The organism is Galbibacter sp. (assembly GCF_048266365.1).
Classification (GTDB): Bacteria; Bacteroidota; Bacteroidia; order Flavobacteriales; family Flavobacteriaceae; genus Galbibacter.
The window spans coordinates 1-57,671 of sequence record NZ_JBLWZP010000015.1 but is presented as its reverse complement, the minus strand read 5'-3'; the positions used below and the strand labels follow the sequence as shown (position 1 = coordinate 57,671).

Sequence of the window (57,671 nt, the reverse complement as noted above, 5' to 3'; positions counted from 1 at the left end):
TATAACAATGAAGCTCTTTAATGTAGATGCCAACATTGTTGCCTTATCAGGAATTGCCATTGCTATCGGTACGATGGTGGACGTGGGCGTTATACTTGCCGAAAATATGATTAGGCATCTGGAAGATGAAAAATTACGCTTTCGCGAAAGCGGAATAGAATACACTACAAACGAAATTATTTACAATGCAACTTCGGAAGTTTCCGGTGCAATCTTGACTGCTGTGCTCACAACGATTATCAGTTTCCTACCTGTGTTTACGATGATAGGTGCCGAAGGGAAACTCTTCAGACCATTAGCTTTTACAAAAACAATGGCACTTTCTGCATCGCTTGTAATCGCGCTGTTTTTAATACCGCCATTTGCCGCGTTCTTTTTCAGAAAAACAAACATTCGCCAGCAATCTAAATTGCTTTTGAATGGTCTTTTAATCGCACTCGGTATCACTGCACTTGTATTTGGTTACTGGCTTGGGTTGATTTTGATAGCTTTTGGATGTAGCGGTTTATTCTTTTTGCTTAAAACGAAAAAGGAATACAACCATACCATTGCTGGCTACGGGCTCAACATCAATCAAAATGTAGTAAATATCATCATTTCCTGTGTTGCTATCGTCGTGCTGTTAGCCGAATACTGGCGACCACTTGGTTTTGACCGCAGTATTCTAATGAATTTGATTTTTGTAGCGATTATCTGCTTTGGACTGCTTGGTGTGTTTACAGTTTTCCGAAGATATTATGATAGCATTTTGCGCTGGGCACTTCAAAACCGATACCTGTTTCTACTAATACCAACCACGGTGCTGATTTTAGGTGTGGTCATAATGCGAAACACTGGGAAGGAATTTATGCCCGCACTTAATGAAGGCTCATTCCTCTTAATGCCGACATCCTTACCGCACGCAGGTGTCGAAGAAAACAAGCGTGTACTGCAACAGCTGGATATGGCCGTGGCAAGCATCCCTGAAATTGAAACTGTAGTGGGAAAAGCAGGAAGGACAGAATCTGCCCTCGACCCTGCGCCGCTCTCGATGTATGAAAATGTCATTCAGTATAAGTCTGAATATATGCGAAATGAGAATGGCGAGAGACAACGCTACCGTGTGAACGATGATGGTCTATTTGTGCTGAAAAATGACAAGTTCATTATTAACCCCAATAATGAAATCGATGATTATGCAAACTATGAAGAATCACAACTCAAAACAAGTGCAACACGCAACAATTTGATTGAAGATAATGACGGCGAATATTATCGAAACTGGCGACCAGAAATCAGTAGTCCTGATGACATTTGGAATGAAATCGTAAAAGTGACCAAGTTTCCAGGCGTGACTTCTGCGCCCAAGTTGCAGCCCATCGAGACGCGACTCGTAATGCTGCAAACAGGTATGCGAGCACCTATGGGTATCAAGGTAAAAGGACCAGATTTAAAAACTATAGAAAACTTTGGACTGCAATTGGAAGATATTTTAAAGCAAGCCGAAGGTGTAAAAGAACAAGCCGTTTTTGCAGACCGAATTGTGGGTAAACCTTATTTGCTGATTGATATTAAACGAGACCAGCTGGCACGCTACGGAATCTCTATTATGGGTGTTCAGGAAGTACTTCAAGTAGCTGTGGGCGGTATGCCACTTACCCAAACAGTAGAAGGCCGTGAGCGCTATGGTGTGCGTGTACGCTATCCACGTGAGCTGCGTGCAAATCCAGAAGACTTAAAAAGCATCTATGTACCGGTGTCAACTGGAAGTCCAGTTCCTTTGGGCGAACTGGTGGATATTCGTTACGAGCAAGGTCCACAGGTCATTAAAAGTGAAGACACCTTCTTGATTGGCTACGTGCTGTTTGATAAGCTCGATGGCTTTGCCGAAGTCGATGTGGTGGAAAATGCCCAAGCGCTCATTCAACAGAAAATCGATAATGGCGATTTGGTCGTGCCACAAGGAATCAGTTACCGATTTACGGGAACGTACGAAAATCAACTTAGGGCAGAAAAAACGTTATCGGTAGTTGTGCCACTTTGTTTGCTGGTCATTTTCTTGATTTTGTATTTCCAATTCAGGTCGGTTTCTACGTCCCTTATGGTTTTTACTGCCATCGCTATAGCCTTTGCAGGTGGCTTTATAATGATTTGGCTTTATGGGCAGGATTGGTTTTTCAATTTTAGCTTTTTTGGCGAAAACCTACGGGATTTGTTCAATATGAAAACCATCAACTTAAGTGTGGCCGTTTGGGTCGGTTTTATTGCCTTGTTTGGAATTGCGACAGATGATGGTGTTGTAATGGCAACTTATTTAGACCAATCTTTCAAAAGCAACGAGCCAGACAGTAAAAAAGGCATACGTCTCGCCACATTAGAAGCCGCAGGAAAAAGAATACGTCCTTGCTTGATGACCACCGTGACCACAGTTTTGGCATTGTTGCCAGTACTCACATCTACAGGAAAAGGAAGCGACATTATGATACCGATGGCCATCCCCATTTTTGGCGGAATGATTATCGACGTCACATCCTATTTCCTTTTACCAGTTTTATATAGCTGGAAAAAAGAATACCAACTTAAAAGAGCAAACAAATGAAAAATATAAAAATCATAATCTGTCTTTTGTTTGTTTCGGCTTTCGCGAAAGCGCAACAACTACAAAGCTACATTGAAGAAGCTGAAGCTAATAACCCAGAAATTCAGGCTTTTGAATTGCGTTACAATATTGCCGAAGAAAAAGTCAATGAAGCAAACTGGTTACCCAATACGGAAGTAAGCACAGGCTATTTTGTAAGTGAGCCAGAAACAAGAGTGGGCGCACAACGAGCACGGATAGGCGTAAAACAGATGTTGCCTTGGTTTGGAACCGTTACCGCACGTGAAAATTATGCGACTTCAATGGCCGAAGCTGAATATGTGGAAATCACCATAGCCAAACGAAAATTAGCGCTTTCAGTAGCGCAATCCTATTATAGATTGTATGAAACAAGAGCAAAGCAAGAGGTACTTGACGAGAACATCCAACTATTAAAAACCTATGAGCGACTTGCCCTTACCTCAGTAGAAGTAGGCAAGGCATCTGCGGTAGATGTATTGCGGTTGCAGATTCGTCAAAATGAATTGCAGCAGCAAAAAGAAGTATTGGAAGAGGAATTTGGCGCAGAACAAACAACCTTCAATAATCTTCTAAATCGGGATGCAAATAGGACGGTTGATTTAGTAACAGCAATGGAAATCCCAGATAGTGACGCTATATACGGCACGGATGAACTATCGCTTAATCCTGAACTGCTCAAATACGATAAGCTCTACGAATCCATAGCACAATCAGAACTACTCAATCAGCGTGAGAGCCTACCTATGATTGGTTTTGGTGTAGACTACCTGCCAGTTACAGAACGTAGCGATGTCAACTTTAGCGACAACGGTAAAGATGTGTTGATGCCTATGGTTTCGGTTTCCATTCCCATTTTCAATAATAGGTACAAGTCCATTTCAAGGCAAAATGAGCTACGCCTACAGGAAATTGAAACCCAAAAAGAGCAACGATTAAATGTGTTGGAATCCGCTTTCGCGAAAGCGATATGCCAACGCAACCAAGCCCGAATCAAATTTAATACCCAAGCTAAGAATTTGAAACAAGCGAAAGATGCCGAGCAAATTCTTATCAAGAATTATGAAACGGGAACCATAGATTTTAACGATGTGCTTGATATACAAGAACTGCAATTAAAATTTCAGATGAATCAGATAGAATCGGTTCAGATGTATTACGTGCAACAATCTATAATCAATTATTTAATTCAATAGCAATGGTAAAAGATTTTTACATAAAAAATATGGTGTGCGACCGTTGCATCAAAGTCTTGAAAGATGAACTGTTTAAGGCTCACATTAGTCTGTTGGATATTGAGTTGGGAAGACTTCGATTGGATATCGATGAAAAAGAACAATTGAACACACTAATCGAAATTTTAGACAGAAATGGATTTGCCCTCATCACTTCTACCGAGGATAAATTAACCGAGAAAGTAAAAATTGAATTGATAAAGTTATTGAATGTAATGCCGCTTGAAATTGATGGGAAGTTATCAGATTTTCTTGCGGATAAATTACAAAAGGACTATTCAAAAATCAGCAAGGTGTTTTCCCTTACCGAGGGCATCACTATTGAAAAATATTTTATCAAACTGAAGATAGAAAAGGTCAAGGAACTCATTCAAACACCCGATTATAATTTCACAGAAATAAGCCAATTGCTCGATTACAGCAATGTCAATCATCTAAGTAAACAATTTAAAAGTGAAACCGGGATGAGCCTTAGCGATTATAAGGATGGGCATAAAAATTTTAGAAATCCTTTAGACAAGATTATATAGATATGAACCAGAATTATAAAACAACAAACTGAATATCAATAATATTTTTGTTAAACAAAAACATTAAGAAAACTATGAAAATGCTAAGAATTATTACACTACTGCTATTTTCTTCAACAGTATTTGCCCAAGTGGGAACTAACGGACAAGACAGAAAAGAAGGAGGAAGACCTGTTAAAGAGTACAACCTTACCATTGAAGAAAATGAAATGACACTCGCAGGTGTAACCGCTAAAGGAATGACTATCAATGGTAGTATTCCTGGACCGGTTTTGGAATTTAACGAAGGCGACCTTGCCATCATTAATGTAACCAATAAAATGGATGAAGAAACCTCAGTACACTGGCACGGGTTGATACTTCCCAACTTTTATGATGGCGTACCGTATTTAACAACACCGCCAATAAAGCCCGGTACCACATTTCAATACAGAATTCCAATCAACCAATCGGGGACCTATTGGTACCATTCCCATACAATGTTACAGGAGCAAAGCGGTGTTTATGGGTCTATTATCATTCACCCAAAAGAAAAAACTTTAGAATATGACAAGGATTTGGTCGTGATGCTGTCAGATTGGACCAACGAAGACCCTATGAATATCTTGCGAAACCTTAAAAGAGGTAACGAGTGGTATCAGGTAAAAAAAGGTACGGCAGTACCATTGAGTAGAGTTATTTCAGAAGGTGCTTTTGGTGCCCAGCTTAAATTTTGGAGAGACCGTATGGGAGGAGCTGACATTGCAGATATCTATTATCCCGCATTTCTGACCAATGGAAAATCATTGGCAGAATATCCAGAATTCAAACCAGGTGAAAAAGTACGACTTCGCTTTATTAATGCATCCGCTTCCACTTATTATTGGATGGACTTTGGTGGTGGAAACCCTATGATTGTTGCAGGAGATGGTATCGATGTGGAACCCGTATCTAAAAGCCGATTTCTATTTGGTATAGCCGAAACCTATGATGTTATCGTAACCATTCCCGATGGCACTTTAGAAGTTACCGCCACAACACAGGATGGCTCTGGAAGTACTTCCTTACGATTGGGTCAGGGAACGCTATATCCAGCCAAAAGAATGGAGAGACCAGACAAAGTCGCAATGATGAAGCAAATGGCCAAAATGGATATGAAAATGGGTGCACCTGCAATGGCTGGAAACAAAAAGAAGAACACACCCGAATATTTGATGCAGAAGTACGGAATGAAGATGAATATGAAGGATGGGCAGATGCAAATGGGAATACACGATAAGATGTTAATGAATAACGGTCAAATGGATGATAAAATGAAAATGGAAGACCAAAAACCTATGGATATGAATAAAAACCATATGCATATGGAGACGGACAAAAAGATGGACGCTATGGCAGGAATGAAAAAAGATACAATGTCAATGAAATCCACCCAACCGTCGCATAAGATGGATGGCCATATGGGTCACCATATGCCTATGATACAGAAGGATACCGCATCCTTTGATTACAGCACACGTAAAACCTATTTTAACTATGATTTCTTAAAAGCGAAAGAAAACACCACCTACAAGGCTGATTTACCCGTAAACGATATTCTGTTGAACCTTACCGGAAATATGCAGCGTTATGTCTGGAGTATGAATGGCGTACCACTTTCAGAGACCGATAATATTAAAATCAAGGGTGGCGAGGTGACCCGTATTACGCTTAACAACCTAACAATGATGCATCACCCAATGCACCTTCACGGGCATTATTTTAGGGTAATCAATGAAAATGGTGAACGTTCACCATTGAAGCATACCGTTAATGTGCCACCTATGCAAAAAGTAGTCATAGAGTTCTACAACGAAGAATATGGAGACTGGATTTTTCACTGTCACGTCCTATATCATATGATGGGTGGTATGGCAAGAGTATTTAGTTATGATACCCCAAGAGATGTAAGGATGAAGGATTTTCCCGCTCAAAAACTCGTTGATGAAACAGACCATTACTATTCTTGGGGATTGTTTCGTGCAGGCTCAAATTTTAACGAACTCTTTTTGATGTCAAGCAATATCAGAAATGGATTTGGTTTAAGGGCAGAGTTTGATTATGACAAAAATCTTGAAGCAGAAGTAAACTATAACAGATACCTGAATGATTGGGTGCGCCTATATGTAGGGGTAAATACAGAAACTTCCACACCCGATTCTTATGATACCTTCAATACCGTAGGATTGGTCGGTGTAAAGTATTTTACGCCATATAGATTTAATGTAGATGTGAGTTTGGACCATCAACTGCGCCCAAGAATTCGTCTGGACAGGGAAATCTTGATTTTTCCAAGAATTTTTCTGGAAGGCGAATATGAATATAGGGCAGACTTTGGATGGGTGAACGATATAGGAGACACATCTTATCAGGGGGAAACCCAATGGCTGGTGGGAGCTTCATATATCCTATCCCGAAATTTTTCGTTACAGGCAAATTACAATAACCGATATGGCTGGGGTGGCGGCTTATTAGCCCGATTCTAAAAATAATAATTTAAAACAAAGAAAATGAAAACAGTAAAAAGAACAATGAGCACAATTGCACTTGCTGCCACAATGATTTTAACAGTTTCCTGCAAAGACGGAAACAAAAACGACCCCGCAGAGCCTATGAGCAATGAGATGCACCAAGAATCTATGGATGACAAGGACGATATGGCGATGAGTGACAACCAAGATTCAAAAGCAGAAGCAATCCTGAATGATTATTTCAACTTAAAAGATGCGCTTGTAAACGATGATAATGGCAAAGCGAAGGAGCTTGGTAACACATTAGCGAAATCACTAAAAGCTTTTGATGTATCCAACTATTCCGATAATGAACAAAATGAATTAAAAGACATCATCGAAGATGCCACAGAACACGCAGAGCATATTGGCGAAAGCGACATCAAGCATCAACGCGAGCATTTCAAAATATTGAGTAAAGATGTGACTGATATGGTAGCCATTACCGGAACAGAAATGAAGCTTTACGAGCAATTTTGTCCTATGTATGATGGAGGTACCGCTTGGTTGAGCACTAAAGAAGAGGTAAGAAATCCATACTATGGGAGCTCAATGTTGAAGTGTGGCAAAGTACAACGAGAAATAAACTAAATGAAGGTTGTTAAAATCATAGCGTGGATAGCTTTAGGTGCTCTTGTGGTCATTCAGTTTTTTCCAACGGATAAAAATGAAAGCTATACGACACCTGAAACTGATTTTATGTTGGTAAATAAAGTGCCAACTAAAATTCAGAATCAATTAATGCAGTCCTGCTATGATTGCCATAGCAATAACACAGCCTATCCTTGGTACAGCAAAATTCAGCCAGCAGCTTGGTTTCTGGAAGACCACATAAAAGAAGGAAAGGCAGAATTTAATTTCAATGAATGGCACAACTATTCAGACAGAAGAAAGAACAGTAAACTGCGCTCTATAATTAAGCAGATAGAAAACGGCGAAATGCCCTTGGATAGTTATACGCTTATTCACAAGGATGCTATACTATCAGAAAACGATAAAAAGGTCGTCATAGATTTCATCATAAAATTGAAGGATAGTTTAAACTAAAGCCCTGATTAGGAAAAGATGTTTTTTTAACATTGATTATGAAATTTTTCCTTTTCAGGCACAAATTAAAGTCCTGATAAGAGAAAGGGACGCTTTTTTCATTGGTTGGTTTAGTAAACCCTTTCTCTTTTTAGGCAAAAGAAACATTATGAAACAATACTGTAAAACAGGAAATAATAATTCATCAAACGCTCTTAGTAGATGGTTGAACTACATTTTATATGGAGTCCTTCTCATCATCTTATTAGGTGCGCTTTTATTGCAATTAAAATAATATACTATGAAACACATCTATCACATACAAGGAATGACCTGCAACGGTTGTCGTAATCACGTAGAGCAAACACTTTCTAAAGTGGAAGGTGTTACTAATGTTTCGGTAAATTTAGAAAAGGCAGAAGCATCTATCGAAATGGAATCTCATATTCCCATCGAGACATTTCAAGATGCCCTAAAAAAAGATAGTGGTACGTATTCAATTCATAAATTTGGAGAAGATCAACATCAAAATAATAACGCTTCCGCGAAAGCAAATAAAGATAAACCTAAGGGCAAAGGAACAGGCTCTTTCTATTGCCCAATGCACTGCGAAGGCGATAAAACCTACGACAAGCCAGGCGATTGTCCAGTCTGCGGAATGGATCTGGTAGAAGAACAAAATTTGTCAGCAACGACTTCAGAGCAATGGACGTGCCCAATGCACCCAGAAATTGTAAAAGAAGAACCTGGAGCTTGTCCCATTTGCGGTATGGATTTAGTGCCGATGGAACCTGATTTATCTGCGGAAGAGAAAACCTATAATAAGTTGATTAAGAAATTCTGGATAGCAGTAGCCTTTACGCTTCCTATTTTCCTAATCGCTATGAGCGAGATGATTCCAAACAATCCGCTATACGATGTAATGGAACAGAAATGGTGGAACTGGATTCAGTTTGGGCTTTCCATTCCAGTAGTGTTTTATGCCACTTGGATGTTCTTTGAACGTGCCTACCAAAGTATCAAAACGTGGAATCTCAATATGTTCACCTTAATCGGTATAGGTGCAGGCGTGGCCTGGCTATTTAGTGTTTTTGGGATGCTTTTTCCAGACTTTTTTCCAGAACAGTTTAAAACAGAATCTGGTGCGGTTCACGTGTATTTTGAAGCCGCTACCGTAATTCTCACATTGGTTTTGATGGGTCAGGTTTTGGAAGCGCGTGCGCATAGTAAAACCAATTCAGCAGTCAAAGAATTATTAAAACTTGCACCTAACAAAGCAGTACGCGTAGTGGATGGAAACGAAGAAGAAGTTTCCATAGACCAAATTGAAAAAGGTGATATCCTAAGAGTAAAGCCAGGAGATAAAATTCCTGTGGATGGCAAAATTACCGAAGGCGAAACTACCGTAGATGAATCAATGATTTCGGGAGAGCCTATCCCAGTTAATAAAACTATTGATGATAAAGTAAGTAGCGGTACCATTAACGGTAATCAATCTTTTTTGATGGAAGCCGAAAAAGTGGGTAGCGAAACCTTGCTTTCCCAAATCATACATATGGTCAACGATGCCAGTCGCAGTCGCGCCCCTATTCAGAAATTGGCAGATACCGTTTCAGGCTATTTTGTGCCTGTCGTGGTTATCATTGCGGTCATCACTTTCATTGTCTGGGCGATTTGGGGACCAGAACCAGCTTATGTCTATGCGTTGGTAAATGCCATTGCCGTATTGATTATTGCCTGTCCGTGTGCGTTAGGATTGGCAACGCCGATGTCCGTTATGGTAGGTGTTGGTAAAGGTGCCCAAAATGGTGTCCTAATTAAGAATGCCGAAGCCTTAGAGAAAATGGACAAAGTGGACACCCTTATCGTTGATAAAACAGGAACCATTACGGAAGGGAAACCAACGGTTGAGAAAATTGGGTCGTTTAATGAATCTCGCTTTCGCGAAAGCGAAATTCTGCATTTTATCGCATCCCTAAACAGTTCCAGCGAGCATCCCCTTGCCGAAGCCACCGTGAAATATGGAAAGGAGCAGAAGGTCGAAATATCAAAAACCGAAAACTTTAGCGCAGTAACCGGAAAAGGCGTAGAAGGAACAGTTGATGGCAAGAAGCTCGATTTAGGAAACGATAAAATGATGGAATATGCTAAGTCAACAATTTCATCTGCAATGAAAGATGAAGCACAATCCTTTCAGAAACAGGGGAAAACGGTTTCCTACCTATCCATTGATGGCGAAGTTTCAGGCTATGTGGTCATTGGCGATAAAATAAAAGAAACGAGCGCCAAGGCAATCAAAGAATTACAGGACAAAGGCATTGAAGTGAGAATGCTTACCGGAGATAATCACGACACCGCCCAAGCAGTAGCCAGCGAACTCAATCTCGCCGACTTCAAAGCGGGAATGTTACCGGAAAACAAGTTAGAAGAAGTCAAAAAATTACAGGAACAGGGTAAAGTGGTCGCAATGGCGGGTGATGGTATCAATGACGCACCAGCACTCGCAAAAAGTGATGTGGGTATCGCAATGGGTACAGGAACGGATGTCGCAATAGAAAGCGCGATGATAACCTTGGTAAAAGGCGATTTGCACGGTATCGTAAAAGCACGAAACCTTAGCCACAAAGTAATGCGGAACATCAAGCAAAATCTATTTTTTGCTATGATATACAACACGCTGGGTGTACCGATTGCGGCAGGTGTATTATTCCCATTTTTCGGAATTCTATTATCGCCTATGATTGCAGCTTTGGCAATGAGTTTTAGTTCAGTTTCTGTAATAGCAAACGCACTTAGACTCAGAACAAAATCAATTAACTAAACCATCCTATATAATGAAAAACATTATTATTCTATTATGTATTATCCTTTTAGCTTCTTGTAAAGAAACTTCAAAGGAAGCACAAGAATTGTCCATTACCGAAAAAACAGAGCAAAATTCAACAAGTGCAGAACCTAATAAGAAAAAACCATTGAGTCCGCATACAAGCGCAATGGCGATGGTGGGCGATGCACATATTCATATTGATTATTCATCACCAGGAGTTCGTAAACGAATCATTTTTGGTGGTTTACTGCCTTATGATACCGTTTGGCAAGCAGGAGCCCATATGGCCACTTGGATGGAAACCAATAAGGACTTGACCATTGACGGTAAAGAATTGAAGGCAGGGAAATACGGGTTCTTTGTTATTCCAAATCAAGAGGAATGGACAATTATCTTTAATAGCAACTGGAACCAGCACGGCAAAGATGAATATGACGAGAAAGATGATGTGTTGCGATTTAAAGTCACCCCTAAAATTTCTGAAGAAATCAAAGAACATTTAGAATACAACGTAACAAAAACCACCAATGATTCAGGAATTATCAGCTTAAGTTGGGAAAAGGTTCTTGTTGAATTTCCATTTAAAGTAAAATAAAATGGTCAAAAGAAAAACTGCACTTAAAATAAGAAAGGCGCATCGCTATTTGGGAATCTTTTTAGGTATTCAGTTCTTGATGTGGACGATTAGCGGAATGTATTTCAGCTGGACAGATATTGATGAGATACACGGCGACCATTTCAAAAAAGAGATTCCTGAACAAACTGCATTTTCAGATTTAGTGGGAAGTTCTCAACTGAATATTCAGGAACCGATTAAGTCATTAGAATTACTTGAAATAGCGGATGCGCCCTACTATTGGATTAATGAGACTGTGCTTTATAATGCACTTACAGGAACAAAGAAAGAGGAGCTCACAGAAGAAGAAGCAATCAAAGTAGCAGAACGCTATATGTTGGCTGATTTAGAATTTGACCAAATACAACGGATTGAATCTGTAGGCGACCACCACGAGTACCGTGGAAGATCATTACCAGCTTATGAGATTTCATATAAAACCGATGAAAATTTAAAAGCCTACGTGGCGATTGAGAATGGAGCTTTTCAAACCGTACGTCATCGCGATTGGCGTTGGTTCGATTTTCTTTGGATGACCCACACTATGGACTATCAAGGTCGAGACAATTTTAATACAATAGTGCTAAGGGCTTTTTCGCTTTTAGGCTTGATAACGGTGTTAAGTGGATTTCTACTTTGGTACACAAGTTCACCTACAATTAGAAAAATAATTAAAACAAAACGTAAATAACTACTTTAAAATCAACTATTATGGAAAATTCAAATGGACACAAAAAGAAAAATCAATACACAAAATTTGTGGGAATGCTCGCAGCATCCTTCGTCGCTATGTATATCACAATGTACCTGAATACTTATGAGTGGGACCACGTATGGTTCAGTCTAACCCGCTTTTATATGGTCTGTTTAGGGATTGCGGCAATGGCCATTATAATGTTTGTAGCAATGCGTGGGATGTATCAAAATAAAAAGAAGAATACCGCCATTGTTTTGGGAAGTATCGTTCTATTTGTAGGTGCTTTGGGACTGGTACGTGACCAAAAATCAACTGTAGGCGATGTGCTCTGGATGAAAGCAATGATACCGCACCATTCCATAGCAATTTTAACAAGCGAGCGTGCAGACATTAAAGACCCAGAAGTAAAAAAATTAGCCGAAGAAATTATTAAAGCACAACGAAAGGAAATTGAAGAAATGAAGCAAATGATTGATAGGTTACAAAACGAAAAATAATATGAACAAGAACATTTTATATATAGCAATTGCAGTAATCGTGGGATTATTGGCGGGCTGGCTCATTTTTGGCAATTCCGGTAGTGAAGCAAATGCAAACAAGGACGTTTCTGAAATGTCAGATACCCACGACCATTCTGGCGAATCAGAAAACCAAATGTGGACCTGCTCAATGCACCCACAAATTATGCAACCCGAACCAGGCGACTGCCCTATATGTGGAATGGATTTAATACCTGCTGAATCTGGTGCTGAAGGTCTCGCAGTGAATGAGATTAAAATGACAGAGAATGCAATGGCACTGGCCAACATTCAAACCACTATGGTGGGTAATAGCACAATGTCCGAAACCGATGGGATGATTTTTCTTTCGGGCAAAATCGCCACCAATGAAGAAAACAATGCCGTACAAGCGAGCTATTTTGATGGGCGTATAGAGCGTTTGAATGTCAATTATGAAGGCCAAAAAGTAAATCGAGGTCAATTACTGGCCACTATTTATGCGCCAAATTTGATCGCTGCACAGCAAGAATTGCTAACAACAGCTTCACTAAAAGAATCACAGCCAGCATTGTATAAAGCAGTGCGAAATAAATTGAAAAATTGGAAGCTTTCTGATAGCCAGATTGATGCCATAGAATCCTCTGGAAACGTGCGCGATAATTTTCCAATCTATGCTACCGTTTCAGGAACGGTTTCAGAAGTGATGGCACGTGAAGGCGACTATGTAAAACAAGGTCAGCCCATTTTGAAAGTAAGCAATTTGAATTCGGTCTGGGCAGAATTTGATGCCTATGAAAATCAAATTTCAAATTTAAAAGTAGGTCAAAAAATAAAAGTAGTAACCAATGCCTATGCCAATAAAGAATTTGACGCCACGGTTTCTTTTATTGACCCAATATTGAACAATGCAACAAGAACGGTTACCGTTAGAGCAACACTTAAAAATACAGATGACCTCTTTAAACCAGGAATGTTTGTAACGGGCAAACTCAAAGGGGAAATGAAGATGAATAACGAAGTTATTTCAGTTCCAGCAAGTGCCGTAATGTGGACGGGCGAACGCTCATTGGTATATATAAAAACCAATCCCAACGAACCCGTTTTTGAAATGCGTGAAGTAACCATCGGAAATCGTAATGGCGAAAATTATGCTGTAACAGAGGGCTTACAAAATGGCGATGAGATTGTGACCAACGGAACCTTTACAGTAGACGCAGCAGCACAGCTACAAGGCAAAAACTCTATGATGAATCAGGGAAATAAAGAGGATGCTATGATGCCAATGTCTGAAATGAAAATGGAATTTTCAGAGAATTTTCAAAAGCAATTTAAAAAGGCGCTCAAGCCTTATTTACAAATGAAAGATGCTTTGGTAGCGGGCGATGCAAATCAAGTTTCCGTTTTCGCGAAAGCGACATCAACATCTTTAAAATCCGTAGATATGAAAAGTCTCGGAAGTATGGAACAAGCACATATCAAGAAAAGTATCGAAATGCTCGATGCCATTGCAGCGAACGACAATCTGGAAAATCAACGTGAACATTTCGTGATATTGAATGAAAATATGGTGCCCATTGCGATGAATGTAAATGGAACTGATGCGATGCTATACGTTCAGAAGTGCCCAATGGCAAATAATAACAAAGGCGCAGTTTGGCTAAGTGCTGAAAAGGACATACGCAACCCTTATTATGGCGATGCAATGCTTACTTGTGGTAGTGTGATTGAGGAAATAGAGTAATTTCATTTTTAGCGTTCTAAGAAGCTAAATACCGAAAACCTTTAAGATACTTTTCAATTTTTTTATAACCCCTTTCGATAGAGAGGGGTTTATTATCATACAATATACCCGCAGGTTAAACTCGTAAAATACTTCCATCAAAAGACTACGGCATAAAGCCAACGCTTCTTCCACTACTCATTTATTCCGTTTCCTTTTGAGCCAAGATTTTATCTTCCGTTTGGTTTCTGCTCAAATATTGTTTAATCAAAAATTTGAGTATTATGACAACAAAAGCGAGTACCACAAAGAAACGCAGTAGAACGAAATCTACTGCCAAGAAAGAAGTAAACGGAAAGAAATCATCCGTACTTCAAATTCAGAACTTACCGTTGGGCAACATTAAGCCTGACCCAGAACAACCAAGAAAGACTTTCAACAAAGATGCATTACAGCAACTTTCTGAGAGTATAGAAAATCACGGTGTATTACAACCAATAACGGTAAGGCAATTAAATGGCCAATATGTTATCGTGATGGGCGAACGCCGATATCGTGCAAGCAAGCTGGCAGGAAAAAAGACCATACCCTGTATCGTTAGGACTTATGAGAACAATGATGTTCTGGAAGTTCAGATTATCGAAAATCTACAACGACAGGATGTTGAGCCTACCGAAGAAGCTGAGGCCATTGCTTACCTAAGCGAGAAATATACGCCCACAGAAATTGCGAAACGATTAGGAAGAACCGACAACTTTGTAAGACAGCGTTTAAAATTAGCAGGTCTAATAGATGGCTTTAAGCACTTCGTCCGCAATGGCGAAATGACCATTTCGTTAGGTGTTGGTGTCGCACTTTTTGCACCAGAAGAACAACAAATGATGTTGGAAACGATGGGCGAAGATTTTAACACACATCAGATAAACAGGATGATTAAAGACCAGACCTACGACTTGGAAAAAGCATCTTTTGATGTAAAGGATAAGAAGTTGGTACCGAAAGCAGGGTCTTGTTTAGAGTGTCCATTCAATGCGGCAAATCAAGGTAATCTGTTCGGCGAGGGTAAAATGGTCTGCACAAAATCAACTTGTTTCGAGACAAAGAAAAGCAAGTCGTTCTTAAACTTGATTGAAAAATCCAAGAAAGAGAATATCCTACTGATTCCTGAAATACGACAGTATTGGGCAGATGACGAAAACAATCAGCTCATTATTTCACAGTTGGGAAAAAGTGGCTTGAAGGTCTATCTGCTGGATGATGTAGAAATAATCGAAAAACCTACCAAGCCGACAATAGAGGCCATCAAAATAGAATATCAACATTACGATTATTCCGAAGATGAACTGAAGGCAGAATTGGAAGAAGCGATACAGAATTACGAAGATGAATTGAAAAATTATAATTCAGCCAAAGAAAATGGATTTTTAAACGGCATCGTGTTTCATCCAGACACGTATCAACACAAAACAGTTTTCGTCAAGATAGTCGAGAAATCAAAAGATAAATCGAGTGAGTATTCAGCACCATTGGCCAACAGAAAAATGGCAGATTGTACACCTGAAGAACAAATCATCAAAATCAACGAAAGGGAAATCCGTAAGAAGCACATCGAGAACAATAAACAGTTTGAAGAAGTGGTTCAAATGATTCGTGAGACCGAATACATCGATATGAAGAAGACACTTTCAACAGATGAAATGGTGGCATTCTCGATATCGCTCTTTGAAAATAATGTGGACTATATGAGCCAACAAAAGTATTTCTCAAAGTTCTTGGGCGACACGTCCAAGATGACTAAGGTTGAAATTATCGAGAATTTTAAGAAGAAATTCAAAAAGGAAATTTTTCACAAGCTGATACGCTATATGCTCACGAAGCAAGTGCATTTTGGCGAAAGCAATCACGTTAATAATTTAACGAACATTTCATTCTACAATGCGATGCAGGGATATTACAAATCCAAGATTGCCAGCATTGAGAAGGAATATGTTGAAAAACGAGACAAGCGTGAGGCACGTTTGAAAGAGCGCATCACAGTTCTTGAAAAGAAAATTCAGGAACTCAGCGATTAGCTTTTGTTGTTTGAAGAAGGGTCGGCATTCGTGCTGGCCCTTTTTCTTTTTTATGATAGTTCCTAAAAAAACGCATTTAACAGGAAGGGGTTATCAATCAATAATTAGCGCAAAGGTAAACTCGTAAAATACACCCATCAAAAGACTACGGCATAAAGCCATCGATGCACCCTACGCTTATTTATTCCGTTTCCTTTTGAGCTGAGATTTTAGCTTCCGTTCGGGTACTGCTCGAATATTGTTTAATCAAAATATATCATTATGAAACGAATATCTGAAAAACCTAAAATTTCGCCACAAGAGGCTGAAATACATTATCAGTCAAGTAAAGAAAATTACACCATTGAAAGTGCAGAAAGCCATTTGGCTTATTATAGAGAAAAGCATCCGATGTACTACTCTCTGCTATTACAAAATGTTTAACCTAAAATTCAAAAGCTATGTATTTACAAAATTTGCAACGGGATGAAATCTTTGTTCCATCAGAAATGAAATCCTTAAAAAGTCTGACACAGATGGAATCCCGAAGAGGGCTTGAAAATGCCATCATCTCAAACGGTAAAATCGTCAATGTGGTATCGAACAGCTATGGCCACATTCCAAACCAATTGTTCTTCAAGAAAGCCGAAGAAATGCTGACCGATGCACAACTGAACTTCCACAAGCGCACCATCAACAAAAATGACAGGTCGTTCATTACAGATTTCATTATTGACGATAAGAGTCAGTTTTCTGTAAAAAATAAAGAGGATTTGATACTGCCGATGCTTCGGTTTAAAAACTCTTATGACGGTAGTGAAAAGACCTCTGGTCACTTCGGGTTTTACCGAAAAGTATGTTCCAACGGTTTGCACGTTTCTCAGGCAGAAATTGAGTTTTCGATTAAGCACAGTAAGAACAATACACATCTTATAATGCCGAGACTAAATAATCTTTTCGATAAGTTTCTGGACAATGAATTCTACACCATTACCAAGAAATTCGATAAGATGAAAGAATTTAAAATCATCGACACACAAGAGTTTGTGAAAGCTATTCTCGATAAAACAAAACTCTTCAGATATGAATGTAGCGATAAGAATAGTGACCCTTCAAAGAAGTCTCGTGAGGTCATTGAGATATTGAACTACGAGGCTTTGTTGCTCAATGAAGAGCCTAATCTTTGGCTGGGCTACAATGCAATCAATTCTGTACTTCATAATGTATTGAAGAAAAGCTTCGGCCAACAAGAACGGTTGGATAAAAAGCTGTTTGATGAAGTCTATGCTATGGCATAGATAAATAAAGGTTTGTCCAGTACCTAAAACTGGATGACTAAATATATGATAAGCATTTACTTCCAATCCCACTCAGCACATTCCCCTACATTCCACGTTTGCCTGCCGAAAAAGGCGGGCAACCACTTCATTCCAGGAAAAGAGCTTCACTACAAAACTCTTGGACACAATCCCCAATTTCGACTTTCCATTCCGTTAACCCTTCCCGCTGCTCTGGGAAGGAACACTACATTCCAGAGCCAAAATTGTGAATTAAGTCCGCCTTTCATCGGAAAGCCACCACTTCGGTTTTCTTAACAGGATTTTCGACGCGGTCTTCTTGAGTCCTCACTCGAAACTCCTTAAAAACCGAACCGCTGTCTTACACATTTTAAGGGGTTTATAATGGATAAAGCCTTTGTTGTTTTTCGGGTCGTCGAAAAACAGGCACGACATAACCAATTCTAATTCAAATCCAGCCACTCATTTCGCTTAACTGTCGGTACGCTCAAATCGTAACAGGATTTAAAAGAATTGCTAATGCCCTTATGGAACTTGTCAAGACTGCACAAAGTTTTAGTGAAAAATAAGGAATCTACTTCCTTGAAAATCCAAGGATTTTACTACGTCGCAAACACACCTGATTTATTTCCTAAAAGTCTTGACAAAACCCACTCTATCCATTGTGCGGTGCACGAAAGAAATCAAACAAACACCCCTTAAAATTTAATTACAGTTGAATTGAAAAGGGAAATACTAATCTTTAAATCTTTAGTTATGAGTACGATTAAAAATCACGTGCAATTGATTGGAAACGTTGGACAAGAGCCAACCATTACGAACCTTGAAAGCGGGAAAAAAGTAGCCCGTTTTTCATTAGCTACGAACGAGTATTACAAAGACAGTAAAGGCGAAAAGCAAACAGATACGAATTGGCATACAATTGTAGCCTGGGGCAAAACTGCTGAAATTGTAGAAAAGTATGTTGCCAAAGGAAAAGAAGTTGGAATATCGGGAAAACTAAAAACTCGAAGCTACACAACTGATGATAATGAACAACGCTATGTTACCGAAGTGGTAGCCGATGAAATCCTATTACTTGGAAGTAAAAACGACAAGTAGGACTTAAAATTAAAGAGGGCGTTCCTCTGGAAAGTTGCGCCCTCTTTTTCATTATCCATTAATAAAATTAAGATAACAATGAAATCGAAGATTTACGATTTCCATTAAAAAATAGAAACGATGAGTAAAGCACAAGTTAATGAAATCAAAGAAGGATTACAACATTTTCACGGAACAGAAATGTTCTACCAAATCCCACTATTGAAAACACGATTTACAGACGGGTTGAAATACCTTTCGGAAGTTGCCGAATGTTTTTGGCTCATAACGGATGCTTCCGTAATTGCAAAAAGTCTGATGAACCGAAGCGAATTTATCACTATCGATTTTAAAAGGTTGCCCGAAGAAAAACAGGATTATTCGGGTTACGAAGCCGAAATAATTTACAGCGATGGCAACGATACTATTTTAGAAAAACATGGCTATCGTGCCACCGATTTTCCACTCGATGAACTGCGGTTATTTTTTGTAAATGATACGCTGATGTTACCAAGTGAATATTAAAATCTTCAGCTATGGTATATCTCAATTTTACAGACTTGAGCGAAGAGGCTCAAAACCGACTTTTGGAAACGTCCAAAGAAGATGTGAAACGAAAATTTGGGGATAGCATCCGCAAATACGTAAAAGAAAATTATGGCTGTTTTGAAACATTGATAGAGGAAGAAGCACTTAGAAATTTATATTCCTACACCTACGTTTTCAATATATAGTTTTCGGCAAAAATGAAGTAAACACCTCTAAAATTTCAGAGGTGTTTTTGTGTGTAATTAAACCTACATCAAGAAAAAATCACTATCTTTATTTCGCTGAAATTCAGCATTCAAATTAAAGTAAGGGTATCCACTTTTCGACTTTCGCCGATACCCTTACACATCGAAAAATAACATATCGGAAAATCATTTTCCCTGAAAATGGCAATCGGCTTTTTAGCCGGATTGTATGGATTTTTGTCACGCCTGCGCGTGACGAAAAGGAATAGCAAGAGGGTAACGGGCTACGCCGCGTTACATATTCCATTTTCGTTTTAATTCATTGATTTTTAATTAGTTAAAATCAAACAGGATTTAAAATTTCCAACAATTTGCGTCAAATGGTCTTGGAACACCAGTAAACAGGGATGGATTTACGTCAAATCTTTAAAAAAGCGAAAGGAAATGGATTCATTTATCACTATCAGGTTCAAACGAAAAACGGCCAAGCGGTTTCAGGAATTTTCCAAAATGCACTTTAAAACGCACACCGAAGCAATGGAAAACATCCTTGATTTTTTTCTCTATAACGAGATTTCCCCACGAGAAAAATTAGGTCCTACAGGTAGAACCATTGAAGCCAAGCTCTTAAAAAGAATCAATGCGGTCATCGCCATAATGCGTGATGTAGAAAAGACCCAAACCAAGCCTACGGTCGCAATGTTGCAATCCCTTTTTGTGATGGAAGAACCCAACAAAAAACCATTGATAGTTGAAAAGAAATATGCCGAAGAAAAGAAAGAAGTACGCTTTCGCGAAAGGCTAAATATTAAGAACGAACTATAATTTTTTCAGCTATGTATATCACAATAACACCTCAAAAAATGGGCGGTAATTTTTCCAAGAGTTCGGCAGATTTTGTTGGATATTTAGAGAAAGAAAATCAAGGTTTGGAACAGCGAGAAATGGAACATTTTTTCAATCAATACGGCGATGAGATTTCTGCTGAGGAAGTCATTAAGGAAATCGATGGGAATACCGCAAAATTGGAAAAACACGAACCAAGATTCTATTCAATTACCGTTAATCCTTCAAAATATGAATTGCAAAAGCTTCAGAACAGTAGCGAAGATTTGAAACGATACACCAGAGAGCTGATGAAGGATTATGTGGCATCCTTCAATCGGGAAATCAAAGGGCGATCGGTCAACATCAATGATATAAAGTACTATGCAAAAATAGAGCATCAACGCACCTTCAAGGGAACAGATTTTCAGGTAAAGGAAAATCAACCTTATGCCACCAAAATTCTTCAGCTCAAAACGGAAATTAGAAATATCCAAGATGGACGAGCTGAGGGGAACATCAAAAAAATGGGAAAAGAAATTGCCAAACTGGAACGCCAAGCACCACACCAACAAAATGGAAAGCGGATAGTCCAGGGAATGCTAAAAGATGGAAATCAGAGCCACATCCATATCATTGTGAGCCGAAAGGATGCGTCCAACAGATTTAGCTTGTCGCCAGGAAGCAAATACAAAGCATCCGACGTGAAGTTGAATGGGCAAACCGTAAAACGGGGATTTGACCGAGATGAATACTTTAAGAATGCAGAAAAAATTTTTGATAAGACTTTTGGCTATAAACGAAACTTTGCCGAGACCTATAAATCCCGAAAGGATTTTGTAAAGAATCCCAATCTCTATTTCGCTGCTTTGATGAAATTACCAGCTAATGAAAAAGCATTGGCTTTCAAAATGATAGCAAAAACAGGACTGCCGATAGTGCCAAATATTCCAGTTAGTCAAACACAGATTGCACTTCGGATTCTTAAACGGTTACGACGTGGTGCTGAAATAGCGATTAAATCAAGTTCCATTGGAATCTAAAAATTATGCAGATAGATAACCTCATAACAACATTTTCAATTATTGGTCTGGCCAGTATTGTTTTCTATGCGATGTTTCGGGTAAGTAGATATGCATTCATCATCAATTTTCTTGTGCTTAGTGCGATGGTGTTCTATTTGAACGAGGAAAACCGACTGATTCTAATTTCTCTCTATCTGGGTTGCCCGCTCATATTAATTAACATAGGAATGTACGTATTCCTTCATAAAACGGACAAGCCGTTAAATGGCGATAGCAAATATCAAGTTAGCTTCGACACCACTAAGGGAAATTTCAAATTGGATAACATCAAACGAGGTGCATCCATCATTGGTTCTGCCGGAAGCGGAAAGACCGAAAGCGTTGTGTATGGGTTTTTGAAACATTTCCAGAAAGAAGGGTTTTGTGGAATTATCCACGACTACAAGGATTTTGAGCTGACCGAAATGGCGTACCCGCTTTTTAAGGATAGTGATATCCCATTTAAGGTCATTTCCTTCGATAAAATCATCCACAGGGTAAATCCTATCGCACCACGCTATTTAGAGAACGAGGAAAGCGTCAATGAAGTATCACGGGTATTGATTGAAAATCTTTTAGAGCAAAGAGAATCAGGAACGACTGGAACAACCAAATTTTTTAACGATGCAGCTGAAGGATTGATAGGTGGTTTGATTTGGAAATTGAAAACGGACTATCCTAAATACTGTACGCTACCTCACCTAATTGCCATTTACCAAATTCTCGATACGGACAGCCTAATCCAGTTTTTGGAAACCAACACTACATCAAGAGCAATGGCAGATGCTTTTATTAGTGGAAAGGACTCTGATAGGCAGACCGCAGGCGTAAAAAGCACCTTGGCCAATGCGCTAAAACGGATTAGTACACAACGTATTTTTATGGCGTTGTCCGCAGATGAAGTACCACTCAACATAAACAATGAGGAAAATCCCGCGGTCATTTCAATCGTCAACAATCCGAAATTTGAAACCTCTTATTCACCAGTTATTGCCACCATTATTCACACCATAACCAAACAAATGAGCGTGCGAAGTTCCAAACCTTCATTTCTGTTAATGGAAGAAGCACCAACCATCAGATTGTTGAATATGCACCGCATTCCGGCGACACTTAGAAGTTATGACATTGCGACAATCTACGTAATGCAGGACAAAATCCAGAATGATATGATGTATGGCGATAAGGCAAGCAAGGCCATATTGAGCAATCTGTCCTATCAGTTTTTCGGAAAAGTCAACGATCCGGACACCGCCAAATATTATGAGCGCTTTTTTGAGATTATCAAGGATCCTACAAAAAGTATAAGTAGAGGACATAATCTCGATTTTGACACCCGAATTACTACAGGCGAAAAGGAAATCCCGAAGATTCGAGCGGATGTGTTTTTTAGATTGAAGCAGGGCGAATTTATAACCTATGCGGATGGGAAGGATAAAAAAGTGCAGTTTAAGTTGTCTAAGATTGAAAGACAACTTCCACAGGAATCGAAGCAATTTTCTCAGGCTGATTTGGAAGCTAATTTTGAGCAGGTTTATGATGAGGTGCGGTCTTTATTTAGTAATTGAGATTTAAAATCAGTTTTTACAGAATCTTCAATATAATCCAACGTAACCTAAATTCGCTAACCTGAAATTCATAGCTTGTTCACTAACCTTAAATTTATCTGCTAAATAACTTACTATGTCATTTGTATTTTTAGGTGCAGAATTAATTGCAGTTTGGATAAAGACTTTTGGCATAAGAAGTGAAGCTGCAAATGCATTTGCTTCACGTTCCTTTCTGATTTCACCAGTAGACGAATCTAAATTTCTGTACATAATTTTTTCATTTTTATCTACAAAAAGAGGTTTGCTATCACGATGAAGAACATAATGTCCTAACTCGTGGGCAATCGTAAATCGTTTTCGGTTATTTGATTCAGATTTGTTATATCTGATGTATGGCTTATTATTTTTAATTACAAATAAGCCTGAAATATCAGAATCTAAATCCTCTGCTTTAACGTCAACGTTAAGATGTTTAGCAATTTTTTCAATATTAATGCCTCGTGGAGTTGATATACCTAAATCATTGATAATTTTACTAGTAATATTTTCAATACTATTGTTAATCATAATTAAAGTTTTTTAAGAACCACATTTAATTTTTCTTTTTGCTCTTTCTTTAAAGTTGAAGAGTTTAAGAATCTTGAGTAGTCTGTTACATTCGATGTAGCAAAATTTACTACTTCGTCATAAGAAGGAAGTAATTCATTCACATCAATTTTTAAATCTTTAGCGATATCGTAAAGGGTGTATAGTGGGACTTGGTGGCGACCAACTTCGATGTTCGATATTGAAGAACGACTAATATCTAAGTTTTTTGATAATTGAAGTTGACTAATATTCAACGATTCTCTATGGGATTTAATTCTATCCCCAATTATCTTATATAATGCTTCTTTATAATCTGCCAAATCAGTTGGAATATTGTGTAAAGATACAAAATGTTTACGAGACTATCAACAAAACAAGTCTAATTTAAACAATAAAAATTGGATGTAAATAAAAAATGTTTATATTTGTATCTAAATAGTGATAGTAATATAAACATATCAAAATGGCAAAAAATAAACCAATAGGGGATAATGCCCGAAAAGGAGCTGTAAAACAAAGGTCACAAGTTCTTAATCCAAAGACAAACTTGTATGTAAAAAGAAATGCAGGTAATGGTCAATTTATGGACGTGAAAACAACTGGTGGTAAATTTAAAGGAGTCAGAAAAGAAAAATAGAAATATGATTAACATAATACCCAATCTACCCACACTCTTTGCTGGCGATGTAATTGTTGCAAAAAAACGCAAAGGTTTAGGGCGAATTCTAAACCACTACATCGTATATGCGGGGAATAACACTTTTGTGGGCAACCTCTCTGATGGAGTTAAAGAATTACAGTATTACGAATTAATTAGGTTATTGCAGGATTACGAGCCTACTGGAGTTAGAAGATTTAGTGGCTCATATTTTCAACGTAGTCAAGCTGTCAATCGAGCTTACTCAAAGCTTGGACACCGATATAGCCTAATAAATTTTAACTGTGAACATTTTGCAAATTGGGTTCAGTTTGGAAAAATCGAAAGCGGTCAAGTAACTACTGGATTCGTTATTTTGGCGAGTGTCGTTTTCTTAAAGTTGATTTCCTCAGATGAGTAAGGAGTTGAAACGGTTTTTTGGATATTTAATAGTCTTCTTCTTTGCTGTAGGTTACTTGATTTACCGATATTTTTATTTAAGCCCAGTAACAGATTTTCATAAAGAAATTCTGGTTGCTCTTGCATTCGCAGTATTGTCAACCTGCGCGATGGGCATATACGAAACCATCAAATGTCAAGGTAAATACTTCTGGACTTCCTTACGGTGCTCATTATTTATTCCCAATAAAGAAACTTATGTATCCCTAAGCTATTTGATGAGAATTAAGCTTTCGGGTTCTGAACGCTATTTTCTCGTTAAAGGTTCGAAGGTCGACCAATACCAACCTGTTGGTGGAGTTTATAAAATTATCGGAAATAAAGATATTTATAAGGAGTGGGAAGCACACCCTAAATCAGACGATAAAAACCCTGATGATTTACGTTTTTTCGTAAAGGCAAGATACATTCCAGAAATAATCCGTTGGTTCAATTCCAATAAAAATAGGGAGACTGGTGTCTGGCGGGAGTTTTACGAAGAACTTCTGGAAACTAAAATCGTAAGCCGAAAAAATTTCAAAACGATACGTGCGGAATTTTTATGCTCGCACGAGAATATTCTCAGCAAACAAAATAGGTTCAAAAATGAACAGTACCATACTCTAATTTACGACATTTTTCAAATAGAACTCAGTCCAAATCAATTTCAAGAGTTAAAAGAACTCATGGCAAAAGATACTTTCACAACTCAGTATGCATTTGTCACTAGAGATGAAATCGAAAAGGAATGTTTTGACAACCATAAATTAAAAATAGGACAACACACCAAATTTACAATATAAATGAACTTTCAAGAATACTTATACAATCAAGGTTTCCAAAGAGAAGACCTACTCGCAAGAATGGCCGAGTCACTTGAGTTGGATGATTCTCGATCCAATAGGATGGAATCTGCCTACAATGCCATTTACGATGTTTTAAAAGCAGACCCAGTATTTTTCTCAAAGGTGGATTTTGTGCTATATCCACAAGGTTCAAAGGCAATAGGCACCACAACGAAACCTTATGGTAAAGATGAATTTGATTTGGACATTGTTGTTCATATCAGGGATTTGTACTATAGCTATACTTCGTCAGAGATCTACAATCATTTAATCCGAGTTTTTAGAGGCAATGATGTTTATCGCCCTAAATTAATACCGAAAAATCGATGTGCCAGAATCAATTATTCTGGTGATTTTCATTTGGATATTCTTCCAGGATGTATTGTTATTGAGAACGAGGATAAATTGATGGTTCCGGACCGTGAATTGGCATCTTGGACATCTACATTTCCAAAAGGTTATATAAGTTGGTTCCTAGATATATCTAAAGATGTTCGCCAACCCATTTTACTGAGAAAAGCGTATGAAAGTTTTGTCACTTTAGCAGAGGCAAAAGCTGAACAGGAAGATTTGCCAAAGGAAGATTTTTATTCAAAAGAACCGTTGAAAAGAGCCGTTCAGTTAACAAAGCGTTATAGAGACATATTTTTTGACAACAATCCAAAACATAGGACTTCAAGTATTGTTTTAACTACAATTTTTGCGCAGTTTTATCAAGGAGAGTCATCAATATATGAAACTATAGATAATGTTCTAAATCGTATTATAAATAATTACTCAGACTATCAAAAACTTTTTGAAAATCGCGGAATATACAAAAGAATAAAAGTTCTAAATCCTGTAAATCCCGAAGAAGATTTTACAGATAAGTGGGATAAGGATAAGGAGTTTTATAATCAGTTTATCGCTTTTGTCAAAAGCTATAAAGAAAAATGGGAGCGACTTAAAAAAGGAAATTTTGGAGTAGCTGAAGAGCTCTTTGGCAGTACAAGAACTAAAACTATTTTAAAAGCCCAGTTAGAAAATTTATCTAAGGGTAAATTAGATACTCTCGAAAAAGCTGGTCTTACAATTATGTCTGGAAAAAATCACGTAGACCAAATGGGGAATATTACAAAAAATAATGGATATGAAAGTAAGCCACATCGGAACTATGGCGGTATTGAATTAAATCATAAGAAAAAACCCAACAATTTGACTTCAAAAAATTACATAGCTGCCTATATCCAAAAGGAATTAGTTGATAAAAATTTTCCTTGGTTGCAAACTATTGTTAAAGATGGTAAACTATTGGGTAAGGGTAAAATTAAACCAAAGGGATGCAAAAAAGAATATGAGATTCTTATTGGGTATAATATTAATGATATTTATAGAAAGGAAAGGATTTTTATACTTAATGACAGCCAAATCCAATTTGGAAAAACCCCACATTTATATCCTGGTAATAGTCTATGCTTATACTATCCGAAAGATCTACCACGAGATATGGATTTGAACTTTGTAGATGTAATCCCTTGGATATCGGAATGGTTAGTAATGTATGAGCTTTGGAAAAAATATGGTATATGGTTGGCAGATGAAGTAAAGCACTAAAAAAACCTTAGTTACTTTGTCATTTCGTTAACTTTTCATTGCCATTCATTTTTTCCAATTCTAAGATTCCTTGGAGTCTTATCGCAACCATCGAAATCAATTTTCACAAATTAATATCATTATATTTATAGCCTGTTTTAATTAAATAAATGACCGAAACAAACCGCATAGAATATAAAAGAGAACTGTCCGATGGACTTGAAAAAGAGGTCATTGCATTTCTCAACTACCGTGAAGGTGGTATTTTATACATCGGTATCGATAAAGACGGAAATACCTACGGTTTGGCAGACGCAGATGGCGACCAGTTGAAGATAAAGGATAGGCTAAAGAACAATATCCGTCCTTCTGCATTGGGTTTATTTGATATCGTGAGCGAAGAAAGAGATGGCAATGCTATCCTAAAAATTATTGTAGCCAGCGGACCTGAAAAACCTTATCACCTCAAAAAGTATGGGATGAGCGAAAAGGGCTGTTTTATTCGCTTGGGCTCATCAGCTGAACCGATGCCACAAAAGATGATCGACGAGCTGTTTGCCAAGCGTACTCGAAATTCCATTAGTAAGATTAAAGCAGGGCGACAAGATTTAAGCTTTAGCCAGTTGAAAATCTACTATGACGAAGCTGGCTACAGCCTTGGCAACGCTTTTGCAAAGAACTTAGAACTACTTACCGAGGATGGTGCATTCAATTATGCCGGATATTTGTTGGCCGACAAGAACAATACCTCTATAAAAGTTGCCAAATATTCAGGAAAGACCCGAACAGACCTAATAGAAAGCAACGAATATGGCCACGAATGTTTAGTCAAGGCGACTAAACAAGTAATAGATAAAATTACGGTCGAGAACAGAACAACCACAAAAATCACAGCCAAAGAGCGACACCAAGCCAACCTATGGCATCCCATCGCTTTGCGAGAAGCAATCATTAATGCCTTTGTACATAATGACTACACCAATGAGATTACCCCAAAGTTTGAAATCTTTACGGATAGAATCGAAATCACGTCGGCTGGTGGTCTGCCTGAAGGTTTGAGCAAGCAGGAATTTTTCGAAGGCTTTTCAGTCCCTCGGAACAAAGAACTGATGCGGATTTTTAAGGATTTGGAACTGGTGGAACAATTAGGTTCTGGCATCCCTCGTATTTTGGAACACTATGGCAAAGATAGCTTTAGTTTTTCAGATAACTTTCTCAGAATGACATTTATGGCTAAAGAAACTACTATTGAAGAAAGTGGTCAAGTAGGTGGTCAAAAAGGTGGTGCAACAGGTGGTGTAACAGGTGGTGTAACAGGTGGTGCAATAGATGCTATAGATACACTTACTAAAAGACAAAAAGAAGTTGTTAAACTTATTGCTGCAAATCCATCTATAACCTACAATGAAATAGCAGATGTTTTAAGTATCAATGAATCTGCCGTTGGAAAACATATTACAGCCATAAAAAACAAAGGTGTTCTAATTCGTCAAGGTGGCACACAAGGTTATTGGGAAATTAAGCTACCGAAAACCTAAAAAATATCAAAATGGCGCTTTATCCTTTAGGCCTCTGGCATCTGCCAGCCACTTTCCATCCTGTTTAACCAGTTTAAAAACACCAGGCGTTTTGTCATAAGCTGTAGTATATTTCACCCAAGCCACGTCGCCCATAATGGTGTCTTGCAAAACCGTAAAGTTTGAATCATCTTTTACCGTAGCATTAAACATATTTATGGTATTCATATAGTTGGAATATGCCTGTGGTGTCGAGTTGGCTTTTAAGGTTTCTTCATCCTTTTCGTAAAAGCTTTCGATAACAACTTGGGCTGTAGCACTTGGTCCTGAAACTTTAGTTGTGGAATCACCACAAGAAAGAAAAAGCACTACGAGCAAGAAAACAACAATATTTTTCATAACAGTATTAATTTGGGTTATTAATATATCTGTGCGATAGTTTCATTTCAATATTTCGTTCACCATCCTTTTCATTCAGTTCTAAAATTGCCCTACGGTCATTGGATAATGAAAATTTGTGCAACACATAAACGAACCGTACGGTTTGACCTTCTACAATTTTTGAAGGTAGATTATATTTGTATATCGGCTCTTGATACAGGCGTTGTAACGATTTTCTTTTTCCTTTCTGTTGTGTTTCAATTGAAAGGTTCAAGAAATTCAAATCGTAATCCAAGGTGGAATGGTTCACAATCTGGATAACGAAGTACAGTTCTTCTTTATCAAAAACGATATTCTCAACACTCAAAACAATGCCTTCATTTCGCTTTTTGATTCGACCTGTACGCTGTTTTCTATTGAGAAGATACGAGCAGAATTTTTGGTAATAAAAGGTTCTGTTATCTATACGCTCTTCAGAGGATTCAGCAAGAATTGAATCGGTTACAATCGGTTTTTCATTCCCGATACTTTTGGATGCCGGAATGAAATAATTTAGCTTAGAAAGCTGTTTTTTATATCTTACAATATACGAAAAAATTGAGCCATTTCGGTTGACTACCAGCAAATTACTTTCCTTCCCTGGCTTAGCTTGTAGCAAGCCAAAATACTGTTCTTTTTCACGGTTGTAGGTAAAAACAAAATTATCTGAACCGGTTATACCTTGCCGAATAGGTTCTGGAAAGAAAAGCGCAACGTTTTTGGTGTCGTTGGCATATATGGTATCGAGGACTGTAGATGTTTGAGCTTTCGCGAAAGTGGAAATCAGTATCGCAAATATTAAAATTGTTGCTCTCATAATTTAGGTTTTAGAATTAATCTGTAATTGTTCAGTACCGTCACCTTTACCCTACGGTTAGAACGCCTGAAAACTTGTGTAAGTCCGCCAACTTGTGGGACGCTGGGAATATTGATATCACCAATAACATCATCGAGCACCTCTCTCGTAGCTTCTTCCCTAAAATTGTTCTCAACATAGATGCCCTCGCTACCGTCCTGCAAATCGAAGGCTTTGAGTTTGGTGGGATGGTGCTTTATGTTTTCAATCTCAATCAATGCACGATTGGGCTGAAAGCTGATAAACCCAAAAATCGGTGTGTTCTTTGGCATCAGTTTGCCATTTATTGTAGCAGCTTTGGTAAGGCGCATCCGTAATCGGGTATTTGCCTGAACAATTTGGTCGCCATCCACGACTACATAAATCGTTTCGTCTGTATTGCCGAAAATTAAAATTTCATTGGGTTTTGGCGAAGCAGCGAAGAACAGTTGATGTTCCAAGCCCAGTTCCTTAGCTTCGATTTTTTGAGCTCTTTTAACTTCAGCAGAATCGACTTTAGGGGTAGTTTTTTGGACTACTCGCTTTTGCCCAATATTTTGATACCGTTTTTCGGAATACTTAATCTTGCCAGCATCATAGATACTGTCAACAATGCGTTCTTTTTCACGTTCCGGTAAATCTGGGTCGTAAAACCCCAGGGAATCAATCAGCTTTTCATCATAGATGCTGGGCGCGTTGGTTTCACGCACTTCCTTGAGGTCGTTAATCGCATCCAGCTTGGACTCGTATTCCTTTTGGTTTTCTTCCAAATCAGGAACCAAGGTCTGCTGTAGGCTTTCCTTCTCGCTGTCATCATCACCCATTACCATTACGGAATAGGAAATGAGGAATATGAAAATCACGGCCAATACCGCTGCAAATACTATTTTATTCTTTTCTACTTTCATAAGAGTGAGTGTTTTATATGCCGATTATCGGCTCAACTTTCATCGTTTAATTTTTTAAGGGTGTTCTCAAAGTAATTTGTAATCAAAAGTCCGTGCGGATTGTTGGGAAAGTTTCGGTCCACCATAATCAGGTTTCCGGTGGAAACCAGTTCGTAGGTATCGATGATTGAGCCTCTATTGATTTCAAATACCGTAACGGTTTTAAATACATAGGTTCCGTTTTGTTCCTCGATTTGAGAATCAATACTCAATACTTTTTGAACGAGCGAATATTGTAGTAACCGATTATAGACACCATCCGCTTTTTTCTGGCGATATAAGTTATCGACAGAACTATTGCCCAACCACAGCGCCTTTTCCAAGATACGTTCATAATTGCTCGCATCGATGTTGTAGAAGTAGTTGTGAAACAATTCCAGATGCGCCAAAGCTTCCACCCTGAAATTCTCTTTTTGTGTAACGAGCTTCAGCGGAATAATACTACCATCAGTATTGATGGCAAATGCACTATTGAGCGCTTTTTGATTGGTGTTGAACACCATCCAAACTGAAAAGGTGCTGGACAGTAACGCACAGACAACGACTGCCAAAACGATAAACCGATTTAATTTTAAGACGTTGTAGATATTTTTGTAAGGTGTTTTCATTTTGAATTGAATTAATTGGTAAACAATCTGAGCGTAAAGGATGTGGCACGTCTGTACAATTTGAATTTCAGGAAGACGATAAAGCCAACAGAGCCCAATTGAACCACAGGTGCAAAAAAGCCTTGACCTGTATCCGTTCCAAAGAGATTGACCCAGAAGTTGGTATTGATTTCCGTATAAATGGCATTGATAAATACATTGACCAGAAAGAAGGCGGGTACGAGCATATAGACCGCAGCATATAATTTGAAAAATGTATAGGCAAGCGAACGGAATTTTTCAAATACCGCAAGGCTAATGACCAACGGGAAGAATGCTTGCATTATTCCCAAAAGGAAAAAACGTTCTGCCAAGAATAGCGGATAGATGAACAAATCCAATATCCAGAGGATGGTACTGAGGATAAAGCCCAATATTTTAAATCCGTATAATGGCGTTACCAATGCCTCGTATAAAAGTGTCATTGCCGAACTTGCGGCATCAAATAGGCTTACATCTTCCTCTAATGGAATATCCTGCATTTGTAATGGAAGTAACGCAGGTGCCGTGCCCCTATATTGTCCTTCGATGGCTACCAATATCCCATCAAAGAATCCTAACACCTGCGTTGAAAATATGACCAGTAGGACAATGGCAAAATTCTTGGCCAGTTCGCCCGGACTCAATCCCCAAGTGTAACCGTCCTTGTCTACAATTCCTTCGTTGTATTTTTTAAGGATGTTGACCAAAAAGAATAGGACAGCAAGCGTTTTCATTCCGGCAATAGTATATTGCGAAAAGTCGCTGGCCTGTATGGTCTGGAACACCGTATCAATGTATTCCAATCCAATCCCTAAAATGATGGTCGCAGTCATTTTTAATATTCTGTTTCTCGGTTATTGACTTTATCCTGCATTTTTCTAAAGGAAATAATATCACGATAGCGTTTCGTTTTCGTAGTGATGTTGGACACCATTTGTTTGGATTCCAGTTCCTTTGCTTTTAGGATTTCGGCACGTTCGGCATCGCTCATTTTTAGGTAATCGCTTGAGAGGACTTCGTCTATAAAATCCACCGTGTCCAATGAATTTTGGACAATGTTTTCGAACGAGGCCACCACCCTGTCAATTTCCTCGGGTTTGATGTAGGGCGAATTCAGAATATCCTGAAGGTCATTTTGCATTACATTGATAAGGCGTTGATTGTTTTGTGCGATTTCCTCAACCGCTCTAAGTTGTTGGACAACGCTCGATACTTTCTCAATAGCTTCTTTGGCATCCTTCAAGAACTTTACGGATTTTATCATTTCTGCCGTCTGTTTACCGGATTCCAAAAGTTGTTTTACCAAACTGATAAAGTTGGTATTGTCATAAACTGGCATTCCTTGAGCGGAAGCATCTTTCGGCATTAAAAGGGCAACTGCTAAGATTAGCCCGAATAACATTGTTTTAATTTTTGTTTTACTCATTAGTAAAAATTTGTTTTGGTATTCGTGAATCTTCGATTTCATAATATTATGTTTTAGATGTGAATTGAATGATTGCTTTTTCCATATCCTGATGCTCGTTGTAGAGCTTCATTATTTCCTCATTTTCCTGTCCATCGGTCAAGTATGCCGCATAGACTTCTTTAGGAACTTCAAGCCGAAAGATGTTGCTTTCCTTCCCAATCTTGATGAACATTTCGGTATACTTCCGTGGTCCAGAAAGATTGTTTTTGATGGACTTTAGTTGGTTTAAATCGTGGCTAGATAGATTGAGACGTTTGACCAATTCGTCATAGCCTTTTTCATTATTTAAGCTGTAAATGACTTGTGTGTTTTCAAGTATGCTCGCAGAAGTAGAATTATTCGGAAGCTGATTTATAGACTGAAGAATTATTCCGATTGCGCCATTTTGTTTACGGATGGCTTGATAATAGAATTCGACACTTTCTAGTACGTTGTCAAACTTCAGTTGTTTGGCAAACTCATCAAAAAGAATAATGCCTTTTTCTGCCCTGTTTTTCCAAATGGTTCTTTGGATGGCTGACTTTATTAGCTTCAACATAACGGACAGGATTTCCTTGTTATCCTTTACTTCATCCAGTTCAAAAACAATTAGGCGTTTGTCCTCAATTTTATAGGTCTGGTCTTCGCTAACTTCAAAGAGGAAGCTATATAGACCATCGCCGACATATTCGGACATTACGTGCAAGAAGCTTGTAATATTGAAGTAGTCGGGATGGATTTTCAAAGTGTTCAGAAGGTCTTTCTGATTCCGTTCTATAAAGTTGTAAAAACCATCCAGCGAATGATTTTCTGAAGTGTTGTTGTAATAGTGACGTAGTATCTTTTTAACCGAAACCGATTGTGCTTTGGTAACCTTTAAATCTGAAGCAAAAAGCTCAAACAGAAAGACTGATAAATCTTCCAAGCGTTCGGGTGTCAGGTCATTCACATCGCTTATATAAAAAGGATTGATGCCCAGATTTTTCCCACTTTCATAACGAAGCACGGTATATTTTTCTGGATAGAGTTTGGCAAATTTTGTGTAGGATCCGCCAAGGTCAATTATGACCAGACGGACACCACTCTCAAAATATTGCCTCAGTATATTGTTTGCCAAGAACGATTTACCCTCACCCGTTGGCGCAAAAATGGCAAAATTGCGTGCCTTGATGCGCTTCTTGCGTTCGTCCCAAACATCCTTTAGAACTGGAACGTTATGTTCTCTGTCATTAAAGATAATTCCAGTAGCATCTGAGTTGTAGTTTGTATTATTGATAAACAAGCATAGTGCGTGTTTTAAATCCGTTACATATAAATCGTTATTTGAAAAGTTGGAAGAAAAACAGCAGTAACTATTTAGGATATAGTTCTTCCGTTCCTCACCTCTTGGATAATATGGGATAATATCCAGTTCCTTAAATTCAGTTTTGATTTTAGAACCGATTCGGCTTAAATTTTCAGGGTTTTTGTCCCAATAGACTATATTTAAATGACCTCGAATTATGCGAGCATTATCATCAGCATTAATTTGGTCCAGTATGTGCTGAATTTTGCCAAGTACCACTTTGTTCTGTGAACCGAAGTTGGAACTTTTGTTGAGTTCCTCGACTTTCTTATCCAGTAGCTTGCGCCACTTCTGTTTGTCATCCAAATACAGGATTTGATTGACAATGTGGTTTTCATTAAGCGTAAGCCCTAAGCCATCAATAAACCCTTGATGAAATACAAAATCGTCAGAAGTGAATTTCTCATTGGTCTTGCTACTCTGTACACTTTCGCCAAAGCACAGTTCGCTATTGATAGCCAGGGCATCAAAATAATTTTCGCCAATATTGATACTTTTTTTATCTAATATGATATCAGTATCAAACCCATCATTGAAGCCATTGAAATAGCCATTTGTGAGTTGTAGAATGTCTTTCGCTTTAAGCGGAACAAAGGTCATTTTTCGGCTATTGTTTATAAAGGAAATAGAATCACTAACAGAGCCGATGAGGTGCTGGACGTTATCATCTAGCTGTTGAACAATTCCTTTGGAAACTTTACGGAAAGGATTGACATATTTTGAATTGTTCAGCGCTTTGTTCTTTGTGAGCGTAAAGAATAAAAAGCAACGATGTTCCATATAGTTGCGCCCTTTGAAGTGGTCGTGGGTTGCTTTTTCTAAAAAAGTTGTATTCGGAAGTGCTTCTGAAGTATATAACTTTTTAAGGTAGATATCCTGCTTTTGCACTACCGTACCAATGGGCAATGATTTTAAAGCCTGAAACCAAGCACCGTGTATATCTTCAAAGTCTTTTTCTGATAGGGAATAAATTTCTGGTAGCGTTCCTTCATAGCATAGGACAACATTGCCATTATTGGCAAATATGATATTGTCCTGAATATCCGTAATAGGGTTATATGCTGAAAGATTAATCTTGTTCATAATCGAAGCCCGAGTTTCTTTTGTTACTTATTATTCTAGGGAAGGCTATAGCCATCTGAAAGATTTGTGGGTTATGCGTTATTCTAGTCAAGACTACGTACAAGGCAGCATTAAAAACGAGTATGCCAATTATTATCCCAAAGCTGAAAGAGAAGATGATAATGAGTAGCGAAGCTAAAATGGAAACCATCATTAGAGCGAATAGGGAAATAGGCAGCCCAAAAATGACCGCCCTTTTCCTAATATTTTTATAGACCTCGAATTTCTTCATACAGCTTTTCTAATAAAGCCCTCGATGAGGGTTCATTTATACTACGATGCCTATTAAGTATGTGAAGATGCCGACAACTGCACCAGCAATCAAAACAAACACAAGCACTCTCGTAATCCCTTTTTTAAGGTCCGCATTTTCCCCAAAGAAATGCCCTGCATTAAACAGGAAGCCAACTAGGAAAATGACACCCAATAAAATTGGAAAAATGGTTCTGATGGTATCGCCAACATCATTAACTGAATCTTCTATACCACCAATTTGAGCAAAAAGTGATGTTGAGAGCAACGATAAAAAAGTTGCTAAGTAGATTGATTTTTTCATAATAAAACTGTTTAGATTTTTTATTCATTTTCTCTTTCTGAAATTTACATATATTTGTACATAAATAACTGAAAATCAAATATTTGTGAATAAAATATTATTTGAAATCAATTGAATTTAATTGCTATGATTTGGTATCAAATTCTATGAGATTTTGAAAGAAAGTTGTTGATAACCCGAAAATTGAAAATGAAAAAAGTGCTCAAAAACGTCAGTTTTGTCTTTTTGCTTCTAAAAATGTGTGTCGTTTTTGGACAAGAATTGAGTACTCAAAAACGAATTGTAATTGACGTTGGACACGGTGGAAAAGATTCCGGTGCGATAGGTATAAATAAAATCCAAGAAAAGGATATTGTATTGAATATCGCAAATGCGATTTTGAAGCTGAATGACGAATCGGATACCCCTCTGGATATTTATTTGACCAGGTATAATGATACGCTTATTTCGTTATCGGATAGAACAAAACTGGCCAAAATCCTTGATGCGGATTTGTTTGTCTCTTTACATTGCAATCATTCAGATAATTCTAATGCGAGAGGAATAGAAGTTTATGCGTCACGAAAGCGAACAAATTATTCAAAAGAATCTATTTATATAGGATATCAAATCGAAAAGATGCTTTGCAAGGTTATAGGATATGAGGGCAGAGGTGTAAAGTTTGCAAATTTTCAAGTGATATGGGAAACCATAAATTATTGTCCTTCGATTTTGTTGGAACTTGGGTTTTTGTCTAATCGAGATGAAGCGAAGTATCTTAAAGGGCAAGAAGGCGTTTTTGCCCTTGCATTGTCTATTTTAAATATTCTACAATTTTAAAAAATGAAATTATGAAAGCTATGTTTTTTGAGGTCGTACAAAGTTTGAAAGAAGTTTTGATTCAATTTCTTCTTGAACTTAAATCTATTCTTCTTGATTTAAGAAAGCCAAAATTATAAAAAGTAGTATATAAATTTGCGCAGTTAAATGGTTGCATATATATTTGCAGTCAAATAACTGCGTAATGAAATTAAGAAGAGACGTATTTCAAGCTATTGCTGACCCGACCCGAAGAACAATCATTTCTTTAGTTGCACTGCAAGCAATGACACCAACAGCCATTGCTGAGAATTTTGATTTTTCAAGGCAAACCATTTCAAAACATATACAAATCCTTACCGAATGTGAAATTTTGGAGCAGGAACAAAAAGGGCGAGAAATCTACTATTATCTGAACCCAAACGGAATGAAAGAAATAGCAGAATTTATCGAGCCTTTCAGAAAACTATGGGGCGACCGATTTAACAAATTGGAATCAGTAATGAAGAACTATCAATAAAAAAAATAGAATATGGAACAAAAAACAACCGTCAATGCCGAAGACGGTAAACAGGAAATACTTATAACACGGACCTTTGACTTGCCAGTAGAACTTTTATTCAAAGCATACACCGAATCAAATTTTATTGAGCAATGGATGGGAACAAAAGTGCTAAAGTTCGACTTCCAAAAACACGGAAGCTACCAATTTTCAACTACCGACCCAAAAGGCAACAAAATCGGATTTAATGGTACGATACACGACTTTATAACAAACCAAAAAATCATACGGACTTTTGAAATGGAAAATATGCCTTTTGGTGTTCAACTTGAGATTTACGAATTCGAGAAATTGACCAAAAATACAAGCAAACTAAAACAGCAAGTAATCTATCAATCTGTAAACCACCGAGACCAAAATCTTAAACTTCCATTCAAGCAAGGTATAAATTGGGCACATAACAGATTGGAAGAAATATTGAGCAAATTAAAATAATAGCGAAATGACAAAAACGAAAAAAATAACTTATTGGGTATCAACAATCTTCCTTTCATTCGGAATGTCGGCTGGCGGAATACAGCAAACGCTTCAAATTGGTGGATACAACGAAATAATTACAGAACTTGGCTACCCACTCTACTTGTTGTCAATTCTTGGGACTTGGAAAATTTTGGGTGTCATAGCCATTTTAATTCCTAAAAAACCTTTGCTAAAAGAATGGGCTTACGTAGGGTTTTTCTTTGCAATGTCAGGAGCAACCATTTCACATATAGCAGTTGGACAACCAATAACTGATGCAATGCCTTCAATTATTTTGCTTTTGGTAACGGTTACGTCTTGGTATTTCAGACCAAACTACCGAAAAATCATTGAATTACAAAAACAAAACTAAATATGGAAAAGGTTGACAGATACATAGAAAAAATTAAGAAATGGAAAGATGAAACCATTTTATTAAGAGAAATTTGCTTGAACTGTGGGCTAGACGAAGATTTTAAATGGATGCACCCTTGCTATACTTTTCAAGGCAAAAACATTGTTTTAATTCACGGATTTAAGGAATATTGCGCTTTACTTTTTCATAAAGGAGCATTACTAAAAGATGCCAAAAATATTTTGGTGCAACAGACTGAAAATGTACAATCGGCTCGTCAAATACGATTTACCGACAAAAAACAAATTATTAACCAAAAAACAGTTATCAAGGCTTACATTTTTGAGGCAATCGAAGTGGAAAAGGCAGGTTTGGAAGTCAAAATGAAAAATACTTTGGAGTATGAAATGCCCATAGAACTCGAACAAGAATTTGAAAACGACTCGGAATTTAAAACTGCATTTTATAACCTGACACCAGGAAGACAAAGAGGTTATTTACTACACTTTTCACAAGCCAAACAGTCAACAACAAGAACTTCAAGAATTGAAAAGGCGAAACCGAAAATCTTTGAAGGAAAAGGTTATAATGAGCGATAACAAAAAATAATAGATGAAATGGCTACTTCCGCTTATCCCCAACCCCTTTATCAAAAGCAATTAAATTAAACAGTTCCCGCATTCGGCTACGAACACGATTGCCATAGCGTTCTTCCAGTTCTTCAGCATTAAGGTTCGTGGTAGCGTGAGTTTTGATTTTGTGTTTGGTATCGAGATAGAGTTCATATCGAGATAAGAGCACTTCGCCCATTACGTTCAAGTCTTTTCCATAAAACCGTCCAGCCGGTTCAACACCCAAATCATCAAAGCAATAGAATTTAGTATTACCGTATTCTTCAACAGTTTTAAAGCCAAGATGGTTAAAACTGAAAGTTACATTCCGGCAAGGAATCATTTCGTAAGGGCGCTGCATCGGAACTATGTGACGTAGTAATTTCATAAGGCTCGTTTTGCCACATCCAACAGGTCCTGAAAGTAAAATACCTTTGTCAATGTCAATACCGTAAGTAGCACAGTTCTCTTTATCTTTAATGAAGTATGAACAAAGTTTAAGCAGTATACTTTTATCCTCTTCATAGATTCTAAATTTCTTGCCAAACAATAGTTTTCCTTTTGCATTCAGGTAAATTAAAATTTTTGGAAAGTCATAGACAACGCTTTTGCCGTCAAATTTTCCTAGCGAGTATTCCACGCCACCTTCGATAATTTTAGAGGGGTTGTCCATAATCTTTGTTTTTAGTGGTTCGCAAGTTGTCCTTGATTTGGGACGCTTGTTTTTTGTTTGATTTGTTTTCCTCATCAAATAATTCCGTTCTGTCCATCCAATTCGTAGCCAAAGCTCGCCAATCACGAATTGCCTCACCATCGCTTGTCTGCCAGTTCCTAGTCTCATAATGCTCGTAGAATTTTTTTCCTTCATCGGCATTAGAACCTTTTTCAATAAAAAAATCAATTACGGCCTGCCAGCCCTTTGGTTGTTTTGTATAGTTTTCTTGTTTGATATTGTTTGTAGTAGATACCAATGCTTGTCCACCTATGGGACGGTGTGGGTCTACAACCTGTCCATTTATGGGATGGTTCTGTCCCACAACTGGTTCACGTATGGGATAGTACTGTTCCGCAAGCTGTTCTAATGTGGGATTGTACCGTCCCATATCAGGTTCATCACTTGTCCCAATAATGGACATCTTGATTTTACTGCCCTTGTATGGATTGTTAGATGGGAAATAGGATAGATAAAGCCACGAGTCCAAATCAGTAACACAACGATGGTAAGTGGATTTTGAGCCTATTTTAGCACAACGCATTACATCCCTACGGTTTACATAGAATTCATCCGCAAAGCGACTGCTGTTCCATTCTTGGAACAAAGCCATATACAAACTGATATGGGTAGGATTTAGGCGGTCATCAAAATAGAACGTTGAAAAAGCCGCATTAAGTAGCTTTATATAGTTCATTACTTAAGAATTTGAGCTGTGCTGTACACGGTTGGCAGTCATTATATTTTGAATTTCCTCGGCGTCGTAGTAGATAATACCGCCAACTTTGGTATAGGGCAAAGTGCCATTGATACGAAGATTTTGCAAAGTGCCTGGACTGACTTGTAACAAGTCCATAACTTCTGAAGATTTGAGATACCTTTTGAGTTTTCCAGTAGCTTGTTTGGATAATAGTTTTTTGATGTCATCGAGTAATTCCATCTTGAATTCCCGAAGGTCGTCTGTTGTAATAATACTTGTCGGCATAATAGAACGGTTTTAATGGAAAAGGACTACCAAGTATTTTTAAATTTTTAATTGATAGTCCTTAACCTGATTTGACTTTCGTTCTACAAATTTGAACAGCTTTAATAGATTTTATTCCCCAGTACAACCGTACTACGGTCAAAATTTAACATTTTGAAATTTGATGCTTTTTGATTGATTTTGATGTGTGGAAGTATGCTTTCGCGACTGCAAAAAGAGTAAAATTTATTAAAAAATTGAATCACCGTAGGTCAACCGTACTACGGATACTTTTGTTGTAAAATAAGGGGTTGTAGAAACAATCACTCTTCGCTTTTATCCATTTCTATGAGCAAAGATGTAGAAAGTTCGTCCAGAAAAAGTGTTCTGCTATTTTTTCTGTTTTTTATGTCCTGATAGGTCTTGTAAATATCTTTTGGTTCAACATCGAAGAGCTGTTGTAACTTTTTTGATATTTGCATTATGCCTTGATTGTTTTGTTTACCCAAACCTTTTGCACATAGCGCATAGACTAATTCTACATAATCTGTGTTTGAAAATGGCCAATGCATTTTATCAATCGGTTCGGTAGTAACTAATTTACCATTCAAGTTATTTTTAATATTACGTTTTTTGGCATCCATATAATGCAATAAAGAGTAATAAGCTCTGTACTTACCTAGTAGCATATCTCTAGGCGTGCAAAATTCAGGGTCTTGAAAATAGAATTTAGATGTTGTAATATGAAAAGTATCGAGATAATCCCTTGTATAATATTCCTTGTCAAAATTAGTAGCACCAGAATCTACATAGCGACCAAAATCTAGATTATAAAGAAAAAAACGATTGAACTTATTGATTTTCTTTTTTATGGATTTTAATTGGTTTTCTTTGTCAGCCTTTGGTAGCTGTATTTCAAAAGAGTAGATTTCTGAAAAATAAATGAGTTGAATAAGTGGTACTTGTTTTACTTCTTTGAAAAATTTTATTTCATCCTTTAAGGTTCTGAATCCTTTTTTTAGAATTTCCTTTTTAAAGACCCACAAGAGTTTTCGACAGACTTCAATGGATTGGTTGGCCCTTTCTAGGATATTTTGGTTTTGATTTTTTATATCATCCAGATCCTTCAGTAGTTTTTTTGACAGCATTAATAAATCCATAAGTAGGCGAATTACATTTGGAAATCATAGTTTTAGAATTTGGTTGATGGGTTTTAAAAACTATCTTCACAGTTGCGTGCACCTTAAATAATGGGATAGTTAAACTCTAAATGGCTCTTATTGTTTCTGATTATTTTAAAACGTACTGTAAAATAGTTTTTAAATAAAGTAACGTCCATAAAACTACCCGTATATACTTACGGAACAACCGTATTTTTATACGGAATACTATGCAATCCTCGTAAGTATAACGGTTTTGAGTTGGCAGGTTTTTATTTGGTTTTCTTTTTAAAGCGGTTTAGAAATTCACGTCTATTTTTCACCCCTGTTTTTTTAAAGATATTGGAGGCGTGTTTGGATACCGTGCTTTCAGCAATAAACAGGTCTTTAGCAATGTTTTTATAACTCAAATTTCCTAGAATAGATAAGGCAACTTCAATCTCGCGTCTGGTTAAATCTTCATAAATAATTTTATGTTCGAGAGATTCCCCTCTTTGCTTTTTCCTTAACGCAAATACCTCAAAAATTCTAGTGTTGTTTTCTAGGAAGTATAAATACCTGTCCACCTCAATTGCGGTTATGGCAAAAAATGCTAGATTCATTATGGTAAATGTTATCCATTGATAATCGCCAATTGCGGTGCAAATAGGTAAAAGCGCTATACTGCTCACGCTAACCATTGATAATTTATTACGTCTTAAAATAAAAACATTAGGATTGCTTGGGTTAGATATTCGTCTGTAAAATATGAATAGAAAAATAATGGCAGCAACGGAAATGGGGATTGTAAATAAAAACCTTGCATAGTCTAACGATTGTGTAACCAAGTAAGGCACTAAAAATAAAATGATGTAACTAATTATTGTAAAAATTGCTAGGTTGCGGATGGAAGAATTGAACTTTAAGACAACGATATCATATTCTTTGTAGAGATAGTAAACAATAAAAACACAAAGCGTCATTGCAACACCATAGGTAATAATGTATTGCAGAATAAAAGGACCCGGAAAATTATCTATAGGTAGTAATCCACCAGTTAGGTTATACGTTACAAATAATAACCCAAGAAATAAAAAACGTTTAAAGCTGCTACGCGTTTTCTTTTTTGAGAAGTAAAGCGTAAACAATACGATAAAAATATCTATTAATAGATAGAAGAACGTTGTCCAATGTAGTGATGTCCCAAACATTTATACTATTACTATTCATTACGCTCAAATTTGTTGGTTTCTAAATTTTTGAAAACATTGTTCCAAAGAAATATTTCCCCGTTCATAGCAACATAAACGTCTGGTTTTAGAAATTGTAGTGAGCTGATTGCATACCCTAAATTAAATGGGGCATCTGTGTTTCCAGGCGACCCCAAAATGAAAGACCCAACTAAAACGATGGTTTTTCCAAGGTTTAGTTTTCCTATATATTTTGCAGTTTCTTCCATAGTGAAAGTACCGTGCGTTATTAAAATTTTAGTAGCATTGGTTTCCTTTATCTTAGTTACCAAGAGCTTCCTATCACTCTCATTTATAGCGCGACTGTCTTTTTTACAAACACTCTCAATAGTATATTCAAATTTTACATTGGCACTATTGAGAAAATCAGTAATAGATACATTTGTTTTTTTGATTGCTTTATCGCCAATATAATCCAACCCTTCAATAGTTCCACCTGTGGTTAATATGGTAATCATAGAAATGAATTTTGAATAATTTATAAAGCAATATAACTTCTTGAATTTATAAAGTTAGTGTAAGTTTTTTACTGTTAATCGATTCTCGGCTATCTTAAGCAAATCTTAAGAATCTACAAATTAAACTCTAAGATTAGAGGTTAACTTTTGTGCATTATATCGATTTTAAGAATAATTCAATATCTATTATATACAGTTATTTGAAAAACAGAAAATGAAAACCCAATTTGTTTATTCTAAACCTCGGATAGATAAAAAATTGTAACTTTTGCGCGATGAGAATTTTAATAGTAGAAGACGAACCAGGGATATTTAACTTCCTCAAACAAGGCTTAGAGGAAGAATCCTATGCTGTGGATATAGCCGAAGAAGGTAAAAAAGGACTTGAACTGGCGCTTACCGGAGAATACGACCTTTTATTATTGGATTGGATGGTACCAGGTATAAGCGGTATCGAAATTTGTCGCCAATTCAGAAAGGAGTTCCAAGAAACACCTGTTATTTTTCTAACAGCCAAAGACACACTGGATGAGACCATTTTCGGGCTTCAAACAGGAGCCAATGATTATATCAAAAAGCCGTTTCATTTTGAAGAATTATTAGAACGTATTAAGGTACAATTGCGCCCGAAATCGGGAGAACATTCCATTTTTAAACTTGGTACCATAACTTTAAATACTTCAACCTATCAGGTGTTTAAAGATGATGAGGAAATAAGCTTGACACAAAAAGAATTTGCATTATTGGAACATTTGATACGCAATAAAGGAATGGTGTGCAGAAGGTCAAGGATTATTGAAAGTGTCTGGGATATCCATTTCGACTATAATACAGGCGTGATAGATGTTTTTATTAATGCACTTCGCAAGAAACTGAAGTTAGGGAAAGATGAGAATTACATTCAGACAGTTAGAGGTGTGGGTTATATTGCAAAGGAAATATGAGTCTAAGTTTTAAAAACAGGATAGCATTACATTATATGATTGCCACAGCAATTATAATGGCCGTAGCATTTACAGCTGTTTATTTTGTAGTTAAAGGTGTGGTGTATCAAAATATAGATAGTGACCTTTCTTTTGAAGCAGAAAAGCATACCGAAGAAATAAAAGTCGTTGGGGACAGCATTAAAATAAAAAACAAAAAGGAATGGGAAGAACGCGAGCATAGAGAAGTTCAGGTAAATCCTGTTTTTATCCAAATATTGGATAAGAATGGGATATTTATGGATAAATCCCCAAACCTAAAAGAAAATGAGCTCGATTACAATGAAGAAGCAAATTTTGGTGGAAGCTATAACGAAACCCTCAATAATAAACCCATTAGACAGATTCAATTGCCCATTGAGGAAAACGGAAAAATAAAAGGTTTTATAGTAGCAGCTATGCCTTTAGAAGCCTCTCAAATGGTACTGCTCAATCTAAAAAATATTTTGCTGTTAGTGTATTTACTTCTTTTGGCGAGTCTCTATTTTATATCAAAATATATCGCAGGAAGAAGTATCATACCCGTTAAAAATGTAACCGAAACGACCAATAGAATTACACGCAACAACTTAAATGAGCGCGTTGCATTGCCCCAAAATAAAGATGAACTCTTTGATTTATCTTCTGGAATTAATGATTTGTTGCAACGTATCGAAAATGCAATGGAAAGAGAACGTCAATTTACATCAGACGCTTCACACGAATTACGTACACCTTTGGCAACTTTAAAAGGCACATTAGAGGTGTTGGTTCGCAAGCCAAGGGAACGTGGTGAATATGAAGAGAAAATCAAATTCAGTCTTACAGAAATAGACCGAATGACAGCCACACTAGAGCAATTGCTGTTATTGGCAAGACTGGATACAAGCTCAAAAGCTAAGGATGAATCTTCGGTGCCTCTGGCAACCGTCATTGATGAAATCCTTTCTAGACACAAAAAGCCAATATCAGAAAAGAAGCTTTCAATAAATTTTAAAAATGAAATTGAAAATGAAACTTTAGTACCTCAATATTTTAGCAATTTAATATTGGAAAATATTATTAGTAATGCCGTAAAATATGCCAAAGATGCTACGAATATACATATTTCAATAACTCAATCCAATTCCAACATAATCTGCAAGGTGCGAGATCAAGGCATCGGTATAAAAAAAGAAGATTTGCATAATGTGTTCAATAATTTTTTCAGGTCTGATGCGCTTAATCATAAAAATATTGCAGGTAATGGTTTGGGGCTTTCTATAGCCAAAAAGGCTGCGGATGCTATTGATGCTAAGATTGAAGTAGCAAGCGACTTTGGGCAAGGAACAACTTTCACTATTACTTTTTAAGCCAATCTTAAGATTGACAAAGGGAAGACCTTAGAATAGTCAATTATTTTTGGTGTGTAATTTAAAAGCACATCAATATGTTAACAGCACCGCACATTCACGCTATGGTTATCCACTTTCCGATAGCCTTAATCTTTGTAGGTTTCTTATCCGAAATCATAGCACTTTTCACTAAAAAACAGTTTTTTAACAATGCCGCGTTTTACCTTTTGCTACTAGGCGCTTTGGGTGCAATTGTGGCTTACATAAGTGGAAGTTATGCAGGAGATGGAATGACGGACGGAATCCTTCAAGCACCTATGGAGTTACACGAAGAAGCCGCCACAATAACTTTATGGCTTACTATTATAACCGCTTTATATAGGGTCGCATTGTACTACTTTAAATACAATAGGGGTTGGACTAAATGGGTTGGTATTATACTATTTGCGTCTTTATCAGCATCAGTAGCCAGAACGGGTTATTTAGGAGGTCAATTAGTTTTTCAACACGGCGCAGGCATTGAATTGGCACTGCCAGATTTCGGAACTCAATCTAGTGACTAATTTTTAATCAACTCTTAAGAAATAAGAAAGAAAACTCATAAATAAGTATATATACATTTACTCAAAAATTTAAACAGTTTAATATCATATAAAATGAAAAAATCAGTAGTAATATTAGTAACAGGAATAGCACTTTCAAGTATGCTTTTCCAATCTTGTAAAGACAACTCAGCAGATAAAATAGAAGTAAAACCGTCTAAAGAAATGGTTGAAAAGGTAATGGGAAATACCAAAGAAAATGAAGACCCACAAAAATTGACTATTCAGCATATGAAGGATGCCTTTAAAGGAGAAACAACTGCAAATGCAAAATATGCAGCTTTTAGTAAAAAGGCAGAAGAGGAAGGCTATCCTGAAATTGCAATGCTTTTCAAAGCGGCATCTGGGGCTGAATTAATTCACGCCAATAATCATAAAGTAGTTTTACAAAGAATGGGAGAAGAAATCCCTGTTGTTACAACAGAGTTTACAGTAGGAAGTACTATGGAGAATTTAAAAAATGCTATTGACGGCGAAAGCTATGAATTCAATACTATGTATCCCAACTTTATAAAAGATGCAAATGCAGCAGGAAACTATATGGCACAAATTAGCTTGACTTATGCCTATAAAGTAGAACAAAAACATAGGGATTTTTATAAAACTGCCCTTAAAGCTTTAGAAGAAGGAAATGTTAGTTCGTTACCATCTGTTTATTACTTATGTCCAACTTGTGGAAACACCTATGCAACCACTGCACCTGCACGTTGTGAAATATCTATGACCGATTCTAAATTATTCATTAAAGTTGATAAGCTATAAATTTTTTTGATTGATGGTTAGTGTTGATTGATTGGCAAAGGCTCTGAAAATATTTCAGGGCTTTTGTTTTTTGACAGTATACATAATCTTAAGCCAATCTTAAGTAATATCTAAGTCTGTTAAAAAAAAGTGACATCATATTTGTACTGTAATTAAACAAAATTTCAAACTAAATGGCACTAATTAATGAATTCAGAAAACAAGGAGATTTTCTTTTTAAAAACAGAAGTTATTTTCCTTTATTAATCATCGTTGTAGCAATAATTGTAGATGCTTATATTTATTATTATCATCTATCGAACCCTTATGGCCCAACGGAGAACTATTACCAATTTATAGCGGTTGTCCTGTGTCTATTTGGGTTGTTCATAAGAATCTTTACAGTAGGATTTTCACCAGACGGTACCTCTGGCAGAAACACAAAGGAAGGACAAGTTGCATCCGTACTAAATACAACGGGTGCATATTCTATGTTAAGACACCCACTTTATTTAGGAAACTTTTTTATGTGGTTTGGTGTAGCATTTTGGGTAAAAGACTTTTGGTTCATAATCGCTTTTATTTTTCTTTACACCCTATATTATGAGCGCATTATGTATGCTGAAGAAGCGTTTCTAATACAGAAATTCAATAATCAATATACAGCTTGGTCTTCCAAAACCCAGCAATCATTCCCTCTTTTAAAAATTACCAAAGACCGCATCATCCATTTTCCTTTTTAAAAATTTTGAAAAAAGAAAAAAATGGTCTCTTTGCCATATTTCTCTTGTTTTGGATTTTTGACGAAGTACAGGTAATGTCTTACGAACACAGGTTAATGTTTGTAAAAGACCTTTGGTTTTGGCTTTGTTTAGTCACTGGGATGGTGTACATAATCCTTAAAGTTTTAAAAAAGAAAGGGTTGCTATCTACTAACAAACCGGCAACCAATTTAGAAAATTAATTGTTCTTTAATTTAAGCCAATCTTAAGATAGCCCTTATCAAATCATAACTTAAGGGGACTACATTTACACTATTAGTTAGAATTATTTTTATGAAAAAGAAATAGATTCCCCCATTAACCTTTAAATTTTTGGTTGGTGTTTATTGGTTAATAGTTGCAAAGGTCTTGAGAACTCTCAAGGCCTTTGTTTTTTGAGTATAAAATATCTTAAGCTAATCTTAAGAAACCATTTAGAATCCATTTAGGTAGTACCGCTACATTTGACCATTATTTCAATAAACCACCAAAAAATGTTAGAACGCATTATCCAGTACAGTATTCATCACAAACTTATTGTACTATTATTTACTGCCGGAATCATAGGATTTGGCTTGTATTCCCTCTCAAATATCCCTATTGGTGCAGTTCCCGATGTAACCAACAACCAAGTACAGGTTATTACAACTTCCAGAAATTTGGCAACTGAAGATGTAGAGAAATTCTTGACCTACCCCGTAGAATTGGAAATGGCAAACTTGCCTGGAGTGAAGGAAATCCGTTCCGTTTCAAAATTCGGGCTATCTGTTGTAACTGTGGTATTTGATGATGAAATGGGCACCTATTTGCCGCGACAACTTATAGCCGAAAAAATAAAAAGTGCTGAAGAAAAAATCCCGGCAGGCTTTGGAAAACCGTTTATGGGACCAGTCTCTACAGGTCTTGGAGAAATCTATCAATATGTAATCGACGTTGATGCTAAACATAAAGACCAATATTCGTTATCAGATGTACGTACCATTCAAGATTGGGTCGTAAAACGTCAGCTTTCCGGAATCCCGGGAGTTGTAGAAGTAAATACTTGGGGTGGCTATTTAAAAACCTATGAAGTTGCTGTAAACCCTGAGCGACTTCGCGCGATGGATGTTTCAATTTTTGATGTGTTTACCGCTCTCGAAAAAAACAACAGCGTTGCTGGAGGTGGTTATATCGAAAAGATTAATGAAAGTTATTTTATTAGAGGGGAAGGTTTAGTAACCTCAGTAAAAGACATAGAAGATATCGTTGTAACAAGCAAAGGCGAAGTGCCTGTATATGTTAGAGATGTTGCCAATGTAGGCTTTGGACACGCTAATCGTTTTGGAGCAATTACAGGAAATGGTGAAGGCGAAAAAGTACTAGGGCAAGTGATGATGCTTAAAGATGCCAATTCTAATGCGGTTATTGAAGCTGTTAAAGAGCGTGTGTCAGAAATACAAGCGTCTTTACCGCCTGGGATTTCAATCAACCCATTTTTAGAACGTAGCGAACTCATAGGAAAAACAACATTTACTATCGCCGAAAATCTCATTTTAGGATGCCTAATCGTAATATTTGTAGTGGTATTGCTTTTAGGAAATTTACGTTCTGGTTTAGTTGTAGCTTCGGTTATTCCGTTGTGTTTATTGTTCGCACTTTCGCTAATGTACATTTTTGGAGTGGATGCCAACTTAATGAGTTTGGGAGCCATTGACTTTGGTATTATCATAGATGGAGCGGTCATCATTGTAGAATTTATAGCCTTTAAAATCACTAGCCAGCGTGCCAAATTATTAGCGCTTCCTAAAGGAGAAAGACAAGGACTCATTGACAATATTACCTATCAAGGAGCCACAAAAATGATGAACTCAGCAGTCTTTGGTCAATTAATCATCATTATTGTTTTCATCCCCATTCTGTCTTTGGTAAATGTAGAAGGAAAAATGTTTCGTCCTATGGCATTGGTATTCTGCTTTGCCCTCATTGGAGCAATGGTACTTTGTTTTACATACATTCCTGTAATGGCCTCAATGTTTATAAAACCATCAAATACAGAAAAGAAAACCATATCATCCAGACTCATTGCTTTTTTAGAAGATAAATACCAACCTACCATCGCCTGGGCTTTACGTAAAAAAACATTGGTATTGAGTATGGCAGTAGGATTGTTATTATTTACGGTATTTCTTTTTACCAGAATGGGTGGCGAATTTGTGCCAACCCTAGATGAAGGCGATTTTGTGATTCAGCCAGTTTTAAAAACAGGTATGTCGTTGAGCAAAACTATTGAGGCCACAACCCAAATTGAAAAAATACTAAAGCAATTCCCTGAAGTTGAACAAGTAGTAAGTAGAATTGGCGCAGCCGAAGTACCTACAGACCCTATGTCTATGGAAGAAAGTGATGTGATTATAAAACTAAAACCTAAAGGCGAATGGACATCTGCCGAGTCTAAAGACGAATTGGCGGATAAATTTAAAGAAGCCTTATCCAATGAAATTGCAGGTGTGGATTTTGAATTTACCCAACCTATTGAGATGCGATTTAATGAATTGATTACAGGAGTGAGAGCAGATTTGGCCATAAAGGTTTTTGGCGAAGATTTAGATGTACTCTACAGAAAAGCACTAGAGATAGAAAAGGCAATTCAAAATGTGGAAGGAGCCGCAGATATTTCTGTAGAAAAAACGGCTGGTCTGCCACAGATGTCCGTAAAGTATAATCGTCAGAAAATCGCTAAATATGGATTGAATATTGAAGACTTAAATAAGATTGTTACAATGGGTTTTGCAGGAATGCCAGCAGGAACAGTATTTGAAGGCGAAAAGCAGTTCGATTTAGTGCTACGCTTTGACGATGCCCATAGAAAAGACATTCAAAATATAGAAACAGCTTCGGTGTCGTTACCTAATGGCACAAAATTACCATTGAGTGAATTTGCTACCATAGCGTATACCAAAGGACCTGCAAAAATCTCTCGGGATAACACTAAACGACGTATCGTTGTAGGTGTAAATGTGAGAAACCGAGATTTAGAATCGGTGGTAAAAGATGTGCAAGCCATTATTGAAAGAGATGTTAAGATTCCAACCGGATATTCCATAAGCTACGGTGGACAATTCGAAAATTTAAGAACAGCATCGGCACGATTAAAAATAGCTGTACCAATAGCGTTAATATTGATTTTTGTCTTGCTATACTTCGCTTTCGATTCTGTAAAAGAAGCCTTAATGATTTACAGTGCCATCCCATTATCCGCTATTGGTGGTGTAATGTTACTCTACATTCGAGATTTACCGTTCAGTATCTCAGCAGGTGTTGGGTTTATAGCACTTTTTGGTATTGCCGTACTAAACGGAATTGTACTGATTGAAGAATTTAAGGAATTAAAAGCACACGGTGTTAACAATATCAATAAGCGAATTTTAATGGGAACAAAAAACAGGTTGCGCCCTGTATTACTGACAGCAGCAGCGGCAGCTTTAGGATTTTTACCTATGGCAATTTCAACATCGGCAGGTGCCGAAGTGCAACGACCATTAGCCACTGTGGTGGTAGGTGGTTTAATAACCGCAACCGCATTGACGCTTGTAGTACTACCAATATTATATGCAATGTTCGATAGAAAAGGGCATCATCCTAAAAAGAAAACCAAAGTGAACTTAAAAGCGTTGAGCATAGTGCTTTTGTTCTTTTTGCCATTTTTTGGTCGAGCACAGCAGCAACCTATGAGTGCTGAACAGGTGGTGCAATTGGCAATGGAAAATAATAATTTCCTTCAGGCATCAGCTAAAAAAGTCAATCAGTCAGAACAATTGATAGGCAGTGCTTTTAATTTGGATAAAACACAGGTGTTTTATGGCTATGACCAAAACAATATTGCGGAGAATGGCTTGCCTTTAAGAGTTTTTGGTGTGAGTCAATCACTTCAATTTCCAACAATTTATGGAGCGCAGCGCAAAGTAGAAAAACAAAAAGTGGCTTTGACCACACAACAGTACAAACTCAATGAAAGAGCCTTGACCAAGGAAGTGTATAAAGCCTATTATGAAGTCGTTTACAACAATAGTTTGGTGAAACAATATACCTATCTCGATAGTTTGTACGGTCAATTTGCCAAAGCAGCCACAAAAAGATATGATGTTGGCGAAACCAATCTATTGGAAAAGCTGACAGCGGAAACCAAACAAAAAGAAATAGCCATTGCACTTGCACAAGCACGAGAGGATGTTTCAAAAGCGTACACAATGCTCAATCAATGGGTGCAAAGTGATTCATTGGTTGAAGTTATTGAAGATGACTTACCAAAACTTACTTTGCAGACGTTGAATATTTCAGAGCATCCCGGGATGTTGTATTATGATTCAGCAGAAAAATTAGCAGCATCCTCACTTTCTTTAGAACGGCAAAAACTGTTGCCAGATATAAATCTGTCTGTATTTCAAGGAACAAACAATGGTGTAAACGCGAGAAATTACAACGGATTTCAGGTGGGTGTAGCTGTACCGCTATGGTTTGGTGCAAACAAGTCTAAAATTAATGCAGCAAAAACAGAAACAATGATTGTAGCCAATGAATTTGAGAATTATAAAATTCAACTACAATCAAAATATGATGGTTTACATTCTGATTTAAAAAAATACCAAGAAACTGTCGATTATTATGAAACCACAGGGAGAGCACTTTCTAAAGAATTAACAACAACCGCTTCAAAAGCGTTTCAAAGTGGCGAGATAGATTTCTTGCAATATGTACAGCTTTTGGAGAGCGCAAAAAATATCGAAATCAACTATCTACAAAATCTAATGCAGTATAACAATACCGTTTTAGAGTTAAACTATTTAACCAATTAATAATGAAAAATATAAGTAACAAATTATCGAGTTCTATATACGGCAAGGGGCTTTTATTGGTCGCAATAATGGTTTTAGCCTCTTGTAATTCAAAAGAAAAATCTACAGTTCCAAATGAAGATTCATCTGTAGAAATCGAAAATCCAGATGTCATTACGCTAACAGAAACTCAGTTTGCATCGGGTAATATGGAAATTGGAAAAATAACAACGCAACCATTTAATACCATAGTAAAAGCCAATGGTATGTTTGCTGTGCCGCCAGAAAATCAAGCCGATGTGAGTGCCTATTTTGCTGGATATGTAAAGGATATCAGCTTGCTTCCTGGAGATGCAGTAAAAAAAGGTCAGACCTTGTTTACCATTGAAAATCCTGAATATGTGCAAGCACAACAAGATTTTTTAGAAGCTAAAGGACGCTTGAACTATTTAAAGTCGGATTATGAACGTCAAAAAGAATTAATGGCAGATAATGTGACTTCTAAAAAGAATTTCCTTAAAGCAGAGTCGGAATATACCGTAACCTTGGCGCAATACCAGTCGCTGAAAAAGAAATTGAGCTTAATGAATATTAATCCAAATACCTTGTCCGGAGAAAACATTCGTTCGGTCATCAGCGTTCCTTCGCCTATATCTGGTTATGCAACGACCATCAATGCTACTAAAGGAATGTATTTAAATCCTTCTGATGTAGCCATTACCGTTACTAATACAGATAATTTACATATTGAGTTGAAAATTTTTGAAAAAGACCTTCCAATGGTAAAAGAAGGACAGCCTATCAATGTGCGATTACAAAACGATATGACTAATGTGTACAAAGGAAAAGTGCATCTAGTAAATAAGGCAATTAATATTCAAGATAGAACCGTAGATATTCACGGCGATTTGGTTAATGAAAGCGACGCAAAGTTATTTGCCCCAGGAATGTATATAGAAGGAGAAATTTTAACCACAACAACGGAATATCCTGCATTACCAATGGAAGCTGTTGCCAATATTGATAATGATTATTTTGTTTTAGTTAAAGAAAACGACACGACTTTTAGAAGAGTATTGGTTAAAATTGGAGCTACCAATAATGATTTTATTCAAATAGTAAATGCCGATGATTTTGACGTGAACACCGAATTCTTAACGAAAGGAGCCTATAACCTAATAACAGAGTAAGATGACAGAAAAAACAGAAGGCTTGGATAATTATTTAGATAGCCATTACATTCATAGAAGTAATTGGTTAAGAGCAGCGGTTCTTGGTGCTAATGACGGTATTTTATCAACCGCAAGTATCGCTATAGGTGTAGCAGCTGCAAGTGCTACACGAGAACCCATAATTCTAGCAACCTTGGCAGGACTTGTTGCCGGTGCACTGTCAATGGCAGCGGGAGAATATGTTTCGGTAAGTTCACAAACAGATGTGGAAAAAGCTGACATTGAGCGTGAAAAGGAAGAATTGAAGGAGATGCCAGACATCGAATTACAGCGATTAGCAGAGATTTATGAAAAAAGAGGTTTGCAAAAAGAAACAGCTCTTACCGTAGCAAAAGAATTAACAGAACACGATGCCTTGGGCGCACATATAAGAGACGAATTAGGTATAAATGAAATTAGTCAGGCAAAACCTATACAAGCGGCTTTTGCATCAGGAGCAGCATTCACCGTTGGTGGAATGCTTCCATTTTTGGTAACGCTCTTTCTTCCATTAAAGGGTATGGAATATTCAATATATGGGTTTGCGCTTTTCTTTTTGATTGCTTTAGGTATAGTTGCTGCAAAAACTGGCGGCTCAAGCATTAAAAAAGCGATTGTACGTATTACGTTTTGGGGAACAGTAGCAATGGGTCTTACGGCATTGGTAGGATATCTATTTGGAGTAAATGTTTAGATAAAATATAAAATTATGAATGACGCACATTTTCATTTAGTAGTAAATCATCTTCCCATTGTGGGAGTATTGATTGGATTCTTAGTATTGTTAGCAGGGTTTGTTATCAAAAAGCCTCAGGTAAAAAATACAGCATTGGGTATTTTTATATTTAGTGCCCTAACGGCTATAGTTGCTTTTTTAACAGGCGAAGGCGCTGAAGAAATTGTTGAGAATTTACCGGGAATTAGCGAGACCTTAATTCATAAGCACGAAGAATTTGCGGAGCTGTTTTTAACTATGATGCTGATTTTAGGAGGTACATCGCTAATAACCTTGTTTTTGCAATATAAAAAAATGCCATTTTCTAAATACGGTATTATCGCAGTTTTACTGCTTTCGATGGTCTCAATTGGTGTTGCTAAATACGTTGGAACAAGTGGTGGAGAAATAACCCATATAGAGATTAGAAGCGATACTAATGTAATTCAATTTGATGCACAAGATGACCACGACGATGATTAAAAATGTTTCCGAATACTGCACAGATTTACTAACGACTTCAAAATGTAAAGAGTTACCATTTCATAACCTTCAACATACCAAAGAGGTCGTGCAAAACGTGAAGTATTTGTGTGCTGCAATGGATATTAGTGAACAAGATACAGAAGTTTTAATAATTGCTGCTTGGTTTCACGATACCGGTTTTTCAGTAAACTACAAAGGGCACGAGGACGAAAGCAAATTGATTGCAAGTAAGTTCTTGAATCAACAAGAAGTGAATCAAGATTTTATTGATAAAGTTTGCAATTGTATAGACGCTACCAAAATGCCACAATGCCCAACTACTACAATTGCCGAAGTATTGTGTGATGCCGATATTTTTCATATCAGTAACTCGCATTTCTTTTACAGAAAGTTATTGTTGCGCAGAGAATGGGAGGTGTTTTGCAATAATCAAGTAAGCGATTTAGAATGGCATCAACTGAATTTAGAATTTTTAAAAAAGCACCATTTCAGAAGCATTTACGGAAAAGAGATACTGGAAAAAGGTAAGCAAGAGAATATAGAAAAAGTAGAACAAATTTTGAGATATTATGACTGTTAAAGAGTTACTTTAATTTTATTTTAGTTTTTAAAATTACAGTTTCTTTTCAATCAATTAAAGAAGTTGTTCTTATCTATTAGTGCCGATTTAAGAAGATAAATATGACCAATCACAACTAATAAGAGAGGAATTTTTTGATTTTTAAATGTTGGTAATAATATACTTTAGTGAAATATTTAGCCAACATATTTTTGGTTTGGTTTTGCCTTACCTAATTCAATGATTAATCACTTTTTCAAGAGCATCATCAGCATCTTTGTAAATGAAGTTTGCTTGATAATTAATAGTCGTTTTAAGGTCTGTATGACGATACAATTTCTGAAGCATAAGAGGGTGAATGTTATCACCTGCAATGTTTCCAAATGAGTGTCTGGCTATGTGCATTGTAACTTTTTTTTGAATGCCAGCTCTTTTAGCAATTTTTTTCAAATGGTCGTTAAATTTTTTATTTGCCACTTTTTTCTTGCGATATATGTCTTTTGCATCAGATAAATCTGCTTTTTTCATTTCTGGAAAAACAAAATCATTATTATTTATCCTATCATCAATGTATTGCAGTAAGATTTTCTCAACCTTTTCTGGGATTTTTAAGGATAATAGCTTTGAGTTCTTACCCATTCTATAGTGCAATCTACCATCGTAAATTTGGGACCACCTTATAAATAAAACATCCGAAACTCGAATTCCTGCGAAATAGAAGCTGAACAACCATACGTTTAATGAATGTCGTTCCATATCAGTAAGTTCAGAAATACTTTCCAAAGCTTTTATTTCTTTACCTGAAAGCCCTGTTTTGGTCGTTTCGGGAAATTTAATTTTTAACTTACCCTTACCAAAAGGATAAATTTCCTTGCTTACAACTTTATCCCGTATCGCTCTGTTAAATAGTAATCGTATCAATACCATAACGTTCATTGCAGTGGTTTCAGTCAATGAGCAAGAACCTTTTAAGTAAATTTTGAATTTTTTGAGAAAACGCTCATCAATTTCTTGGAAAGTCAGATTCCTGCCTGAACAATACTTTTCTATATAGCTCACCCAGGCCGAATCCGTAGAATGACGGTTGATTTTCTTTTCAGCTTCAAGTGCTTCAAGATGTTCGTCCGCAAAGTCGAAAAAGGTTAAGCTTGATGTGGGCTTATATATTTCTTTTTTGATTTGTCGAGCAGTAGCAGCTTTATTATCCGTCTGTAAAACAATCAAACCTTTTCTTGCTTCTGAAAGTTTTGATGTCAAAAGGTTGTTTAGACTTTCGGCATTTGGATGTGATTTCTTGACCTTAAGATTTTTTGTGTCCCAATCTTCTAATTCAATATAGTGACCTATATGTTTGTATGTGGAACGACGGTCTTTAGTTATCCTAACCGCAAGTGGGTATTGTCCGTTTGCGTTAGGTTTTTTGCGAAGTATTATTTTTGCACTTGTTGACATTTTGAACCTGTTTTAGTCACGAAAGCCAAATCAGGTACAACATTTTGTCATAAATCCACTTTAAAGATACGTCTTTATTACGAATTCTGGGTACAACATAGGTACAACAAATGTTGATATTAACTGATATTATTTGACTTTAAATAAAATGATTAAAAACATAAAACATTGAAAATGAGTTAATTTATGTTTTATTGTTGCAATATATACCAGACTTAGGATCTAGTGCCGTGAGGTGTGAGAGTTCGAGTCTCTCCGCCTGTACAAATAAAAAAAAGCTGACTTTAACGAGTCAGCTTTTTTGTTTTTAAAAATTTTTATTTGTGAGAGTTCCCCCGAAGCCTTGGGGTCTCCACCTTTACAAAGCAAAAGCTTCATTGAAAACTGGAGCTTTTTTATTGATTGTCTTTACCGTTTTCAATTAATTCCTCTATCTCCTCTTTTTGTTCCCCGTTCAGCTTAGGGTTTTTTGGGGTTTGGACTTTTTTTTTATGAAAAATCTCATAATACATCGCAAAATGGTCGCTTCCAAAATTCTTGGAACGCACCATTTTTTCTACATACAAATCACGAGTATGAAAAAGATGGTCCAACGGAAAACGAAGAAAAAAGTAATTGGCATTATATGTTGAAAAGAAACCGCGACCCACACGCGGATCGATCATTCCAGTCATTTTTTTGAAAAGTCGGGTGGTGCGGCTCCAAACCACATCGTTCATATCGCCACAAACCACGGTGGGCTTGTCCAAATCACGAATTCTTTTGCCGGTAAGCATCAGTTCGGCATCGCGCTCTTTTGAAGTTTCGTTTTCGGTTGGACTGGGTGGCGCGGGATGCAGGCAGCAAAAGAAAATTGATTTATTTCCTTCTATTGGAAAATCAAAAAAAATGGAAGGTTTATCGTCCTCAATCTGATATTTTACTTCCACATTTTTTAATTCCTTTTTAGAATAA

59 protein-coding genes (1 of these 59 running past the window's edge) are annotated in these 57,671 nt (G+C 37.0%); 41 read left to right on the top strand and 18 right to left on the bottom strand.

Translation table 11 applies throughout. The features are described from left to right. The 20 genes from ACN0TV_RS15725 to ACN0TV_RS15630 form a co-directional block, all read left to right on the top strand. Positions 1–2,578, top strand: the 3' portion of a protein-coding gene (locus tag ACN0TV_RS15725; RefSeq protein ID WP_417364099.1) for an efflux RND transporter permease subunit. Its footprint begins 1,208 nt before the window's first position; only the last 2,578 of its 3,786 coding nucleotides appear in the window; the start codon falls outside the window, past its left edge; the stop codon is at positions 2,576–2,578. Then, a complete protein-coding gene (locus ACN0TV_RS15720) occupies positions 2,575–3,792 on the top strand; it encodes a TolC family protein (RefSeq protein WP_417364097.1) in 1,218 nt (405 codons plus the stop codon). The genes ACN0TV_RS15725 and ACN0TV_RS15720 overlap by 4 nt, the downstream gene beginning before the upstream one ends. A 2-nt stretch (positions 3,793–3,794) precedes the next feature. Next, complete coding sequence (locus ACN0TV_RS15715) at positions 3,795–4,361, top strand: helix-turn-helix domain-containing protein (RefSeq protein WP_417364095.1); 567 nt, start codon at positions 3,795–3,797, stop codon at positions 4,359–4,361. 74 nt (positions 4,362–4,435) lie between these two features. Further along, on the top strand, positions 4,436–6,865 hold the full coding sequence (locus ACN0TV_RS15710; RefSeq protein WP_417364093.1) for a multicopper oxidase domain-containing protein: 2,430 nt from the start codon (positions 4,436–4,438) through the stop codon (positions 6,863–6,865). Positions 6,866–6,889: 24 nt separating this feature from the next. Then, positions 6,890–7,480, top strand: coding sequence for a DUF3347 domain-containing protein (locus ACN0TV_RS15705; protein ID WP_417364091.1), 591 nt, complete (start codon positions 6,890–6,892; stop codon positions 7,478–7,480). Further along, positions 7,481–7,936 carry a heme-binding domain-containing protein gene (locus ACN0TV_RS15700; RefSeq protein ID WP_417364089.1) on the top strand — a complete coding sequence of 152 codons (456 nt, stop codon included), beginning with the start codon at positions 7,481–7,483 and terminating at the stop codon, positions 7,934–7,936. A 280-nt stretch (positions 7,937–8,216) separates the two neighbouring features. After that, entirely contained in the window at positions 8,217–10,736 is a 2,520-nt protein-coding gene (locus tag ACN0TV_RS15695; RefSeq protein ID WP_417364087.1) for a heavy metal translocating P-type ATPase, read from the top strand. A 13-nt stretch (positions 10,737–10,749) separates the two neighbouring features. Beyond that, on the top strand, positions 10,750–11,337 hold the full coding sequence (locus ACN0TV_RS15690) for a DUF2911 domain-containing protein (RefSeq protein ID WP_417364085.1): 588 nt from the start codon (positions 10,750–10,752) through the stop codon (positions 11,335–11,337). 1 nt (position 11,338) lies between these two features. Then, on the top strand, positions 11,339–12,049 hold the full coding sequence (locus ACN0TV_RS15685) for a PepSY domain-containing protein (RefSeq protein ID WP_417364083.1): 711 nt from the start codon (positions 11,339–11,341) through the stop codon (positions 12,047–12,049). Positions 12,050–12,069: 20 nt separating this feature from the next. Then, positions 12,070–12,552 carry a DUF305 domain-containing protein gene (locus tag ACN0TV_RS15680; protein WP_417364081.1) on the top strand — a complete coding sequence of 161 codons (483 nt, stop codon included), beginning with the start codon at positions 12,070–12,072 and terminating at the stop codon, positions 12,550–12,552. Position 12,553: 1 nt separating this feature from the next. Beyond that, positions 12,554–14,296, top strand: a complete 1,743-nt coding sequence (locus ACN0TV_RS15675; protein ID WP_417364079.1) for an efflux RND transporter periplasmic adaptor subunit — start codon at positions 12,554–12,556, stop codon at positions 14,294–14,296. Positions 14,297–14,559: 263 nt separating this feature from the next. After that, a complete protein-coding gene (locus tag ACN0TV_RS15670; RefSeq protein WP_417364077.1) occupies positions 14,560–16,347 on the top strand; it encodes a ParB/RepB/Spo0J family partition protein in 1,788 nt (595 codons plus the stop codon). Between the two features lie 261 nt (positions 16,348–16,608). Then, on the top strand, positions 16,609–16,770 hold the full coding sequence (locus tag ACN0TV_RS15665; protein ID WP_166966830.1) for a hypothetical protein: 162 nt from the start codon (positions 16,609–16,611) through the stop codon (positions 16,768–16,770). 17 nt (positions 16,771–16,787) lie between these two features. Next, positions 16,788–17,624, top strand: coding sequence for a DUF932 domain-containing protein (locus ACN0TV_RS15660; RefSeq protein WP_336129393.1), 837 nt, complete (start codon positions 16,788–16,790; stop codon positions 17,622–17,624). 756 nt (positions 17,625–18,380) lie between these two features. Beyond that, on the top strand, positions 18,381–18,725 hold the full coding sequence (locus tag ACN0TV_RS15655) for a single-stranded DNA-binding protein (protein ID WP_417364074.1): 345 nt from the start codon (positions 18,381–18,383) through the stop codon (positions 18,723–18,725). Between the two features lie 120 nt (positions 18,726–18,845). Continuing rightward, positions 18,846–19,229 (top strand): DUF6876 family protein, encoded by a 384-nt coding sequence (locus tag ACN0TV_RS15650; RefSeq protein WP_417364072.1) that lies wholly within the window; start codon positions 18,846–18,848, stop codon positions 19,227–19,229. Positions 19,230–19,240: 11 nt separating this feature from the next. Then, a complete protein-coding gene (locus ACN0TV_RS15645) occupies positions 19,241–19,438 on the top strand; it encodes a hypothetical protein (protein WP_009779478.1) in 198 nt (65 codons plus the stop codon). Between the two features lie 444 nt (positions 19,439–19,882). Beyond that, a complete protein-coding gene (locus tag ACN0TV_RS15640; protein WP_417364070.1) occupies positions 19,883–20,263 on the top strand; it encodes a BfmA/BtgA family mobilization protein in 381 nt (126 codons plus the stop codon). An 11-nt stretch (positions 20,264–20,274) separates the two neighbouring features. Further along, on the top strand, positions 20,275–21,306 hold the full coding sequence (gene mobB / locus ACN0TV_RS15635; RefSeq protein ID WP_417364068.1) for a MobB family relaxase: 1,032 nt from the start codon (positions 20,275–20,277) through the stop codon (positions 21,304–21,306). A gap of 5 nt (positions 21,307–21,311) precedes the next feature. Further along, positions 21,312–22,895, top strand: coding sequence for a type IV secretory system conjugative DNA transfer family protein (locus tag ACN0TV_RS15630; RefSeq protein ID WP_417364066.1), 1,584 nt, complete (start codon positions 21,312–21,314; stop codon positions 22,893–22,895). A gap of 27 nt (positions 22,896–22,922) precedes the next feature. Here the strand turns inward: ACN0TV_RS15630 and ACN0TV_RS15625 are convergent, their stop codons facing one another. Together ACN0TV_RS15625 and ACN0TV_RS15620 are read right to left on the bottom strand one after the other, a co-directional pair. Then, entirely contained in the window at positions 22,923–23,444 is a 522-nt protein-coding gene (locus tag ACN0TV_RS15625) for an ImmA/IrrE family metallo-endopeptidase (protein ID WP_417364063.1), read from the bottom strand. Positions 23,445–23,446: 2 nt separating this feature from the next. Then, the gene (locus tag ACN0TV_RS15620; protein ID WP_417364061.1) at positions 23,447–23,785 is read right to left on the bottom strand and encodes a helix-turn-helix domain-containing protein; all 339 of its coding nucleotides are present in this window, start codon (positions 23,783–23,785) and stop codon (positions 23,447–23,449) included. Between the two features lie 143 nt (positions 23,786–23,928). Here ACN0TV_RS15620 and ACN0TV_RS15615 point away from each other — a divergent pair, with 143 nt between their 5' ends. From ACN0TV_RS15615 to ACN0TV_RS15595, 5 genes are all read left to right on the top strand, one after another. Then, entirely contained in the window at positions 23,929–24,102 is a 174-nt protein-coding gene (locus tag ACN0TV_RS15615) for a hypothetical protein (RefSeq protein ID WP_417364059.1), read from the top strand. Positions 24,103–24,106: 4 nt separating this feature from the next. Further along, positions 24,107–24,523, top strand: a complete 417-nt coding sequence (locus ACN0TV_RS15610; RefSeq protein WP_417364057.1) for a lecithin retinol acyltransferase family protein — start codon at positions 24,107–24,109, stop codon at positions 24,521–24,523. Then, a complete protein-coding gene (locus tag ACN0TV_RS15605) occupies positions 24,516–25,343 on the top strand; it encodes a hypothetical protein (RefSeq protein WP_417364055.1) in 828 nt (275 codons plus the stop codon). The genes ACN0TV_RS15610 and ACN0TV_RS15605 overlap by 8 nt, the downstream gene beginning before the upstream one ends. Then, positions 25,344–26,978, top strand: a complete 1,635-nt coding sequence (locus ACN0TV_RS15600; RefSeq protein ID WP_417364053.1) for a nucleotidyltransferase — start codon at positions 25,344–25,346, stop codon at positions 26,976–26,978. A 149-nt stretch (positions 26,979–27,127) separates the two neighbouring features. Next, positions 27,128–28,495, top strand: coding sequence for an RNA-binding domain-containing protein (locus ACN0TV_RS15595; RefSeq protein WP_417364051.1), 1,368 nt, complete (start codon positions 27,128–27,130; stop codon positions 28,493–28,495). Positions 28,496–28,501: 6 nt separating this feature from the next. On the opposite strand, the gene ACN0TV_RS15590 is transcribed toward ACN0TV_RS15595, so the two are convergent. From ACN0TV_RS15590 to ACN0TV_RS15560, 7 genes are all read right to left on the bottom strand, one after another. Next, positions 28,502–28,873, bottom strand: a complete 372-nt coding sequence (locus tag ACN0TV_RS15590) for a hypothetical protein (RefSeq protein ID WP_417364049.1) — start codon at positions 28,871–28,873, stop codon at positions 28,502–28,504. Between the two features lie 7 nt (positions 28,874–28,880). Next, on the bottom strand, positions 28,881–29,711 hold the full coding sequence (locus ACN0TV_RS15585) for a DUF4138 domain-containing protein (RefSeq protein ID WP_417364047.1): 831 nt from the start codon (positions 29,709–29,711) through the stop codon (positions 28,881–28,883). Continuing rightward, positions 29,708–30,637, bottom strand: coding sequence for a conjugative transposon protein TraM (traM, locus tag ACN0TV_RS15580; protein ID WP_417364045.1), 930 nt, complete (start codon positions 30,635–30,637; stop codon positions 29,708–29,710). The genes ACN0TV_RS15585 and traM overlap by 4 nt, the downstream gene beginning before the upstream one ends. A gap of 32 nt (positions 30,638–30,669) precedes the next feature. Then, positions 30,670–31,284, bottom strand: coding sequence for a conjugal transfer protein TraK (locus ACN0TV_RS15575; RefSeq protein WP_417364043.1), 615 nt, complete (start codon positions 31,282–31,284; stop codon positions 30,670–30,672). Positions 31,285–31,295: 11 nt separating this feature from the next. After that, positions 31,296–32,138, bottom strand: coding sequence for a hypothetical protein (locus tag ACN0TV_RS15570; RefSeq protein ID WP_417364041.1), 843 nt, complete (start codon positions 32,136–32,138; stop codon positions 31,296–31,298). A 2-nt stretch (positions 32,139–32,140) separates the two neighbouring features. Beyond that, entirely contained in the window at positions 32,141–32,671 is a 531-nt protein-coding gene (locus ACN0TV_RS15565) for a conjugal transfer protein (protein ID WP_417364106.1), read from the bottom strand. A 106-nt stretch (positions 32,672–32,777) separates the two neighbouring features. Further along, complete coding sequence (locus ACN0TV_RS15560) at positions 32,778–35,180, bottom strand: TraG family conjugative transposon ATPase (RefSeq protein WP_417364039.1); 2,403 nt, start codon at positions 35,178–35,180, stop codon at positions 32,778–32,780. Between ACN0TV_RS15560 and ACN0TV_RS15555 the strand changes: the two genes are divergently transcribed. Further along, positions 35,173–35,349, top strand: a complete 177-nt coding sequence (locus tag ACN0TV_RS15555; protein ID WP_417364037.1) for a hypothetical protein — start codon at positions 35,173–35,175, stop codon at positions 35,347–35,349. The genes ACN0TV_RS15560 and ACN0TV_RS15555 overlap by 8 nt on opposite strands. A 138-nt stretch (positions 35,350–35,487) precedes the next feature. On the opposite strand, the gene ACN0TV_RS15550 is transcribed toward ACN0TV_RS15555, so the two are convergent. After that, positions 35,488–35,775, bottom strand: coding sequence for a hypothetical protein (locus ACN0TV_RS15550; protein ID WP_073243663.1), 288 nt, complete (start codon positions 35,773–35,775; stop codon positions 35,488–35,490). Positions 35,776–35,964: 189 nt separating this feature from the next. On the opposite strand from ACN0TV_RS15550, the gene ACN0TV_RS15545 reads away from it, so the two are divergent. From ACN0TV_RS15545 to ACN0TV_RS15525, 5 genes are all read left to right on the top strand, one after another. Beyond that, positions 35,965–36,594: an N-acetylmuramoyl-L-alanine amidase family protein gene (locus tag ACN0TV_RS15545; protein ID WP_417364104.1), complete on the top strand. Its 630-nt coding sequence runs from the start codon at positions 35,965–35,967 to the stop codon at positions 36,592–36,594. 184 nt (positions 36,595–36,778) lie between these two features. Continuing rightward, positions 36,779–37,093, top strand: coding sequence for an ArsR/SmtB family transcription factor (locus ACN0TV_RS15540; RefSeq protein WP_417364034.1), 315 nt, complete (start codon positions 36,779–36,781; stop codon positions 37,091–37,093). 12 nt (positions 37,094–37,105) lie between these two features. Next, positions 37,106–37,570, top strand: coding sequence for an SRPBCC domain-containing protein (locus ACN0TV_RS15535; RefSeq protein WP_417364032.1), 465 nt, complete (start codon positions 37,106–37,108; stop codon positions 37,568–37,570). A gap of 7 nt (positions 37,571–37,577) precedes the next feature. Further along, positions 37,578–37,967 carry a DoxX family protein gene (locus tag ACN0TV_RS15530; protein ID WP_417364030.1) on the top strand — a complete coding sequence of 130 codons (390 nt, stop codon included), beginning with the start codon at positions 37,578–37,580 and terminating at the stop codon, positions 37,965–37,967. Positions 37,968–37,969: 2 nt separating this feature from the next. Continuing rightward, positions 37,970–38,548, top strand: coding sequence for a YdeI/OmpD-associated family protein (locus tag ACN0TV_RS15525; RefSeq protein WP_417364028.1), 579 nt, complete (start codon positions 37,970–37,972; stop codon positions 38,546–38,548). 22 nt (positions 38,549–38,570) lie between these two features. Here ACN0TV_RS15525 and ACN0TV_RS15520 read toward each other — a convergent pair whose 3' ends face one another. From ACN0TV_RS15520 to ACN0TV_RS15495, 6 genes are all read right to left on the bottom strand, one after another. Beyond that, positions 38,571–39,233, bottom strand: a complete 663-nt coding sequence (locus tag ACN0TV_RS15520; protein WP_417364026.1) for an ATPase — start codon at positions 39,231–39,233, stop codon at positions 38,571–38,573. Continuing rightward, on the bottom strand, positions 39,217–39,969 hold the full coding sequence (locus tag ACN0TV_RS15515; RefSeq protein ID WP_417364024.1) for a hypothetical protein: 753 nt from the start codon (positions 39,967–39,969) through the stop codon (positions 39,217–39,219). The genes ACN0TV_RS15520 and ACN0TV_RS15515 overlap by 17 nt, the downstream gene beginning before the upstream one ends. A 3-nt stretch (positions 39,970–39,972) precedes the next feature. Further along, the gene (locus tag ACN0TV_RS15510) at positions 39,973–40,257 is read right to left on the bottom strand and encodes a helix-turn-helix domain-containing protein (RefSeq protein WP_417364022.1); all 285 of its coding nucleotides are present in this window, start codon (positions 40,255–40,257) and stop codon (positions 39,973–39,975) included. Positions 40,258–40,559: 302 nt separating this feature from the next. Beyond that, the gene (locus ACN0TV_RS15505) at positions 40,560–41,396 is read right to left on the bottom strand and encodes an RteC domain-containing protein (protein ID WP_417364020.1); all 837 of its coding nucleotides are present in this window, start codon (positions 41,394–41,396) and stop codon (positions 40,560–40,562) included. A 272-nt stretch (positions 41,397–41,668) separates the two neighbouring features. After that, positions 41,669–41,998 (bottom strand): response regulator transcription factor, encoded by a 330-nt coding sequence (locus tag ACN0TV_RS15500; protein ID WP_417364018.1) that lies wholly within the window; start codon positions 41,996–41,998, stop codon positions 41,669–41,671. A 599-nt stretch (positions 41,999–42,597) separates the two neighbouring features. Beyond that, positions 42,598–43,083 carry an asparaginase domain-containing protein gene (locus ACN0TV_RS15495; protein ID WP_417364016.1) on the bottom strand — a complete coding sequence of 162 codons (486 nt, stop codon included), beginning with the start codon at positions 43,081–43,083 and terminating at the stop codon, positions 42,598–42,600. A gap of 275 nt (positions 43,084–43,358) precedes the next feature. Here ACN0TV_RS15495 and ACN0TV_RS15490 point away from each other — a divergent pair, with 275 nt between their 5' ends. The 10 genes from ACN0TV_RS15490 to ACN0TV_RS15445 all read left to right on the top strand — a co-directional run bounded on the left by ACN0TV_RS15490 (position 43,359) and on the right by ACN0TV_RS15445 (position 55,286). Next, positions 43,359–44,027 carry a response regulator transcription factor gene (locus ACN0TV_RS15490; RefSeq protein WP_417364014.1) on the top strand — a complete coding sequence of 223 codons (669 nt, stop codon included), beginning with the start codon at positions 43,359–43,361 and terminating at the stop codon, positions 44,025–44,027. Then, positions 44,024–45,397 carry a sensor histidine kinase gene (locus tag ACN0TV_RS15485; RefSeq protein WP_417364012.1) on the top strand — a complete coding sequence of 458 codons (1,374 nt, stop codon included), beginning with the start codon at positions 44,024–44,026 and terminating at the stop codon, positions 45,395–45,397. Before ACN0TV_RS15490 ends, ACN0TV_RS15485 begins: the two co-directional genes overlap by 4 nt. Before the next feature lie 77 nt (positions 45,398–45,474). Beyond that, the gene (locus ACN0TV_RS15480; protein WP_308419833.1) at positions 45,475–45,942 is read left to right on the top strand and encodes a DUF2231 domain-containing protein; all 468 of its coding nucleotides are present in this window, start codon (positions 45,475–45,477) and stop codon (positions 45,940–45,942) included. Between the two features lie 93 nt (positions 45,943–46,035). Beyond that, on the top strand, positions 46,036–46,743 hold the full coding sequence (locus tag ACN0TV_RS15475) for a rubrerythrin family protein (RefSeq protein ID WP_417364009.1): 708 nt from the start codon (positions 46,036–46,038) through the stop codon (positions 46,741–46,743). Positions 46,744–46,916: 173 nt separating this feature from the next. Then, positions 46,917–47,465 (top strand): methyltransferase family protein, encoded by a 549-nt coding sequence (locus tag ACN0TV_RS15470; RefSeq protein ID WP_417364007.1) that lies wholly within the window; start codon positions 46,917–46,919, stop codon positions 47,463–47,465. Between the two features lie 512 nt (positions 47,466–47,977). Further along, a complete protein-coding gene (locus ACN0TV_RS15465) occupies positions 47,978–52,315 on the top strand; it encodes a CusA/CzcA family heavy metal efflux RND transporter (RefSeq protein ID WP_417364005.1) in 4,338 nt (1,445 codons plus the stop codon). 2 nt (positions 52,316–52,317) lie between these two features. After that, a complete protein-coding gene (locus tag ACN0TV_RS15460) occupies positions 52,318–53,484 on the top strand; it encodes an efflux RND transporter periplasmic adaptor subunit (RefSeq protein ID WP_417364003.1) in 1,167 nt (388 codons plus the stop codon). Between the two features lies 1 nt (position 53,485). Then, the gene (locus tag ACN0TV_RS15455; RefSeq protein ID WP_417364001.1) at positions 53,486–54,199 is read left to right on the top strand and encodes a VIT1/CCC1 transporter family protein; all 714 of its coding nucleotides are present in this window, start codon (positions 53,486–53,488) and stop codon (positions 54,197–54,199) included. Between the two features lie 15 nt (positions 54,200–54,214). Further along, positions 54,215–54,703, top strand: a complete 489-nt coding sequence (locus ACN0TV_RS15450; RefSeq protein ID WP_417363999.1) for a hypothetical protein — start codon at positions 54,215–54,217, stop codon at positions 54,701–54,703. Continuing rightward, positions 54,696–55,286 (top strand): HD domain-containing protein, encoded by a 591-nt coding sequence (locus ACN0TV_RS15445; RefSeq protein ID WP_417363997.1) that lies wholly within the window; start codon positions 54,696–54,698, stop codon positions 55,284–55,286. Before ACN0TV_RS15450 ends, ACN0TV_RS15445 begins: the two co-directional genes overlap by 8 nt. 216 nt (positions 55,287–55,502) lie before the next feature. Here ACN0TV_RS15445 and ACN0TV_RS15440 read toward each other — a convergent pair whose 3' ends face one another. Continuing rightward, positions 55,503–56,717, bottom strand: a complete 1,215-nt coding sequence (locus ACN0TV_RS15440; protein WP_417363995.1) for a phage integrase SAM-like domain-containing protein — start codon at positions 56,715–56,717, stop codon at positions 55,503–55,505. A gap of 395 nt (positions 56,718–57,112) precedes the next feature. After that, on the bottom strand, positions 57,113–57,671 hold a 559-nt coding region (locus ACN0TV_RS15435), incomplete at its 5' end, for an endonuclease/exonuclease/phosphatase family protein (protein ID WP_417363994.1).

Bases quoted from the DNA above. Each gene is read 5' to 3' on its own strand.
- ACN0TV_RS15720 (WP_417364097.1), top strand. From the start codon at position 2,575: ATGAAAAATATAAAAATCATAATCTGTCTTTTGTTTGTTTCGGCTTTC.
- ACN0TV_RS15715 (WP_417364095.1), top strand. From the start codon at position 3,795: ATGGTAAAAGATTTTTACATAAAAAATATGGTGTGCGACCGTTGCATC.
- ACN0TV_RS15710 (WP_417364093.1), top strand. From the start codon at position 4,436: ATGAAAATGCTAAGAATTATTACACTACTGCTATTTTCTTCAACAGTA.
- ACN0TV_RS15705 (WP_417364091.1), top strand. From the start codon at position 6,890: ATGAAAACAGTAAAAAGAACAATGAGCACAATTGCACTTGCTGCCACA.
- ACN0TV_RS15700 (WP_417364089.1), top strand. From the start codon at position 7,481: ATGAAGGTTGTTAAAATCATAGCGTGGATAGCTTTAGGTGCTCTTGTG.
- ACN0TV_RS15695 (WP_417364087.1), top strand. From the start codon at position 8,217: ATGAAACACATCTATCACATACAAGGAATGACCTGCAACGGTTGTCGT.
- ACN0TV_RS15690 (WP_417364085.1), top strand. From the start codon at position 10,750: ATGAAAAACATTATTATTCTATTATGTATTATCCTTTTAGCTTCTTGT.
- ACN0TV_RS15685 (WP_417364083.1), top strand. From the start codon at position 11,339: ATGGTCAAAAGAAAAACTGCACTTAAAATAAGAAAGGCGCATCGCTAT.
- ACN0TV_RS15680 (WP_417364081.1), top strand. From the start codon at position 12,070: ATGGAAAATTCAAATGGACACAAAAAGAAAAATCAATACACAAAATTT.
- ACN0TV_RS15675 (WP_417364079.1), top strand. From the start codon at position 12,554: ATGAACAAGAACATTTTATATATAGCAATTGCAGTAATCGTGGGATTA.
- ACN0TV_RS15670 (WP_417364077.1), top strand. From the start codon at position 14,560: ATGACAACAAAAGCGAGTACCACAAAGAAACGCAGTAGAACGAAATCT.
- ACN0TV_RS15665 (WP_166966830.1), top strand. From the start codon at position 16,609: ATGAAACGAATATCTGAAAAACCTAAAATTTCGCCACAAGAGGCTGAA.
- ACN0TV_RS15660 (WP_336129393.1), top strand. From the start codon at position 16,788: ATGTATTTACAAAATTTGCAACGGGATGAAATCTTTGTTCCATCAGAA.
- ACN0TV_RS15655 (WP_417364074.1), top strand. From the start codon at position 18,381: ATGAGTACGATTAAAAATCACGTGCAATTGATTGGAAACGTTGGACAA.
- ACN0TV_RS15650 (WP_417364072.1), top strand. From the start codon at position 18,846: ATGAGTAAAGCACAAGTTAATGAAATCAAAGAAGGATTACAACATTTT.
- ACN0TV_RS15645 (WP_009779478.1), top strand. From the start codon at position 19,241: ATGGTATATCTCAATTTTACAGACTTGAGCGAAGAGGCTCAAAACCGA.
- ACN0TV_RS15640 (WP_417364070.1), top strand. From the start codon at position 19,883: ATGGATTCATTTATCACTATCAGGTTCAAACGAAAAACGGCCAAGCGG.
- mobB (WP_417364068.1), top strand. From the start codon at position 20,275: ATGTATATCACAATAACACCTCAAAAAATGGGCGGTAATTTTTCCAAG.
- ACN0TV_RS15630 (WP_417364066.1), top strand. From the start codon at position 21,312: ATGCAGATAGATAACCTCATAACAACATTTTCAATTATTGGTCTGGCC.
- ACN0TV_RS15625 (WP_417364063.1), bottom strand. From the start codon at position 23,444: ATGATTAACAATAGTATTGAAAATATTACTAGTAAAATTATCAATGAT.
- ACN0TV_RS15615 (WP_417364059.1), top strand. From the start codon at position 23,929: ATGGCAAAAAATAAACCAATAGGGGATAATGCCCGAAAAGGAGCTGTA.
- ACN0TV_RS15610 (WP_417364057.1), top strand. From the start codon at position 24,107: ATGATTAACATAATACCCAATCTACCCACACTCTTTGCTGGCGATGTA.
- ACN0TV_RS15605 (WP_417364055.1), top strand. From the start codon at position 24,516: ATGAGTAAGGAGTTGAAACGGTTTTTTGGATATTTAATAGTCTTCTTC.
- ACN0TV_RS15600 (WP_417364053.1), top strand. From the start codon at position 25,344: ATGAACTTTCAAGAATACTTATACAATCAAGGTTTCCAAAGAGAAGAC.
- ACN0TV_RS15595 (WP_417364051.1), top strand. From the start codon at position 27,128: ATGACCGAAACAAACCGCATAGAATATAAAAGAGAACTGTCCGATGGA.
- ACN0TV_RS15590 (WP_417364049.1), bottom strand. From the start codon at position 28,873: ATGAAAAATATTGTTGTTTTCTTGCTCGTAGTGCTTTTTCTTTCTTGT.
- ACN0TV_RS15585 (WP_417364047.1), bottom strand. From the start codon at position 29,711: ATGAGAGCAACAATTTTAATATTTGCGATACTGATTTCCACTTTCGCG.
- traM (WP_417364045.1), bottom strand. From the start codon at position 30,637: ATGAAAGTAGAAAAGAATAAAATAGTATTTGCAGCGGTATTGGCCGTG.
- ACN0TV_RS15575 (WP_417364043.1), bottom strand. From the start codon at position 31,284: ATGAAAACACCTTACAAAAATATCTACAACGTCTTAAAATTAAATCGG.
- ACN0TV_RS15570 (WP_417364041.1), bottom strand. From the start codon at position 32,138: ATGACTGCGACCATCATTTTAGGGATTGGATTGGAATACATTGATACG.
- ACN0TV_RS15565 (WP_417364106.1), bottom strand. From the start codon at position 32,671: ATGCCGAAAGATGCTTCCGCTCAAGGAATGCCAGTTTATGACAATACC.
- ACN0TV_RS15560 (WP_417364039.1), bottom strand. From the start codon at position 35,180: ATGAACAAGATTAATCTTTCAGCATATAACCCTATTACGGATATTCAG.
- ACN0TV_RS15550 (WP_073243663.1), bottom strand. From the start codon at position 35,775: ATGAAAAAATCAATCTACTTAGCAACTTTTTTATCGTTGCTCTCAACA.
- ACN0TV_RS15545 (WP_417364104.1), top strand. From the start codon at position 35,965: ATGAAAAAAGTGCTCAAAAACGTCAGTTTTGTCTTTTTGCTTCTAAAA.
- ACN0TV_RS15540 (WP_417364034.1), top strand. From the start codon at position 36,779: ATGAAATTAAGAAGAGACGTATTTCAAGCTATTGCTGACCCGACCCGA.
- ACN0TV_RS15535 (WP_417364032.1), top strand. From the start codon at position 37,106: ATGGAACAAAAAACAACCGTCAATGCCGAAGACGGTAAACAGGAAATA.
- ACN0TV_RS15530 (WP_417364030.1), top strand. From the start codon at position 37,578: ATGACAAAAACGAAAAAAATAACTTATTGGGTATCAACAATCTTCCTT.
- ACN0TV_RS15525 (WP_417364028.1), top strand. From the start codon at position 37,970: ATGGAAAAGGTTGACAGATACATAGAAAAAATTAAGAAATGGAAAGAT.
- ACN0TV_RS15520 (WP_417364026.1), bottom strand. From the start codon at position 39,233: ATGGACAACCCCTCTAAAATTATCGAAGGTGGCGTGGAATACTCGCTA.
- ACN0TV_RS15515 (WP_417364024.1), bottom strand. From the start codon at position 39,969: ATGAACTATATAAAGCTACTTAATGCGGCTTTTTCAACGTTCTATTTT.
- ACN0TV_RS15510 (WP_417364022.1), bottom strand. From the start codon at position 40,257: ATGCCGACAAGTATTATTACAACAGACGACCTTCGGGAATTCAAGATG.
- ACN0TV_RS15505 (WP_417364020.1), bottom strand. From the start codon at position 41,396: ATGGATTTATTAATGCTGTCAAAAAAACTACTGAAGGATCTGGATGAT.
- ACN0TV_RS15500 (WP_417364018.1), bottom strand. From the start codon at position 41,998: ATGAATCTAGCATTTTTTGCCATAACCGCAATTGAGGTGGACAGGTAT.
- ACN0TV_RS15495 (WP_417364016.1), bottom strand. From the start codon at position 43,083: ATGATTACCATATTAACCACAGGTGGAACTATTGAAGGGTTGGATTAT.
- ACN0TV_RS15490 (WP_417364014.1), top strand. From the start codon at position 43,359: ATGAGAATTTTAATAGTAGAAGACGAACCAGGGATATTTAACTTCCTC.
- ACN0TV_RS15485 (WP_417364012.1), top strand. From the start codon at position 44,024: ATGAGTCTAAGTTTTAAAAACAGGATAGCATTACATTATATGATTGCC.
- ACN0TV_RS15480 (WP_308419833.1), top strand. From the start codon at position 45,475: ATGTTAACAGCACCGCACATTCACGCTATGGTTATCCACTTTCCGATA.
- ACN0TV_RS15475 (WP_417364009.1), top strand. From the start codon at position 46,036: ATGAAAAAATCAGTAGTAATATTAGTAACAGGAATAGCACTTTCAAGT.
- ACN0TV_RS15470 (WP_417364007.1), top strand. From the start codon at position 46,917: ATGGCACTAATTAATGAATTCAGAAAACAAGGAGATTTTCTTTTTAAA.
- ACN0TV_RS15465 (WP_417364005.1), top strand. From the start codon at position 47,978: ATGTTAGAACGCATTATCCAGTACAGTATTCATCACAAACTTATTGTA.
- ACN0TV_RS15460 (WP_417364003.1), top strand. From the start codon at position 52,318: ATGAAAAATATAAGTAACAAATTATCGAGTTCTATATACGGCAAGGGG.
- ACN0TV_RS15455 (WP_417364001.1), top strand. From the start codon at position 53,486: ATGACAGAAAAAACAGAAGGCTTGGATAATTATTTAGATAGCCATTAC.
- ACN0TV_RS15450 (WP_417363999.1), top strand. From the start codon at position 54,215: ATGAATGACGCACATTTTCATTTAGTAGTAAATCATCTTCCCATTGTG.
- ACN0TV_RS15445 (WP_417363997.1), top strand. From the start codon at position 54,696: ATGATTAAAAATGTTTCCGAATACTGCACAGATTTACTAACGACTTCA.
- ACN0TV_RS15440 (WP_417363995.1), bottom strand. From the start codon at position 56,717: ATGTCAACAAGTGCAAAAATAATACTTCGCAAAAAACCTAACGCAAAC.